The organism is Amycolatopsis coloradensis (assembly GCF_037997115.1).
GTDB classification, from domain to species: domain Bacteria; phylum Actinomycetota; class Actinomycetes; order Mycobacteriales; family Pseudonocardiaceae; genus Amycolatopsis; species Amycolatopsis coloradensis_A.
The window spans coordinates 5,838,755-5,896,425 of record NZ_CP150484.1; the positions used below are offsets into that span (position 1 = coordinate 5,838,755).

Here is a 57,671-nt window from a genome sequence, read left to right on the forward strand (position 1 = left end):
TTTCGAACAGGAACTTGAGGTTGAACCCGAGCGAACCCGTCTCGGCGAAGAGCAGCCTGAGCGCGGTCAGGTTGATCAGGTGCTGCCCCTTGTTGTCCGCCGAACCTCGGCCGTACCAGCGTTCACCCTCGGCGGTCAGCGTCCACGGGTCCCGGCCGTCGCTCCACCGGCCCTCGTGCCCGTCGACGACGTCCGCATGGCCGTAGCACAGGAGTGTCGGCAGCTGGGGCGACTCCATCCGGGTGCCGATCAGGAACGGGCCGCCGCCGGGATCCGGATTGGGATGGATCGCCACGGAACAGCCGAGTGCGATCAGTGCCGGGGTCAACACCTCGTCCAGGTATGCCTTGATGGCAACGCGACCGCTCGGGTGATCACTCACGGTCGGATACCGGACGAGCTCGGCGAGTTCGGCGAAGAACGCTCCCGAGTCGACGTGCTCGTGGGCCTTCGCGACCAGTTCTGCAGGGATCACCGTGTTATCTCCCGATTCGCTCGTCGAGTGTCGCAGAGGAGCGTAAGTCGGTTTGCGGATCCGGACCATTGCCGTTTACCGTGCTCCGCGTTCTCATTGCGGCAAACCTGCGGAGATCTGATGCGACTACTGCCGATCGCGTTGACGTACTTCCTCGAAGTCGCCCGCACCGGCTCGGTGTCCGAGGCGGCGACGGAACTGACGGTGGCGCCGTCGGCGATCAGCCGCCAGATCGCCAAACTCGAAGCGGGTCTCGGGGTGCCGTTGTTCGTCCGGCATCCGCGCGGCATGGTGCCGACCGAGGCCGGGACCCGGCTGCTCGACCACGTCCGGCGCAGCGAGGCCGAATCGGCCGTTCTCGTCGACGAACTCCGCACCGGCCGCGGCCTGCACGCCCGGTCCCTGACGGTCGCCTGCTCCGAGGGATTCGCCCGCCGTGTGGTCCCGCAGGCGATCGCCGCCTTCCGGCGCGAGCACGACGTCACGTTCCACATCGACGTCGTCACCAGGGAGGAAGCGACTCGACGGGTACTCGAAGGCGCGGCCGACGTCGCCGTCACGTTCGCGACCGGGCCTCAGCACGGGGTGCGGGTCGAGAGCGCGGTCGTCGTCCCGGTGTACGCGATCGTCCCGCTCGATCATCCGCTGACCAGCCGCGACTCCGTCGAACTCGCCGACCTGTGCCGTCATCCGCTCGCACTCCCGGCGCCCGGGCAGAGTCTGCGCGACCTGTTCGACATCGCCGCCCGGATCGAGAATCTCGCGGCCCATCCGGTGCTGGAGTGCAACGAACTGAGCCCGAAGTACGAGTTCGTCCGCTGCGGCGGCGGGATCGCGCTCGTCGGCGGCTTGGGTGACATCGAGCAGGACGCGGCCACCGAGGGCGTCGCCTATGTGCTGCTCGACAACGCCGTGTTCCGCAAACGCGAAGCGCAGGTGCAGACCATGGCGGGCCGGACGTTGTCCTTGGCGGCCATGCGGTTCACCTCGTTGCTGACCTCGTTCGTCCGCCCGCCGGTCAGCCGATCAGCACCCCGGGATTGAGGATCCCGGCCGGGTCGAGCGCGGACTTGGCGGCGGCGAACGCGGTGGCGAACGGGCCGGGACGCTGCCGGTCATACCAGGGCCGGTGATCGCGGCCGACGGCGTGGTGATGGGTGATCGTGCCGCCGTGGCCCGCGATCGCCTCGGAAACCGCGGCCTTGATCTCGTCCCACTGGGCGACCGTGCTCCCCCAGCGCCCGGCGGCGTAGATCCCGTAGTAGGGCGCGGGACCGTCGGGGTACACGTGGCTGAACCGGCACGTGACGACACCGGCGCCGCCGCACACGTCGTCGATCGCGGCGCGCGCCGCCGAGGTGATCGCGTCGTGGAACTCAGGGAAATCGTCCCAGGTGCACGCGGTCTCGAAGGTCTCCACGATCAGCGACCGGCGGGCGAGCGCGTCCCGTTGATAGGGCATCCGCAGGAAGGACGACCGCCACGTCGAAGCACTGTCCTGCCTTGCGGAGTCCTTGCTGCGCCTGGCTTTCACGACACCGCCATGGCCCGCAGCCAGTTCGAGCGCGCGGTCAAGCCAGGTGTCGACGGGGTGATCGGCGGATTCGAACGCGAGCAGCAGCAGACCGCCACCCACACTCGCGCCCGCGTTGATGAGTGCCTCCGCCGGATCGAGGAGGCGGCAGTTCGACGGATAGAGCCCGGACTGCGCGATCGCGCGGGTGGCGGCGACCGCGTCCTCCTGCCGTTCGAAAGCGACGGACGCGGTCACCTGCCACACCGGCCGGTCCTGCAGGCGCATCCAGGCTTCGGTGATCACGCCGAGCGTGCCCTCGGAGCCGAGGAACATGCGGTCCGGCGAGGGACCGGCGCCCGAGCCCGGCAGGCGTCGCGATTCACTGATCCCGGCGGGCGTGACGACGCGCAGAGCTTCGGTGAGATCGTCGATATGCGTCGCGAGAGTGGCGAAATGCCCGCCCGCGCGGGTGGCGAGCCAGCCGCCGAGCGTCGAATGGGCGAACGATTGCGGGAAATGCCGCAAGGTCAGCCCAAGCGGGCGAAGGCGGTCTTCCAGAGCCGGTCCGAAGATCCCGGCCTGGATCCGCGCCGCGCGACTGACCGTGTCCACTTCGAGCACGTCGCCGAGGCCGGCCAGGTCCATCGAGACCGCCGGGCCGTCGAACCGCGGTTCGACCCCACCGACCACGGAACTGCCGCCGCCGTAAGGAATCAGCGGGGTACCGGAAGCGGCACACCAGTCGAGGAGGTCGACGACGTCCTGTTCCGTCCGAGGTCGGGCGACCAGATCCGGGACGTGGTCGACCTGCCCGAGCAGATTGCGGACGACGTCGCGGAACGCCTTGCCGCGGGCGTGGGACAACCGGTCGGCCGGTGCGTCACTGCACAACGCGGCGAGCGCCGCGGGCGGGCGGATCCGCGATGCCGGGACGCCGAGCTCCGCCGGGTCGGGCGGGGCGTGGTCGGTGAAGTCGTGGCCGGGCAGCACACCCGCGGTGCGGGCCACCAGCGCGTCGGACTCCTCTCGGGACAGTTCGCCGTCGAGGGTGCCCCAACCCCACCAAGACCGTTCTTCGGGCATCGTCGCCTCCGTTCGATCTGACTGACCAGTAAGTTACTTATCGGTCAGTTACCGTGTCAACGAACACCGATAGCGTGTGCCGTCGTGGCACCAGGTCCTCTGATCTACCTCGACGTCGATGGCCCGCTCATTCCGTTCGGACTAGAGCCTTCGCTCTACCCGTTGTTCGGGCCCTCGCCACGGGATGACGAGAACCCGCTTCTCGGCAGGCTTGATCCCTCGCATGGGCCACGACTGAAGGCACTCCCCGGAGAACTCGTCTGGGCCACGACGTGGCTGCACGACGCCAACGACGCGCTCGCCCCAAGACTCGGCCTGCCCCGCTTGCCGGTGATGGACTGGCCCGAGCCATCCGACACCGACGAGGCCGACGCTCGCATCGGCCTGCACTGGAAGACGCGGCCTCTGCTGGAACATGCCCAGAACCGCCCGTTCGTCTGGGTCGACGACGAGATCTCCGAGATCGATCGCGACTGGACATCCGGCCACCACGCCGGGCCTGCCCTGCTGCACCGCGTCGATCCCCGGCACGGCCTGACCGGCGCCGACTACCGCGCGCTCGGCGAGTGGCTGCGGGAAACCCGCCGCTCCTGACACGCAGGACAGCTCTCCCACCCAGGACCGATTCGAGGCCTTCGACGCTTTACAACGTTGTATCAACGATGTAAAAACATCCTGACGACCAGCCGTGGCCCGGCTCACACCGGTTCCCCCGGCCACGGGGTCGTGGTTTCACGCCTGCACAGGTCCAGTGGGAGGCACACCTCCGCCGAGGCGGCCGCCCCCGGAGAAGGGTGTCGAGCAGATGTTGCCAACGTTGTCACCACACCGTCCCCGAAAGACGAGACGCTTCCGGAAAGCACTGGCGGCCGCGGTCGCGGTGGTCTCCGCGCTGGCGTTGACGTCAGGGGCCGCGACGGCCGCGGAAAGCGGCTGGAAGATGGGCAAGCCACGCCTGACCACCCCGTGGACGAACCAGGTGTCTCCCACCAACGCGTTGCCCGAGTATCCCCGGCCGCAACTGGTGCGCGAGAACTGGCAGAACCTCAACGGCGTCTGGGAGTTCGCCGGCGCCGCACCCGGCGAGGTGCCGCCCTTCGGGGAGAAGCTCGCCGAGAAGATCCTGGTCCCCTACCCCACCGAATCGGCGCTTTCCGGGATCCAGCGGCACGAGGACTACATGTGGTACCGGCGGACGTTCACCGTGCCGAGGCACTGGAACGTCGGCAGGGACAACACGCTGCGGATCAACTTCGGCGCCGTCGACTACAAGGCGAAGGTCTACGTCAACGGCAAGGAGGTGGCCGCGCACCAAGGCGGCTACGGCGCGTTCTCCGCGGACGTGACCTCGGCGCTGAAACCCCGGGGAGAGCAGGAGATCATCGTCGGTGTCGAAGACCGCGCCGACGCGACATGGCAGCCCGTCGGCAAGCAGCGGCTGGTCCCCGATCGCGGCATCTTCTACGAGGGCGCCTCGGGCATCTGGCAGACGGTCTGGATGGAACCGGTCGCGGCGAAGCACATCGGCACGCTCGGCATGGTCCCCGACCTCAAGTCCTCCACGCTCAAGCTCACCGTGGACACCGGCGGGAACTCCGGGCTCACCGTCGAGGCCGTGGTCCGCGACGGCAGGAAGGTGATCAGCCGCAGCAAGGCGTCCGCCGCCGAGACGATCTCGCTGCCGGTGCCCCAGGCGAAGCTCTGGTCGCCGGATTCGCCGTTCCTCTACGACCTCGACGTCGAACTGAAGGACGGCCGCCGCACCGTGGACAAGGTGTCCTCCTACTTCGGCATGCGCGAATTCGGCACCGCCAAGGGCGCCGACGGCAAACTCCGGTTCACCCTCAACGGCAGAATCCTCTTCCTTCAGTCCACTTTGGACCAGGGCTACTGGCCGGACGGCATCTACACCGCGCCGACCGACCAGGCGCTGCGCTTCGACCTCGAACAGCACAAGGTCCTCGGCTTCAACACGGTCCGCAAGCACATCAAGACCGAACCCGACCGCTGGTACCACCACGCCGACAAACTCGGTCTGCTCGTCTGGCAGGACATGCCGTCGATGCGCACCGGTGGACGTCCGCCCGCCGACGCCCAGCGGCAGTTCCAGGTGGAGCTGAAGGAACTGGTGGAGCAGAAGAAGAACTGGACCTCGATCGTCGGCTACGTGCCGTTCAACGAGGGCTGGGGCGAGTGGTCGCGCGAGACCACCGGCAAGATCGCCGACGACGTCAAGGCCCAGGACCCGACCCGGCTGGTCAACGCGCACAGCGGTGTCAACTGCTGTGACTCCCTCGGCGACTCCGGCAAGGGAGACGTCATCGACTGGCACGCCTACCCTGGCCCCGCGAAGCCGATGCCCGACGGCAAGCGGATCTCGATCGACGGCGAACACGGCGGCTACGGCCTCGAGGTCGAGAACCACATGTGGTTCGGCGAAGGCCACGCCTACGAGATGGTCAAAGACCAGGCGACCCTGAACAGCCGCTACGTCCAGAACCAGCGCGACGTGCTCGCGTCGGCGCAGAGCTGCGGCATCAGCGGCTCGATCTATACGCAGATCACCGACGTCGAGCACGAGGTCAACGGCTTCTTCACCTACGACAGGCAAGTGAAGAAGATGGACTTCGCCCAGGTGCGGGCGGTCAACCAGGCGATCATCCGCAACGCCGACGGCAGCGGCTCCGGCGTTCCCGACCCGGGCCCCGGCACTCCGGGGATCGACGGGGTGCACGCCTACAAGTTCGACGAGGGCACCGGATCCAGCGCCAAGGACTCGGTCGGCACCGCGCACGCCACGCTGACCAACGCGCAGTGGGCGGGCGGTGTCCAGGGTGGTGCGCTGGCCTTCGCGGGCAACGGGCAGGCCGACACCGGGGCGAACCTCGTGAACACGGCAGGCAGCTACTCGGTTTCGGCGTGGGCCAAGCTGGACGAGGCGAGCGGCGCGTTCCAGACCGTCGTCAGCCAGGACACCGGCCGCGACAGCGCGTTCTTCCTGCAGTACTCCGGACAGGACCAGCGGTGGGCGATGAGCTTCGTCGGCCTCCGTGCCCTCTCGCCGGAGAAGCCGGAAATCGGCCGCTGGTATCACCTGACCGGCGTCCGCGACGCCAAGGCGGGCACGTTGTCGCTCTACGTCGACGGCCAGAAGGTCGCCGCGCAGAACGCCTGCTCCGCCGCACCGAGCACCGGGCACACGGTGATCGGCCGCGGCCAGTACGGCGGTCAGCAGGTCGACTTCCTGCGTGGCGCGGTGGACGACGTCCGGCTCTACGACCGGCCGCTGACCGACGCCGAAGTCGCGACGCTCGCGAAGCGCGACTGAGCCAGGACACGCGGCGCCGGTGTCACTCCCGGCGCCGCGTGCCGGCCACCCACTCCCGCACGATGTCGCCGAGCACGGGCAGCGGCACCTGCCCGTTCCTCAGCACGACGTCGTGGAAATCCCGGATGTCGAAGGCCTCGCCCAGCTGCTCCTCGGCGAGGGTGCGTAATCGCTGGATTTCCAGCCTGCCCGTCATGTACGACAGCGCCTGACCGGGCCATTCGATGTACCGATCGGTCTCGGACTGCACTTCGACGTCGCTGAGCACGCAATGCTCGGTGAGGTACTCCATACATTGCTGCCGCGTCCAGCCCAAGGCGTGCAGCCCGGTGTCGACGACGAGCCGCGCCGCGCGCAACGAGTCCTCGGCGACCATGCCCAGCCGCATGACGTCGTCGGAGTACAGGCCCATCTCGTCGGCGAGCCGCTCGGTGTAGAGCGCCCAGCCTTCGTCGAACGCCGAGAGCGGGACGAGCTTGCGCAGCCGGGGGACGTCCTCCAGCTCGTAGGACACGCAAGCCTGGAAATGGTGTCCTGGAACGGCTTCGTGGAACGCCACCGACTCGGCGATGAACCGGAAGCGTTCGGTCACCCGGTAGGTGTTGGTGGAGTAGACGCCGGGTCGGGTGCCGTCGGCCGATGGCGGCATGTAGTACGCCTGCGCCGCCGAGGGGCCATCGGCTTCCGGCACGGCACGCACCACGCATTCGGCCGACGGCACCCGGCGGAACCAGCGGGGCGCGGCGGCCGTGGCCCGCGCGACCGCTTCCGTCGCGGTCGCGATCATCTCGTCCGCGTCCCGCCAGCACAGCGACGGATCGGTGCGCATCCGCCGCCGGACCGCGACGGGGTCGTCCTCGCCGAACACGGCCGCACCGAACCGCCGGTACTCCTCGTCCAGCGCCCGCCCGAGCGCGAGGCCGGTGTCGTGCAGTTCCTGCGGTGAGATCCCAGTGGTGGTGTGCGTCTTGACCAGACCCGCGTAGCTCTCCTTGCCGCCGTCCAGCCAGCAGAGGCCCGGCCGATCGTCGGAACGGCCACGTCCGGCGATCTCACGGGCGAGCACTTCGCGATAGGCGACGAGCGCCGGGCGGACCTTTTCGGTGAACAGCCGTCGCCGTCGCTCCGCGCGGTCACCGGTCAGCGGCGGGACGAGCAGCGGATTGGGTTCGGTGGCCAGGAACCGGTCGACGTGGTCGATCGCCCCGCGCACCGCCCGTTCCACCGGGGTCCGGCCCGCCGCGATCCCGGCGCGATGGCGGTCGGCCAGGGCCGCGAAGAACTCCGGGAACGCCGCCAGCCTGGCCAGATAGTCCTCTTCCGCCTGCTCCCCCGACGGCTCGAGCTGCGGGAGCCAGGACAGCACGCCGGTCCCCTCGGCCGCCATCTGATCGGCGAGGACGAACTCGGTCAGCCGCGAGTCGAGCCTGGTCAGCAGCGATTCCGCGTGGTGGGCGACGACACCGAGGGTGATCCGGTCCGGATCCGCGGACCGGGCGGCGTGCCCGGCGATGCGGACGGCGCGTTCCCTCAGCCGATCGTCACCCGCCTCCGAGACGTCCCGCAGCTCGTGATCGTGTCCTGGGACGTTGTCGAAGGTCGCCATCAAGGGCAGCTCGGTCGCGAGGACGTCGAGGAGGTCGTCGGCAAGCTCCGCCGCCGTCGGCTGTTCGCTCATATCCGATGACTACCAGAACCCTCGCGGCGTTCGCTCGCGGTTATGAGGCTTAGGCCACAAGCTCCACATGGTCGGACATCCTACTTTTAGGGTGGCTTCGTGAATGACGTCCAGTTCCTCGTCGAGAGCGGAATCGGCCGGATCACGCTGAACCGGCCGCGTGCGCTGAACTCGCTGAACCACGGCATGGTCCTCGCCATGCTCGACCACCTCGAAGCATGGCGCACCGACCCGGGCGTCCGCGCCGTGCTGATCGACGGCGCCGGCGATCGCGGGCTCTGCGCGGGCGGCGACATCCGCGCCATCTACGAGGACGCCCGCGCCTGCGGCACCGCGTCCCTGCGGTTCTGGGCCGACGAGTATCACCTCAACACCGTGATCTCGCGCTATCCGAAGCCCTATCTCGCGCTGATGGACGGGCTCGTCATGGGTGGCGGCGTCGGCGTCTCCGCGCACGGCAGCCACCGGATCGTCACCGAACGCTCCCGGGTCGGCATGCCCGAGACCGGTATCGGCTTCGTCCCGGACGTCGGTGGCACGTACCTGTTGTCCCGCACGCCCGGCGAACTCGGGACACATATGGCGCTCACCGCCGGGGCGATCTCGGGACCCGACGCGATCCACTGTGGACTCGCCGACCATTTCGTGCCCAGCGAACGGATCCCGGACCTGCTCGACGCGCTGGCGGCCCGTACACCGGACAACGCGCTGGAGCTGATCGCCGAACCCGCGCCGCCGAGTGCGCTGGCCGGCGACGCCACCTGGATCGACCGGTGCTACGCGGCGGACACCGTCGAGGAGATCCTGGCCAGGCTCCACGCCGAGGGGGACGCCGCGGCCACCGCGGCCAAGGAGATCGAGGCGAAGTCGCCGACCGCGCTGAAGGTGACCCTGCGGGCACTCCGGTCGGCCGCCGCGATGCCCGATCTGGAAACCGCGCTGGCGCAGGAGCTCCGGATCTCGACCCACGCGCTCTCGTCCGCCGAGTTCGCCGAGGGGATCCGAGCACAGATCATCGACAAGGACCGCTCCCCGAAGTGGTCCCCCGCCACACTGTCCGAAGTGGACGACGAGCTCGTCGACGCCTACTTCGCCTGACCGGTGATCGCCCGGTAGAGCGGCCGCAGCAGGGCGGTGACCGAGGTTCCGTCCACTGTGGCCGTGAGCGGCGGGACCTCGTCGAGCAGTCCCAACGGGTCCCCGGCCCGCGGCCGTCGCGTGTTCGTGACGTCGCCGGCCGGGCCCCAGCCGAAGAAGTCGTCCATCACCTCGTCGAGACCCAGGGGCTCGGCCTCCGCTGACGGGGCGGTCACCCGGGCACCCGCCTGCCGTCCGATCTCTTCGAGCAAGGCCGTGCGGTCGCGGCCGCGGAGTGTGAAGATGGCGAACGGGTCCGCCTCCTCTTCGAGCGCGATCAGCCCGGCGACGAGGTGATCGCAGGGAACGCGGGTGCCGGGGCACGTGCAGTCCAGCGACAGTTCCCATGCCGCCTCCGGGAACAGCGGCACCTGCTCGGCGGCGAAGAAGCGATCGATGTCGTCCGGGATCCGGCCGTCGAGCAAGGCCGTCCTCGCGGTCTCGTCCGCGGCGACGGCGGCGATGACCGCCGTCCACACCTGCTTGCCGAACGTCGGCAGCCCGATGCGGACCTCGTAGAACCGCTGCCGCGTCACCCGGACCCTGGCGACCGCGGCACCGGCCCCGATCGTGAGCGTGTCGACCTGACAGGGCGGAACGAGTCCTTTGTGGACGCCCAGCTCGTCGAGTGCCCGGCGGAATCCGTCAGTCATCGGCCGCCTCCCGCCCGAGCGCGAAGACGTCGCGCAGTGAATCGGTGGACAGCTCCGTGAGCCAGTCCTCCCCGTCGGTGACGACGAGATCGGCCAGCGCTTCCTTCTTGGTGATGACGGCGTCGATCCGCTCCTCGATGGTGCCGGGGCAGACGAACTTCCGCACCTGGACGCTGCGCCGCTGGCCGATGCGGAAGGCGCGGTCGGTGGCCTGCTCCTCGACCGCCGGATTCCACCACCGGTCGAGATGCAGGACGTGGGTGGCCGCGGTGAGCGTCAGCCCCGCTCCCCCGGTCTTCAGTGACGCGAGCAGGATCGACGGGCCCTCACCGGACTGGAAGTGCTCGACGATCGAGTCCCGGCGCCGCTGCGACAGGCCACCGTGCAGGAAGGCGATCTTCACGTTCAGTCGGTGCGAAAGATGCGGTACGAGCAGGTGCCCGAATTCCGCGAACTGGGTGAAGCACAACGCGCGATCACCGGCGTCCAGGATCTCCGCCAGGAGTTCTTCGAGCCGGTTGACCTTGCCGGACCGGTGCCCGATCGGCGAGCCGTCGTGCAGCAGATGCGCGGGGTGGTTGCAGACCTGCTTGAGCTTGGTGATCGCGGCGAGGATGTTGCCGCGCCGTTTGACCCCGGCGCTGTCGGCGATCTTGGTCATCATCTCGTCCACGGTGGCGCGGTACAGGGTCACCTGTTCGCGGGTGAGGCGGTACTCCTGGAGGATCTCGATCTTCTCGGGAAGGTCGGCGAGCACGGTGGGATTGGTTTTGAGGCGCCGCAACAGGAACGGCCGGGTCAGCCGGCGCAGCTCGGTGGCGGCGGGAAGATCGCCCCGGCGTTCGATGGGCACCTCGAACCGCTCACGGAACTCCTGCCTGCCGCCGAGCACGCCGGGGTTGAGCAGATCCGAAAGCGACCACAGGTCGGCGAGCCGGTTCTCCACCGGCGTCCCGGTCAGCGCGATCCGGTGCCCGGCGGGGAACCGGCGCAGGGCCTGCGCGGGGCCGGTGTTCTGGTTCTTGACCGCCTGCGCCTCGTCGAGCACGAGCCGGTGCCACCGGATGGCCGCGAGCTCGTCGGCGTCGCGGGCGGCGGTCGAGTAGGTGGTCACGACGAGATCCGCCCCCTCGGTCCGGACGCGGCCGCGATCAGCGCCGTGATGGAGGTGGACGCGCAGCCCGGGCGCGAACCTCGCCGCCTCCCGCTGCCACGTCCCGAGGAGCGACATCGGACAGACGAGCAGCGTCGGCGGCCTGTCCCCCTGTGCCCGCTCGATCGCTTCGAGCGCGAGCAGCTGGACGGTCTTGCCCAGCCCCATGTCGTCGGCGAGGCAGGCCCCGAGCCCGATCGACGCCATGAACGAAAGCCACGCGACACCGCGGCTCTGGTAAGGCCGCAGGGTCGCCAGGAACGTCGACGGGGGCTCGACCGGCTCGATCGTGCGCTGGACACGACCGGCGAGGAAGTCGTCGATCCAACCGTCGGTCGTGACCTCGGTGACCGGGAGCGGCGTCTCGTCGAACCCGTGGAGCAGGGCCAGCAGGTCCGCGGGGGTGGGCAGCGGCGGTTTCTCGCGGTCCGGGTCGCGGCGGAGGTATTCGAGACCGGCGCGCAGCAGCTCTGGGTCCACGCTCACCCAGCGGCCGCGCAGCCGGACCAGTGACGACTTCGCGGCCGCGAGCCCGGCGAGTTCTTCGTCGGTTAGGGCGTCCTCCCCGACGGCGAGCGCCCAGCGGTAGGAGGCGAGCTGGTGACGGCCGAGCCGGTGCACGGCGGCCTGGTCGACCGGCGCGCCGCGCACGGACAGCTTGAGCGCCAGCTTGCGCCTGCCGCCCCAGCTCGCCGGGAGCTGGACGTCGAATCCGGCCGCCGCCAGCCGTTCCGCGCCGCCGTCGAGGAACTCCACGGTTTCGGCGACAGTGAGGTCGTAGATACCCGGCTTCTCGGCGTCGACCGCGGGGCCGAGCAGCGGCAGCACACCGGCGGCACGCTCCAGCTCGGCGGTGAACAGGCCCTCGGGGTCGGTGAACTTGGCGCCGGCCTCACCGGACCAGACGTCTTCCGCCGGAAGCAGGAGGCTCGGATCGGCCGTGGAGCGCAGGAGGAACCGCAACTGCCACTTGGTCCCGTCGCCGGTCTGGTCGTCGGGGTCGTCGGCCGGGCCGTGCAGCGTGGGGACCTCGTCGAGCCGGAAACAGACGGTGCCCTCGGTCAGGTCGGTGTCGCCGACCGCGTCCCAGGCGGAGATGCCCTCGGCGACGATCCCCATGCGGCCCGGCGCCTGGCCGATCCGGTCGTCGGCGCTCTTCAGCGCGTGGAGCCACGACCCGAACGGGCCCTCGCGGCCATCGCTTTCCGTGGCGTGCCCGGCGGCGGCGAGGCGATCGCGGACCGCGGCGTCGACCAGGGTGTGAAGCGCGTCGGTGACGAGCGCCGCCGGATCCGGCCCGGGATGTTCGGCCCGGCCGACCGGCGGGGTGGCCGCGATCAGCGCCCGGACCGCGACCGCGTCACCTCCCCGCGCAACGGGCCGCCAGCGTGCCCGCGCCACGATCTCGTTCCGCACGAGCGTGGGCAGCACGCGGCCGCGGCGCACCAGATCGTCCGCCAGCCGGACGACGGCGCGGAGATGGCGGACCGAGGTGCCGTAGCCGACCGTTTCGGCCAGGTCCTCCAGCTCCGATGGGTCGATCAGGAGCGCGGGCACCGACCAGGGTTCCAGGGTCAGCTCCTGCTGCGGGCGGCCGCGGGAGCCCAGTTCGGGCGAGGCGACCGGACCACCGCGACGCGACGGAAGCAGAAGAACGGCCGACGCCGGTTTGCCGGGGTGCAGGGCGGTCAGATCCGCGACCGACGCGGCGAACGGGTGCGGCCGGGCCGCGCTCGACGGCCGCATCGACGTCGTCGCCGGGCGGTCGCCGTGCTCGGCCCAGAGCACGATCCCGCGGCCCCGGGACCACAGGCCGTGCACGACGAGTGGCGACATGGTCCTCCTTCCGCGGTCTGGTCCCTCCAGCATGCCCGGGACCGATCAGCGTCCGGTCAGCGAGGGTCACACCATCGTGTGGCTAGGCGGCGGCCGACCGCTCTTCTAACCTGATCAGTTCATCCCCACACGGAAGCGATCCTTCGATGACCGACGGAGAAGCACGCGCCGGCGTGCTTTCGAAACGCGCGCTCGTGATCGCGTCGCACGCCGTGGAGCGAGCCGCGCTCGCCGAAGGCACCGACGAAGACATGGTCGTCCTCGCGCTCTTCCAGCGACTGCCCTACTTCGAACGGGAACGGGAGGTCTACGCCAGGATCGCGCGCCGCGCGGCCGTCACTGTGGTCGGGATGGTCGATTCGGGCCGCCCGGACCTGCCGCACGGCGTGACCCCTGTCCTGTTGCGTGCCGACGAGAGCCTCGCCCGCGAGTGGTCGGTCGCGGTGCTCACCCCGACCTTCGGCGGCTCGGTCGTCGCCCAGGACCTCGACGATGTCGACCCGTCGGCGTCCACGGTGGAAGCCGCACGGCGGTTCCAGGGCCGCTGGGGTTTCCGCCGCGACGAGGCCTACGCCGAGGTCGTCCGCCTGCGCGACGCGCTCGGTGATCGCCTGCCGCCCACCGCGCGGATCAAGATCGACGAAGTGCTGAACAGCGTGACGACTCCCGCGGCGACTCCCGTGGAGAACCGGGCGGAAGCGGCGCTGCGTCACCTCGCCGGGCGACTGGAACGGCGCGCGCCGTCGAAACCGGAGGAACCGGCGCTCGCGATCGATCCCGACACCGGGCTGGCGACCATGGCCGGGATCTCCGGCTGGCTGGGCGCGTCGACCGACACCGTCCCCCTCGGGCTGATCATGATCACCGTCGACGATCTCGCCGAGGTCGGCAGACGCCACGGCGACCGGGTCAGGATGCACACCGAACAGAACATCGCGGACCTGATCCGCGAGGATCTGCGCCCTCTTGACAGAGCCGTGCGGCTCGGAACCGACGAATTCCTCCTCGTCCAGCCCGCTTTGGACGCCGCCGACCTCACCGAACACAGCCTCCGTCTCGAACGGCGGCTCGGCGCGCTCCACGCGACCTACCCGTTCGTGGATCTACATCCGCGGACGACCACCATGCTCACCCGGAAGCGGCCACTTCCCGTGCATTCCCTGCGCGGACAGCTGAAACAGGTGCGGTCGACGGCGTTGTGGCCGCCCAGCCAGGGCATGCTCCCGACACCGAACGGCACTGGTTCGACCTGGTTCCACTGATACGGTCACTCCGGTGGATACCGTCCTGGACACGATCGATCCGCGCGAGGCGCTGACGATCCTCGGTCCCTCGAAAGCCAAGATCCGCGGCGGTGACGCGTCCGGGGAGACCGGCGAGGCGTGGCCCGAGCCGCTGCTACACGCGCGGGCCGACGTCCTGGAGCGGTCCAAGGTGGACAACGGTGGGTTGCGGCAGGCCTGGCTGCGCTACACCGGGAACTTCTACCGGAACGCCGGCGGCGCGCTGGCCGAGGCCGCCGGAAGTGGTCGGCTGCTGCTCCTCAGCGGCGGCTACGGCATCTTGCGCGCCGACGAGCCGATCGCCTACTACGACCGGAAACTCAAACTCGGCGACTGGCCGTCCGGAGTACTGGAAAGCGCCGTACTCGGGGAGGCGCGCCGGATCGGGGCGACGAAGGTGGTCACGTTCGTGTCCGCCAGCGCCGACTACGCGAAACTGATCCGGCGAATCCCTTGGGACACCTCGGAAATCGGCGGCGTGCTGGTCACGATCGACTTTCATGGCGGCGGCGCGCAGGTCGAGGTGCCACGGCGGCTGGCTCACGCCTTCGGCGCATGGTGGCGCCGGTCGCCGTCGGACTACCCGCCGGGCATGGTCACCGAAGAACTCGGGTGAACCCCGGTCACGGCCACTCGGCTTCGGACAGCAGGCGCGCGGCGCGGAGGAACGCCGCCCGGTCACCGGCGGAAAGCCGTCCGAGCAACCGTTCTTCCTGCTCCTGGATCTTCGACTGGGCCGACCTTCGCGCGGCGCGGCCGGCTTCGGTGATCCCCAGCAGCCGGACCCGGCGATCCTTCGGGTCCGGCTCGCGGGTGATCAGCCCGTCCTCTTGAAGGTTGTCGAGGGTGCCGATGATCCGGGTCTTGTCCGCGCCGATCGCCTTCGCGAGGGCGGCCTGCGTGCGGACGGGCCCGTCGTCGAGCGCGCTCAGCACCACGTAGCCCCACATGGTCAACCCGTGCTCGGCCAGCACCGGCGTCTCGGCGTTCATCAGCCGTCGCATCAGCCCGCCGAGCATCGCCGCGAGATCCGGCCTCCCCTTCTCCGCCATGCGCAGACCATACCGACCCGGATCGCGAGACCTGTTGACGAACTCGTAAGCATATGTAGATTATATGCGTATGCCTATCGATGAACTCCGCGTCCTCGACGCCCTGGTGACCCGAACCAGCCTCGACCTCGTCAGCAGGATCACCCCCGCGGATCTGATCAAGCCGACCCCGTGCAGCGCCTGGACCTTGCACGGCCTGCTGGCACATATGGCCACCCAGCACCACGGGTTCGCCGCCGCGGCCGAAGGCGAGAGCCACCTCGACCATTGGCGGCTGCTCCCGCTGGGCGACGACCCCATCGCCACCTATCGCGCCTCGGTGAACCGGGTCCTGAACGCTTTCGCCCCCCACGACCTCGCCGACCGGAAGTTCGCTCTTCCCGAGTTCTCCACCGAAATCACCTTCACCGCGGAGCAGGCACTGGGCTTCCATTTCGTCGACTACCTGGTGCACTCCTGGGACGTGGCCAAAACCCTCGGCCTGCCGCTCGAATTCCAGCGCGAGGTGCTCGACGCCGGACTGGGCTTCGCAAAGGCGATCCCGGACGGGAAGAACCGGAAGGCTCCGGGCGCCGCCTTCGGTCCGGCCGTCGACGAGAAGGGGCGGTCCGACCTGGATACGATCGTCGCCCTGCTCGGCCGATCGCCGTCGTGGCCGGATCAGGTGGTCGCGGCGTGATGCGCGGCCTCGATGATCCGGGCGGTGACCAGCTCCGGTTTCTCCAGGGACAGCCCATGAGTCGTCTTGGGAACGACTTCGACCTCGATGTGCGGATTCAGCGAGGCGAGCCGGGCCGCCACCTCGCGGGCACGCTGGATGACACTGCGTTCGGCGACGATGATCCGGGTGGGCACGTCGATCGCCGACAACTCGTCATCGCTGAACAGATGCATCTCCGGTAGTCGCTGTTTGTACTTGAGCGCGGCGAACAACAGGGGCCGCACGGTGTGCCGCACGTCCGGATCGCCGGAAGCCACCAGCCGGAGAAGCCACTTGGGCAGGAACCAGAGGAAGATCTCCCGGAAGCTCCACCAGATGAAGCTCCGGTCGATCACACCGAACCCCGCGGCTTCGATGGCGACGACACCGGCGATCCGGCCGGTCGTCCGGGTGGCGAGGTTCAAGGCGAGCCAGCCACCTCGCGAAACGCCGGCGAGGTGGACCTTTTCGTGGCCGGTTCCCGCGAGCACCCCGTCGACGACCTCGGCGAGCCAGTCCGCGCAGTCCTCCACGGACTCCATGGGAGCGGTCTGGATCGAGCGCCCCGGCTCGCCGATGCTGTCGACCGCGTGGATCCGGTGCCGGGCGGCGAGTTCGGCGATATGCGGATACCAGGACAGCGAGGTGCCCATTCCCCCGGAAAGCAGCACGATCGGCGGACCGTCTTCCGGCCCGCAACTCCGGACGCGGGTCGGGCCGAATCTCGTCGCGATGTCCAGTTCCTCGGCGGGAACCGGCCACTTCCGCAGGATCGCGTCATAAGTGGCGAAGAAGCGCTCCTCGGCCTTCTCGTCGGTGAACTCCCCCAGCATCGGACCTCCTCGAAGTTTTTATAGTGCACTTGCACCATAACAGTGGGTGGCCGTTCCTGCCAGTCCTCGCCGGCATGGCAGAGTGATCGCGTGCCGAAACGTGTCGACCACCAAGAGCGCAGGCGCGAAATCGCGGAGGCCCTTTTCCGGATCGCCGCCGCCCAAGGCCTGCAGGCGGTCACCCTGCGCGCGGTGGCCGCGGAGGCGGGCATCTCGATGAACCTGGTCCAGTACTACTTCCCGACCAAGGAAGAGATGCTGCGGTTCGCCTGGCAGCGGGTCGTCGAACTGACCGGCGAGATCGCGGGGAAGAGCATCGGCGAGGCGATGAAGACGGGGGACGAACGCACCATCGTGCGCGCCTACCTGACCGCCGTCCTGCCGGACGGCGAACGCCGCCGCATGCTGGCCGCGGTCCAGATCGCGTACTTCGCCGTCGACGTCACGCGCGGGAGCCAGGATCCCGATCAGGAACCCCTTCTGCCCCACTTGGTCCACGCGATCGCCGGCCTGCTCCGGGCGGCACAGGAGAAAGGTGCCGTCCCCGCCCGCCTCGACCCCCTGCTCGAGGCGAACGCGCTCGCGACGATGTCCGCCGGTCTGGTCACGGGGATCATGGTCGACGCCTACACGGCCGAACGCGCGTCGGAGATCGTCGACTACCGGCTCGACGAAGTGTTCACCGGCGTTCGATGAGCGCCTCGATACCGTCCAGGATGCGACCGAGGCCGAACTCGACGTCGGCCTCCTCCATGCCCTCCTCGCCGTACGCCTCACCGGAAATCACGGCGGCGACACGCGTATAGCCCCGCCCTTCGAGGCGCGGGCCGAGGAACCCGCTCAGCGCCCGGACCTGATCAGGCGGGCTCGCGTTCACGTCCCGGAGCAAGGAAGCGGTACTGCGGACCCATCCGTCGACCAGGACGGCACAGCCGGTCACGTCCTGGACGCTCAGGCCCGAGTCCGCCATCCCCTCGAGGAAGTTCTCCAGCCACCCCAGCAGATTCGGCGTACTCGGTGCTCTGCGCACCGGCAGATCGATCAGCCACGGATGGCGGCGGCAGCGCTCCAGGAGCGCGCGTGCCCAGACGGTGACCGCGGCGCGCCAATCGCCGGACGCCGGCTCCGGCGGCGGCCCCCACGCCGCCTCGGCCACCAGGACGAGTAGCTCCTCTTTGGAGCTCAGATATCGGTAGAGGGCGTTCGCGGTGATGCCGAGACGTTTGGCGATCGACGGCATGGACAGCGCCGCGTAACCCTCCGCGTCCGCCTGCGCGATGGCCGCGTCGACGATCTGCTCGAGGCTGTATCCCGGTTTCGGCCCGCGCCGCGGCGCCGGGGCGTGACCCCACGCCAGCGCGGTGCCCGGCGGCAGCAACTCGATCTCCACGTCGTCCATGGCCGCATTGTTGCACCCAAAACAGGTAAAGCCATACACCGTTCATGGCATACACAGTTACTTACTGAGTTGGGGGATCGACCATGACCGAACCGACCAGGCGGAACGTGCTTCGCGGGGCGGCGGCGCTGGCCATCGGCGGAGCCGCCGCGACCTTCGGGAGCAGCGAATCCGCCTTCGCCGAGCAGAATCCGCGCTACCCGTTCGTCGAAGGTGCGTTCGCGCCGGTGAAAGAGGAGGTGACGGCGTTCGGTCTGCCGGTCACCGGCCGCATTCCCCAAGACCTCTGCGGTCGATATCTGCGCACCGGGCCGAACGTGCTCGGGCTCGAAGACCCGCGCGCCCACCACTGGATGCTGGGTGAGGGCATGGTGCATGGCGTCCGGCTGCGCGACGGGAAGGCCGAGTGGTACCGCAACCGATGGGTGCGTTCGTCCGGTGTCGCGGCGAAACTCGGCGAGCGGTACCCGTGGCCGGTGCCCGCCGAGGATTTCGCGCCGAACACGCACGTGATCGGCCACCACGGCCGCATCCTCGCCCTTCAGGAGTCCGGCGCTCCGCCGTACGAACTCGACGGTGAGCTGAACACGTTGGGGCCGTTCGACTTCGGCGGTTCACTGGAAGGCTCCTACACCGCGCACACCAAGTTCGACGCCCGCGCCGACGAGCTGCACGCGGTGACCTATCACCCGACGTGGGATCACGTACGACACTTGATGGTCGACCGGACCGGCCGGGTCGTGCGCACCACCAGGATCCCGGTCACCGGAAGCCCGATGATGCACGACTTCGGGCTCACCGAGAACTACGTGGTCGTCTTCGACGTGCCGGTCACCTTCGATCCGCAGCCGGGCAAGGTCGTGCCCTACAAGTGGAACACGGGCCATCCGGCCAGGGTGGGGGTGATGAACCGCGACGGCGGCCCGGTCCGCTGGTTCGGGGTGGATCCGGTGTTCTATTCGCATACGCTCAACGCCTACGAACAGGGCTCCACGGTGGTGGTCGACCTGACCACGATGCCGGCTCCGTTCGAGGTGGCCGGCAAGCAGGGCTTCGGCGGCCCGTCGGCGTCGGGACCGCCGGTGCTGGAGCGCTGGACGATCGATCTCGCGCAAGGACGGGTCCGGCGCCGAGTTCTCGACGACCGGCCGCAGGAGTTCCCGCGGGTCAACGAAAGCCTCGTATCGCGGCGGCACAGGTACGGGTACTCGGCCTCTCCCGGCGAACTGTTCGACGTCTACTTGGACAAGCCCTCCGGCTCCTTCGGCAACGCGCTGATCAAGCACGACCTGCGGAACGGGCGTTCGGAGGTACACCGCTTCGGCCGGGGCGCCGACGCGAGCGAAGCGGTGTTCGTGCCGTCGTCCCGCAGCAAGTCCGAAGACGACGGCTACGCCCTCGCCTACGTGAACAATCCCGACCGCAACGCCTCGGATCTGGTGATCCTCGCGGCGCAGGACTTCACCGCGAAGCCACTGGCCCGCATCCATCTGCCGAGGCCGGTGCCGCTGGGCTTCCACGGCAGCTGGGTCCACGCCGCGGGCCTCGATCACGGCCCGCCCCAGTCGGTACNCTCGGGGAAGGGTTCAGCGCCTACTCCGACGACGAGCCGACGGTGATCCGCGAGAACCCCGGGTTCACCCGCCGGTGAGCACCTCCTCCAACGCGGCTGCGGAGTCCGGATACCGCTCGAGCAGCGCCAAGCCGGTGCGCGCGGTGCTCGCCCACGGCTCCTCACAGCCCAGCAGGCCTGCCACGGCGTCGCAGCTCGCCGGATGCGCCGCCAGCAACGCGAGGCCGCCTCCCCCGGTCTTCCTCGTCACCGCAAGGGGTTCCGGCTGGTCCTTCCAGGGCGGAACCCAGGCGTCGAGAGCTGTGAGCCTGCCGGGGAAGATCCGCCCTGCCTCACGCACGAGCAGCGGCACCAGCTCCGCGCCCCGGGACCGCAACGTGGTGATCAACGTCGGCAACCACGGCAGCAGCAGCCTGTCCGGCAGCTCGGCGAAAGCGTTCGACACCGCCTCCACGACGAAGTCGGCCAATCCCGGCGCCGGCTCCAACGCGTGGACGAAACCGCTGAGGTAGCGCGGATAAGCCGGCAGCACCATCGGGTTCGCCAGCAGTGCGGCGCAGCGCTCACGCAGTTCCGCACGCGTGAGACGGCCGAGCTGGACCTGCGCCGCCCACAACAGCGCCACCTTCGAAGGCTCCTCCGGATGCGATCCGGCGATCGCCAGCTCCAGCTGCGTACGGTCGCACCCCAGGGACAACGCGAGCGCCTCCATGCTGAACAGGAAGCCCAGCATCGCGGCGACCTGCTCGACGCCGGCCTCCTCGTCGGCGAAGGCCGCCGGGAGCAGCGTGCAGTAGTGCGCGTACCCCGTCCGGACGAAGTCCTCGATCCACCGGGGCAGCACCGGCTCGCTGGTCCGGTAGTGCGCCAGCAGCCTCCGCACCCGCCGCAGCACTTCCGGGGCACCGTCGACGGTGCGTTCGGTGGCCAGTACCTCCAGGGCACGTGTGCCCAGCTCTCCCGCCAGCCGCGAGCTGCGAAGGTAGAGCGTCGCGTCTTCGACCGCCCCGAGCACCTTCGCCGCGGTGGCCTGCGGATGGTAAGCGGCACGCCGAAGCCGTTGCTCCAGCACCTGTTCGACACTGACGCCCTCATAGCCCAGCTCGATGAGGGCTCGCTGGTGGGTGCCCAGCGCCAGATCCCACGACTCCTGGATCGGCCGTTCACCGAGCCGCCGCTCCCCCATGATCGGCCGCGCCGCACCGTGGGGCATCAGGTAGCGCAGCATCCAGAGCAGATCGGAACAGGGCTCCAGCTCCGGCCTCGACGCGATGTCGAGCAGCGCCCGTTGCACCCCTCGTTGCTGCAGCTTGAGGTTCAGGGGTTCGAGCCGGTCGTGCACGTCACGCGCCAGCGGCGGCAACGCGTCGTAGCCGACCTGGCCGATCCGGTCCCCGCCCATCATGATCTCGACGAGGCGGCGCACGTCACGCCTGCCGGGCACGACGTCCTTTTCGATACAGGTGACCGCCGCGTCCTGGAAGTCGTACGGCGTCGGCTTGGCCCGGTCGCGCAGACCCGCCAGCAGGATCGAGGTCTCGAACACCGCGATGGCGTCTGCGGTCGAGGCCAGGTACCCATTGCGCCGCGCCGCGCGGACGATCTCGACCGACCAGCCCAGCAGTTCCGCCTCGTCCAGCCGGTCGAGCACCGGAGGTCGTTGCAGGAAACCCGAAAGCTGGTCCGACGCCACCGGATCCGACGTCGGCGCGGGCAGCTCCGCGGCCTTCTTCCGCTTCGGCCCTCCTACCTGTCCTTCCAGCTGGAACTGCTTCACCTTGGTGCGCTTCAGGTTCTTCGCCCACTCGGTCGCGGCGATCGACACCGATCCCCCGGCGAGCCCGAACTGCGCCTCGATCGAGGCATGGCTCGACGGGATCAGGCCGTACTGCCAGGTGCTCTCGCTGCGCGGGCTGATCACGAACCCGTCCGTACCCTCGACGCCGAACTCCGCGACCCGGCTGGCCGCGTGGAAGGCACCGCAGATGTAGAGACAGTCCGCGGGAGCCGCACCCGAGGCGGCGAGGTGCTCGCGCATCCGGGTCCACATGTAGCGCTCGCGGTCTTCGTCCACCCGGACACGCCGGGTGTCGCCCGGCGCGAGACGACGGAACAGGCTGCCGATCAGGAACATCACCTGGCGGTAGGTGTCGTGGTCGCTGTCGCCGAGCGGCAGCTCGACGTACTGGTGCCACCACTCCGACCAGTGCCGCACCCGCCCGTGCCGCAGCAGGTGTTCCTCGAGTTCGGCGAACCGGGGCCGGAGATCACCGATCTCGACGCCGACCGCGTCACCGTGCAACGCCGCCTCTTCCTCGGCAGGCGACGCGTCCGGCTCCGGGGACGGTTCGCGTTCGTTCCACTGGAAGGCGTGGTCCGCCGACCGGTCGACGAGGACGAGCTCGACTCCCGGGGTGTCAAGGGCGTACGCGATCGCCTGGTACTCGGCGGAAGCCTCGGTGATCGGCGCGACCACGGACAGCGGCGCCCACTCCGCGGGGAATCCCTTCACCTCGGTCGCGAAGGCCTGAACCGCCACGGGGAGACGGCAGTTGCGCAGCTCGGTCAGCAACGGCGCCATGTCTTCGCACAGTTCGAGGTAGACCACCTTCGGCTGCTTCTCCCGCAGCCGCCGGGCCATCGCCACGGCCGAAGCCGGGGAATGGTGGCACACCGGGAAGATCTCCAAAGGCTCGCGCACCGCGCGGTCGACGTCGTCGACGAGCCCGAGCAGGATGCCCTCCAGTGCGCCGGGCCCGTCGGCGAAGGCGGCCGCGGCCTCCTGCAACTGGCCGCGCAACGCCTCGAAGGCGCCGCTCACGAGAGGCTGGCGATCGCGTCGCGGCCGCCGTCGAGGAACTCGGGCCAGTCCCCGCCCTCGTCCTTGCTGCGCGGCTCGACGACGCCGTGCAGGTACTTGTTGAGGATCGCCAGATCCTCCGGCTCGCGACGGGCGAGCGACCCGACCAGCGAGGACGCCAGCGTGCGGGCGGTCAGCTCGCGTTCGCCGAAGAAGTTGCTGTGCAGCACCGCGTCTTCGAGCACGCCGATCTGTTCGGCGGTGGACAACGCGGACTCCAGCTTCTCGTCGTCGCTGCCCGCCGACGCCGCCGCGGCACGCAGGTCGCCGAAGCTGCGCAGCAGCACGTCGAGCAGCGTGGGCGGCACGTCCAGCTCGATCTGGTGACGGCGCAGGAGTTCCTCGGTGCGGAAGCGGACGATCTCGGCCTCGCTCTTCTTGTTGGTCACCACCGGGATGCGGACGAAGTTGAAGCGACGCTTGAGCGCGGACGACAGGTCGTTGACCCCGCGGTCGCGGCTGTTCGCGGTGGCGATCACGGAGAAACCGGGCTTGGCGAAGACGATGCCGTCGCTGTCCAGTTCCGGTACCGAGATGTACTTCTCCGACAGGATCGAGATCAGGGCGTCCTGCACGTCACTGGTGGAGCGGGTCAGCTCCTCGAAGCGGCCGATCGAGCCCGCCTCCATCGCGGTCATGATCGGCGACGGGATCATCGACTCGCGGGACTGGCCCTTAGCGATGACCATGGAGACGTTCCACGAGTACTTGATGTGGTCCTCGGTGGTGCCGGCGGTGCCCTGCACGACGAGCGTGGAGTTGCGGGAGATGGCCGCGGCCAGCAGTTCGGCGAGCCAGCTCTTGCCGGTGCCGGGGTCGCCGATCAGCAGAAGGCCGCGGTCGGAGGCGAGGGTGACGATGGCCCGCTCGACGATGTTCCGGTCGCCGAACCATTTCTGCGAGATCTCGCGGTCGAGGCCGTCGGCGCGTTCGGAACCGAGGATGAACAGGCGCAGCATCTTCGGGGACAGACGCCAGGCGAACGGCTTGGGGTTGTCGTCGACCGACTCCAGCCAGTCCAGCTCTTCGGCGTACTTGATCTCGGCGGGGGCGCGCAACAGGTCGGACATGTCTTGCCTTTCGGGAGGTTCAGGAGGTGAGGAAAGTCTTGAGTTCGTGGACGAGCTTGGTGATGTGGCCGGAGATCACCGGCGTGCCGAGATCCTTGAAGCGCTCGCGGAACCAGGGGTTCACGCTGCCCCGGCCGGCGCTGGTGACCGAGCCGACCGGGATGAACTTCGCCCCGGACCGGTGGATCGCGGCCATGCTTTCGAAGAGCTGCTCGACGCGGGTCTCGTAGAAGTCCGAGATCCACACCACCACGGTGTTCGAGGGTTCGGCGATCTTCGGCTGGGTCAGCGCCATCGCGACCATGCCGTCGTTGCCACCGCCCAGGTTGGTGCGCAACAGCGTTTCGAAGGGATCGTGCACCCACGGCGTGAGGTCGAGCGCCTGCGTGTCGTAGGCGATCAGATGAACGTCCACTTTGGGCAGTCCGGCGAAGATCGAGGCCAGCACCGCGCAGTTGACCATCGAGTCCACCATGGAGCCCGACTGGTCGACGACCGCGATGAGCCGCTGCGGCGTGGTCTTCTTCGCGGTCTGCTTGTAGTAGAGGCGATCGACGTAGAGCCGCTCCTCGTCGGGGCTCCAGTTGGTGAGGTTCTTCCAGATGGTGCGATCGAGGTCGAGGTTGCGGAACACGCGCTTCGGCGGGACCGAACGGTCCACCTTGCCCGTCGAGGCCTTCTCGACCTGGGTCCGCAGGACCTCCGCGATCTCGTCGACGTAGCGGCGGATGAGCGATTTGGCGTTGGCCAACGCCACTCCGGACAAGTTGTCCTTGTCCCGCAACAACTGTTCGATGAGCGACATGCTCGGACTCAGCTTCGCCGCGAGCGCCGGGTCGGCGAGGACCTCACGCAGATGCATCCGTTTGACGAGGTCCGCCTCGATGCCGCCGAGCTCCGGGCCGATCGCCGGGAGCAGAGTGCTCAAGTCGGGCGCGCCGCCACCGCCGGTGCCGCCGAGGCCGGTCGGGGCGCCACCGCGACGACTTCCGCGCAACTCGCCCGGACGGCAGCCCAGCGCGCGCTCCAGCCAGCCCGCGTCGGCCTGCCAGCGGGACAGCTGCCCTGCCGTCACCGTGTGCGGCGCCGGAGCGAAGACGTTGAGCAGCACCTTCGACACGAGCGCCGCGCGACGCACTTCCGCGGCCTTGTCCCGGCTGTCCTCGGCTTCGGGGACCATCAGCCCGTCGAACTCGGCCGCCAGCTCCGGATGACGCTGGACGATCGAGTCGACCGCGACGTTCGGATCCAGCACGGCGGACGGCAGGCCGACGTCCTCGACCACGGCCACACTCGCCGATTCGAGCGCGGCCTGCTCCTCGGTGTCGAAGAGCCGGGCGAGCAGCCGCCAGTACAGGACCTGGCGGCGGTTGTCCTCGGGTTCGGTCATTTCCGCAACAGCCTTCCGGCGCGTTCGCGCAATACGGCCGCAGCGTCGGTGGCCGCCTTCTCGGCCTTCACCCCGGCCTTGTCCGTGGTGCCGCCTGCCCAGGCTCCGGCGTGCACGGCGGTGGTCTTCTTGCGCACGGTGGTTTCGACGGCGAGCGGCTGGAGGCGGAATCCGCCGTCCCACCGGATCAGGCCGACGCACGCGCTGGAACCCGCGACCGCCTTGGGTGTCAGCGGGCCGGCGGCCGGGATGCGATCGGTCTCGATGGAGAGCCGATTCCCGGCGAAGGTGAACGTGAGCGCGTCTTCGTCTCCCTCGATCCCGTATCCCTCCAGGAAGACGGGAACGGCGAGTCGCACCGGGTGCCGATCCAGCGGCTCGACCGTCGGCGTGACGGCCTTCGGCAGAGCGACGCGCGCGGTCGAGAACGCGTCCGCGGGCTCTCCGAGACGGGCATGGTCGTCTCGCCAGAGCAGATCGCCCTCCGCGGTGACCGGCATGTCGGCGAGATCCATCGAGCGGCCCTCGCTGATCGCCGTGAGCAGGGAAAGATGCGGGCGCAGCAACTGCCAGATCCCGGCGCCGATGATCGTGTCCGGCTTCGGCGCGGTCACGCTCGCGCGCACGAGCCGCGGCGGAGTGCCGTCTTCGGGTTCGAACACCGCGTGGACCTGGGCCTGCGCGGCCGTCGCATGTTCCAGCAGGTCGACCCCGAGAGGCAACAGGCGGCCGGTGACCGTGCCGATCACCGGCGTCGCCGCCGCCCCGGGCAGGGTCAGCAGCATTCCGCGCGACCACAGGTCGCCCCAGCGCCGGGCGGGGATCCGCTCCAACGCCGCACCAGGACAGGACGCCGCGAGTTCCGCGGCGAAACCGTCGAGCAGGACGGCCAGCCGACGCAGGCTCGGCTCCGCGAGCAGCGCGGAGATCACCTGCGCCGAAGCCGAGATCAGGTCGTGGTCGATACCTTGCCAGCCCGCGCGGGCCAGATCGGACAGCCAAGACCGTGCGGCGACCAGAAGGTTGGGCGGTTCCGTCTCGGCGGTCTGACCGGCGGAGTCCTCACCCTGCGGCCTGCCGGTCGCTTCGACAAGCCGTGCGAGGACCGCGTCGTGCACGGATCCGAACACCGCGATCCGTGCCGCCGCAAGGGAAACGAAATGTTCCTCCCCTGCGGCACCGGCTGCGGTCTTCTCGGCCGCCTCGGCCACTCTGGACGCCATTGGCGACCCCGCGACGGCGTCAGCCAGCTCCGTCAAGCCCGCGATCTTCTGGGGACGCAGCAAGCCGGTGACGAGCACGTCGTCGAAGGCATCGACAACCGCCAGCGCCTCGTCGAGACCGGCGATGGGATCGGTGAGCAGATCGACACGCATCAGACCACCGCCCTCGTCGGCGGGAACCACTGCAGCTCCGGTACCGGCGCCGTCGACGGCTCGAATTCGAGGTAGGCCAAGTGCCGCAAGAACTGGCTGAACACGGAAGCGGCGGCGGTGTTGTCACCCTGCGACGGCCGCGTCGCGCCCATGGTCTGCGAAATGGCCTGCACGGTCGGCTCCGGAACCTCGACGCGCAAGTACCGCGCGACCCGCTCCGCACCGTACTGAAGGGTGGATTCGTTGATCAGGGCGAGAATGTGGTTGCAGAACATGCCCCGGGCTCCGCCGCAGGGCCGGTTGTTGTTGGTACTGCAGGCAAACTCGTACGTGCTCGCCGCGACCGACGAGACGTACACCCGGCCGATGTCCGATCCGCTGGACACCACGCCCTGCACCCGTCCGTCGGCCAGTTCGACGAACGGGACCTTCGCGAGCTTGCGCGGGCGGGCGGGTGGCAACACCCTGGCCGTGCTTGCTCTTTCCCAGTCTGACAACGCATCTTCTCCTTGCGGGGTGCCTCGGTGGGGACTGGGATGAACCTAGCGGGAGGCACCGACAGTTTTGATCACATCCGGCTTTTCGCGAGCTGACCGGCCAGATCGGCGAGGCCGTCGGCGTGGAAGTCGAACCGATCCGTGGCCTTCGGCGGGTCCCCGAGGGGCCTGGCGACGTAGGCGGTCCGGAGACCGACGCTCTGTGCTCCCCTCAGGTCCCACGCATGGGCGGCGACCATCAGCAGCCGCTCCGGCCTCGTCTTGGTCAGCTCGACGGCCAGCTCGTAGACGGCCGGGTCCGGTTTGCAGGTCCGCGCCTCCTCGGCGGAGAGCGTTTGATGCCACCGGAGACCCGCATGGGCGTTGATCCGGAGCAGGCTCGTCCGGCCGGCGTTGGAGAGACCGATCAGCGGGTATCGCTCCGCGAGGCGAGCCAGCCCTTCGACGGTGTCGGGCCAGGGCGGAAGCCTCGGCACCACGTCGGTCTTAGTGACCAATTGGGCCGCTTCGCGGTCGAGAACGTCGCTCGGGGCGAACGGCCGTTCCCCCGCGACGATGCGCCGCTGCTCGGTCTCGACGTGGCCCAGCCACTGGCCGACCAGGTCATCCGCATCGGTGCCCGGCACCGCTTGCCGGACCGCCTCGCGGATCCCGGCCGGTTCGTCGACGAGCGTGCCGAGTATGTCGAACACCAGGGCGTCGATCTCCACGGACAACCTCCCGGTAAGGGTTAAACTAGCAGTTAACCGCGAAGGTACGAGAGGCCGGTAAGGGATGCAAGTAGCGTTAGACGATTACGTCCGGGCGGCGGGCGTCGCTACCGACCTGGTCAACACCGCCCCGGAGGTCTGGCACGGCGAAGACAAGCTTCCCGACCTGGAGTCTCTCGCCGCCTTCGCCGAGCTTCACGCACTGCCTGAGCCCACCCGGCCTGGTGATCTGCGTGCCGTTCATCGGTTACGCGTCACGGTGCGGGATCTGATCGACCACCCGGATCAGGCACGCCTCATCACCGGAGCCACCGCGCTCACCTCTTCGATCGGTGACGTCACCCTTCTGACCGACAGCGCACGATGGGCCGTTTCGGCCCGGCCTGGCGCGACGGTCGCGGACTCCCTGGCCCTGGCCTGCGGCGTCGGGATACTCGGCGTCGTCCAGTCTCTCGGCGTGGAACGGTTCCGCGCCTGCGGCGCACCTACTTGCCGAGGCGCGTTCATCGACACCACGCGTCCCGGACGACGCCGCTATTGCATGCCAGGATTATGCGGAAACCGCGTCAACGTCGCGAACCACCGGGCACGCAAGCTTTCTCAAGATGGACATCAGAAAGTCGTAGGCGAAATGTCGTAGCAGCGGTTCACGAATTCGGCCCATCAAAGAATACTGCTCGCTTCGAAGTATGATGCACGCGAGTGAACTTTCTCGACAGCGACCGAATCATGGCGGACAATCGAATGCGCGCGACACCTTTCGGCAATCCACTTGTCGCGCTCAGTTCCCTTACTCCCATCATTTGGCGAAAAGGAACCCCATGCATGACGATGATGAGCCAGTAGGCCGAGTTCTCGGCAGGCGGCAGGCGTTGATCCTTCTCGGCGCCGCCGGCGCGACACTCACTGTCGCCGGATCCGCCACCGCGAACGCCACCACCTTCAACGCGGGCACACCCGAGGTCTGCACGCTGGATTGCGTGGTCAAACCAGAGCAGATGGAGGGCCCGTACTTCGTCGACGAACGGCTCAACCGTTCCGATATCCGCAGTGAGCCATCCACCGGGCAACTGGTTCCCGGCACCGCGCTGGCGATCAACTTCACCGTTCAGCAAATCCGTCAGCAGCAGTGCACGCCACTACCGGGCGCCATGGTCGACCTCTGGCAGTGCGACGCGTTCGGGCTGTACTCCGACATTCCGTCCCAGGGAAGTCGCGGCCGCCGTTTCCTGCGCGGCTACCAGAACACCGACCAATCGGGAGCGGCCCGGTTCACCACCATTCTGCCAGGCTGGTACACGGGACGCACGCTGCATATCCACATCAAAATACGCACCGTCGGAACCAACGGCAGGCCGTACGAGTTCACCTCGCAGCTTTATTTCACACCCGAGTTCGGCGCGGCCTATCTGCGGACCGAACCGTACCGGCGGAAAGGTCCGGCCGACACGACCAACAGCCGGGACTCGATCTACCGCAACGGCGGTGCCCAGATGCTGCTGCGTCCACAACAGACCGGAAGCGGCTACACGGCGGACTTCGCGATCGGCCTCGACCTGTCGAACACCCAAGTCGGCCGTCCCGACTAGCACAAACCCCAAAGGGCCCTCCCCGACAAACGGCCAGGGAGGGCCCTTTGCCGGAGGGCAGGGCAAACGTGGCACCCTTCACGATTCTGTCCACAAGAGACACTTTTCTCAAGTACACCTGGTTCGGGTGATTTGTCCGATCCTGCAAGGGGGTCGTGAGTGGTAATGAGCGTTCTAACCCTCATTGCNGGTCGTGAGTGGTAATGAGCGTTCTAACCCTCATTACCACTCACGACCCCACTCGGTCAGCTTACGTCAGCCAGTTCGGCCCCGTGCTGGATCACGCCACGTCCGCGATACCCCTCAGACGCCGGCGATCTGCTGGATCCAGGGCCGGTACCGCGTGATGTTCGTGTAGGCGGTGGTCGTCTGCCGGTCGCTCGTCGAGGCGACGCCGACCTGACGGCCGGAGGCGAACATCGGGCCACCCGAGTCCCCACCGGCGGTGATGCCGTCGCCGCGGCGCGCGCACACCGCGATGCCGCCGTTGTAGTCACGGCAGGAGACCGACGTGACCGAGACGTTGGCGACCTTCAGGTAGCGGGACTGGCAGTTGATCTCCGAGCCGCACTGGCTGGTCGCGCCCCAGCCGTAGACCTGGACGGTCTGCCCCACGGAGACGTCGGCGGTGGTGCCCAGCGGCGAGTACGTCGCGTTCACCGGCGCGGTGAGCCGCACGATCGCGAGGTCGGCGCTCGGGTGCCGGGTGACGGTGGAGCCGGTGGCCATGGTGCCGCCGCTCTGCTGGTCGAGGCTGCCGATCCGGAAGGTGAACGTACCGCTACTGGCCACGCAGTGCTTCGCGGTCAGGATGTACTGAGGCGCGATGATCGTCGAGGTACAGGTTTGCCTGCCGTTGGCGAAGAGCCTGGCCGCCCACGGGCCGCTCGACGCGTTCTGGCCGCCGATGATCATCGGCTGGACGTCGGAGGAGGGTTCCTCGGCGGACGCCACGGGGGCGGTGACGCCGAGCAGCGCCGCGAAGGCGGTGCCGGCGATCAGGGCGAAGGAGCGCAGTCGCATGGTTCCGACTCATTTCTGCGGCCCGGCTTCGGCCGCGCGATGGGGACGGGTGTGCTGATTCTGGTGCGCGGCAAGAGAAACCTGACACCGACGAAAGTCGTGCAGTGGATACCTATCTCTACGCCGCGACACCGCTAAGTGGCGCTCTAGGTAGCGGAACCGCCCGCCGGTTACGACGACCGGCGTCCGTCCACTTGAGACAGAAGGCGGCATAACTCCAGGGACATAACCCGGCTCCGGGGCTTCCCGAAAACCGGGTCCGCCGCCAGAATCGCCATCATGACCACAGCACAGTGGACCCCGACCTACGGCGACCCCTTCGAGCCGGTGCCCTACCGTCCGGCGCGCGTGCCCGCGGAAGAATCGCTGGCCACCGCCGCCGATCTGCGCCGTCGCATGGACACCCGCCGCACCGTGCGGATGTTCTCGACGGACCCCGTGCCCGAACAGGTGGTGGTGGACGCCATCGCGGTGGCGGCCACGGCGCCCAGCGGCGCGCATCAGCAGCCATGGACGTTCGTGCTCATCAAGGACGCCGAGACCAAACAGCGGATCCGGGATGCCGCCGAAGAGGAAGAACGCGTTTCGTACGAGGGCAGGCTCGGCGAGGAGTGGCTGTCCGCCTTGCGGCCGCTGGGCACCGACGCCGTCAAGACCCATCTCACCGACGCCCCGTACCTCATCGTGGTCTTCCAGCAGCGCTATTTCCTCGACGAGGACGGCACCAAGCACAAGCACTACTACGTCGACGAGTCGGTGGGCATCGCGGTCGGCATGCTGCTCACGGCGTTGCATCTGTCCGGGCTGGCCGCGTTGACGCATACGCCGTCGCCGATGCGGTTCCTCGGCGAACTGCTCGAGCGGCCGCAGAACGAGAAGGCGTTCGCCGTCATCCCGGTCGGCTACTCGGCGGACGACTGCGTGGTGCCGAATCTGGTGCGCAAGTCGATCGACCAGGTGCTGATCCGCCGGTGACCGTCCGCGCGGCCCGGGTGTGTACGCGCACCCGGGTTGCGCGAAACCCCGGACAACAAGCATTCAAATTGCGCAATAGTGCAGTTTATTGCACACTTTGGCGCATCTCTTGACATATCCGGCGGCGATTGGACAGGGTCTGGGCACCGAAGGCGACACGAAGGAGTGTTCTTCATGGCCGACCTGCCCTCTGTCTCCCGGCGGACACTGTTCGGCGGCGCGCTCGCCGCCGGGGCGCTCGCCGCGATCCCGACGAGCGCGACCGCGGCGGAAGAGGCGGAAAGCGCGCCCCGCCGTCCTGGTCAGCGCAGCATGATCGGGGTCCCGTTCGAGCGGCACCAGACCGTCCGGATCGCGCTCATCGGTCTCGGCAACCGCGGCATGTCCATGATCGGCGGGTGGAGCGCCGTCCCGGGCGCCGTGGTCACCGCGGTCTGCGACATCCGCGCCGAGCGCGCGAAGGCCGCCGCGGACAAACTCGCCGCCGGTGGGCGTCCTCGCCCGGCTGAGTACGGCGGATCCGCCGACGCCTACCAGAAGATGCTCTCCCGCGACGACATCGACCTCGTTTACATCGCCACCCCGTGGGAGTTCCACTACCCCCAGGGCAAGGCGGCGCTGCTGTCCGGCAAGCACGTCGGCGTCGAACTCCCCATCGCCACCGAGCTCGACCAGTTGTGGGACCTCGTCAACACCAGCGAGCAGACCCGCAAACACCTGTTCCTGGCCGAGAACTGCAGTTATGGCCGCAACGAGCTGGCCATCCTCAAGATGGCGCACGAAGGCGTCTTCGGCGAGGTCACCAACGGACACGGCGGCTATTTGCACGACCTGCGCGAACTGCTGTTCTCCGACACTTATTACACCGACGCGTGGCGCCGGAAGTGGCACACCCGCAGCACCGCGAGTTTCTACCCGATGCACGGCCTCGCGCCGATCGCCGCCTGCATGGACGTCAACCGCGGCGACCGGTTCGCCACGTTGCGCGCCACGGCGACCGAGCCGAAGGGGCTCGCCGACTACCGGAAACGCCACATGCCGCCGGGCCACCCGTCGTGGAAAGAGACCTACATCAACGGCGACCTGGTGACCTGCCTGATCGAGACCGAGCAGGGCCGGATCATCCGCGCCGAGCACGACGTCAGCTCGCCGCGTCCGTACAGTCGCATCAACAGCCTCGCCGGCAGCCGCGGCATCGTGGAGGACTACCCCGCCCGGATCTACGTCGAGCCCGACCACAGCGGCCACGCGTGGAAGGACTTCGGGCCGTACCGCGACCGTCACGACCACTGGCTGTGGAAGAAGCTCAAGGACGACCCGAACCTCGGCGGGCACGGCGGCATGGACTACGTGCTGCAGTGGCGGATCGTGCAGCAGATGCGCGCCGGGCTGGTGCCGGACATCGACGTCTACGACTCGGCGGTCTGGTGCTCCCCCGTGCCCTTGAGCGTGGTCTCCCTCGCTCGCGGCGGGAAACCGGTCGCGGTGCCGGACTTCACGCGCGGTGGCTGGACGAAACCCCGGGCGGGGCTGGACTCGCAGCCTTCGGAGATGCCCGGCTAGGCCGTGCGGCTCGTGAGCGGTGAGGACGGTCAGGGAGGGGCAAGGCAAAGGTGGCGTGATCGAGTCAGTGGTGGAGTAGGCCACCAAGGAGCCTGGCGCGCCTTTGACCGTCCACAAGGGACACAGGTCAGGGAAAGTGTCCGTTCTGAGTACTTTGCACTGAGGTCGTGAGTGGCAATGAGCGTTCTAACCCTCATTACCACTCACGACTGCCCTCGCGAACCGCACATTCATCCACTAATCAGACATATCGCCACTCGAAGGTGTCCCTTGTGGACACTCAAGGCGCGACCGGCTCCCATGGCCGGTCCGGCCTCTGACTTACCCTCGATAACCATCCTTGCCACTCACGACGAGTAGCGAGGTACGACACGGTAGACACGGAGGTCCTTCGGGGTCCCCTTGGCGCGGAAACTCCGGCGCGGTCGCACGATCACCGCGCCGGGGTCCAGCTCGTCGACGACACTTCCGCTGGCCAGCACCTCGTCGCCGTCGGCGGCGGCCATGACGCGGGCGGCGATGTTCACGTCGACGCCGAGGTAGTCGTTACCGACCCGCCGCGGATTCCCTCGATGAAGCCCCGCGCGCAGGTGCGGGAGATAGCCCTCGGCCTTGATCACGCTCACGGCGGAGCACGTCTCGTAAGCGGCGTTCACCGCCTCGCCCGGATCGGCGAACACGGCCATCACGCCGTCGCCGAGGCCCTTCACGATGCTGCCGCGATGCCCGGTGACGACCGATTCGGTCACTTCGCCGACCGAACGCAGCAGCTCCAGCACGCGTTCGTCCCCCGCCTGCAACGCCCATGTCGAGAAGCCGACCAGATCGGTGAACAGCACCGTGATCCCGTCCGCGGACATCGGCGGCGCGCCGGTCCGGCGGATGGCCTGCCAGGCCTGCACGGCGGCCAGCCCCAGCTCACGGGTGGCGCTGGGCCGGTCCGCGCCCGCCTCGGCGAGCAGCCGGGCGAGCCGGTCGGACGAGCGGCCTGTCGACGGCGCCAGCGGGTCACCCGGGACCAGTCTGCGGAGGAACCGCGCCCCGCGCACCAGTTCGCCGCGCTGATCCGTCGCGCGCAGGAACCTGCGGGTCCGGAGGTGCCACGGCTCGGGTCGTTCGGTCACGATCAAGACCCTAGCCCGCTCACCTCGCGTCCGTCGCACCTGTCACCGAGGTGACAAGAATGCGGACACCATTTCCCCTTTCCTCCCCCGCATGACAATTCACGAACTCGCCATTCCACATACGCGTGACAAGATCGAAGCGCAAAGAAAACGCGAGAGATCTTTTCCTTTCCTCGTTGGTGACTTTCCACCTACATTCAGTTTCGAGCCCATTCAACGATGAAAGGACCTGACATGACGGAAACCCTCGTACGGAAGGGTGTTCGGCGGTTCTGCGTGGCCGGGATCGCGGCCGCGGTCGCCGGGACGGTCATGCTCGCCGCGGCGGGAACCGCTGCCGCCGTCGAAAAGAATCTCACGTACAAGGGCGGCTTCCCCATCATCGGCGACCAGAAGGTCGCCGTGGTCGTGAAGGCGGAAATCCCGGCGGCGGCGAAGGCCGGGGAGCCGGTTTCGGTGCCGTTCACCCTCGACGTCGACGCCGGTCAGGCCGCGGGCGACGGGCTCCGGCTCGTCGGTGCCAAGAAGCTCTCCGGCTCGATCGGCTCGAAGGTGAACATCGCGCTCGGCGAGCAGAAGATCTCGATCCCCATCGAGCTGCCGATCCCGGACACCGAGGTACCCGCCGAAGGGCCGCTGAAGTTCACCGCGCAGGGCAAGGTCGACTTCACCATCCCCGCGGGCACCCCCGCCGGCGAGGCGACCAGCAGCGTGGACGCCGCGGCGACCTCGCATATCGTCACCGACAGCTCGCTCGGCGAGTTCGACGTCCAGCTCGCGCTCGACCCGCCCGACCAGGACGCCGTCCTCGGCAAGACGACCATCAGCTGAACCCCCGTCTTCCCCCGGCTCGGCGAGCCGGGGGAAGACGCGTCTTGACCTCCAGCGCACTGGAGGTCACAAGCTGTCGATCATGTGGATCTGCGACAGGTGCGGTATCGAACATCCCGCCACTCCCGAGCCTCCCCGGTGCGTTCTCGACCGAGGCGAGGTCGGCATCGAGGAAGCCGGTGACCTCGGCGCGCACACCGGACGCTGGTGGACGCACGAGGAACTGATCTCCGTGCCGCACAAGACCTTGCACCGCGATCACGGACGCGGCCTGCACAGCATCAAACGGGAGCCGAACCTCGCGATCGGGCACTGGTCGTTCATCGCGGTGACCCCGGCGGGCACCCTGCTCTGGGACCCACCGTCCTGGTTGGACACCGAGGTGCTCGACGTCGTGCGCGGGCTCGGCGACGTCGCCGTGATCGCCACCAGCCATCCGCACATGTTCGGCGCCCAGCTCGGCTGGAGCCGTGCGCTGGGCGGGGTTCCGGTGCTGGTCAACGAACGCAACCGCGAATGGCTGCCCGCCCCCGATCCGGCGTTCGAGTTCTGGGACGAGCGCGTGGAACCCCTGCCGGGCCTCGAACTCGTCCGGCTCGGCGGGCATATGCGCGGCAGCGCCGTGGCCAGGACGCCGGACGGCAGCATCCTGGCCGGGGACACGATCTCGGGCGGGCTCGCGCCGGACTGGGTTTCGTTCCAGCGCAACTTCCCCAAGCACATCCCGCTGTCGGGAGCCGTGGTCCGCCGCATCGTCGACCGGCTCGACGAGTTCTCCTACGACCGCCTCTACACCCTCGGTGGTGACACCATCGACCGGGATGCCCGCGCGGTGGTGCGCCGAAGCGCCGAAACCCATATCCGGTGGGTGAACGGCGACCTCGACCACCTCACTTGATCGCGCGTTTGTCCTTGCCTCGGAAGGTCAACGCGATGGCCCCCGCCATCGCCATGAAGAAGGCGACGGCCCACATCCCGGCGCGGAAGCTCCCGGTCAAACCCTGCAACCAGCCGGTGAGATAGGGGCCGACGAAGCCCGACAGGTTACCGAAGGAGTTGATCAGGCCGATCCCGGCGGCGGCGCCGACTCCGGTCAGGAAGGCGTTCGGCAGCTGCCAGAACACCGGGATCGCGGTGAACACGCCGACCGCGCAGAGGGTCACCGCGATCATCACCCACAGCGGCGAGCCGAGATACAGCGCGGCGGCGATCGCGACCGCGCCGACGAACGCGGCGATGGCGACATGCCCGGCCCGTTCACCGGTGCGGTCGGAATGGCGTGCCCACAACACCATGGCGACGGCGGCCACGGCGTACGGGATCGCCGTGATGAGCCCGATCTCCACGATGCTGTAGTTGGTCTGGAACTGCTCCTGGAAGCCCTTGATCACCTGCGGGAGGAAGAAGGCGAGCACGTAGAGGCCGAAGATGATCCCGAAGTAGACGGCGCTCAGCGCGAGCACACGCGGATCGGTCAGCGCCGATCGGGTGCTCACCTCCTTGCCGACCTCACGGATGTCTTCCGCGTCGATCGCCGACTGCAACGCCGTGCGCTCACCAGGGGTCAGCCACTTCGCGTCCTTCGGCTTGCTCGGCAGCAGGAAAAACACCGCCACCCCGAGCAGGATCGACGGCACCCCTTCGGCGAAGAACATGAACCGCCAGCCGGCGTCGAAACCCAGGACGCCGTCGCCGTGCTTGATGAGCAGGGAGGAGACCGGGCTGCCGATGACCGACGAAAGCGGCACCGCGAGGAAGAACAGCGCGACGATCTTGGCCCGCTGCTTTCGCGGGAACCAGTAGGTCAGGTACAGGATGATGCCGGGGAAGAACCCGGCCTCGGCGATCCCGAGCAGCACCCGGACGATGTAGAAGCTGACCTCGCCCTGGATGAACGCGGTGGCCGAGGCGACGATGCCCCAGGTGACCATGATCCGCGCGATCCAGATCCGGGCGCCGACCTTGTGCAGGATGACGTTGCTGGGCACCTCGAAGAAGAAGTACCCGACGAAGAACAGGCCCGCGCCGAGCCCGTAGGCGGCCGAGCTGATGCCGAGGTCGGCGTTCATGGTGAGCGCCGCGAACCCGACGTTGACCCGGTCGAGATAGTTGAGCAGATAGAGCAGCCCGAGTAACGGGACCAGCCGGATCATCGCCTTGCGCACCGCTGGCGCGGTGGACACCTCTGCCGTCTGTTCGTCCATCCGCGCGAGTGTAGAGGGCGATCAGAACAGCGGAGGCAGGAACGCACCGAAGTTTCCGCCGGCGGCCCGATCGGCGGGATCCGGGTCCACCTGGACCGAGTCGGGGTTCCGCGGGTCGTAGGTGACCTTCACTGTCGAGCCGCGGGCAGGGGCCTGCAGCGGCGGGGTGATCATCGTCGTGACGACGGTCCGCTCGCCGTCGTCCGTGGGGAACCGGACCTGCACGGTGAACCTCGGATTCCCCATCACCCAGACGTTCGTGAACTCGACACCGAGCACCTGGCCGATCACCTGCCTGCCGGTCTGGGCCAGCGCCTGCGCGCGGTCGTCCGCCTCGGCCCTGGTGACGAACGCGCGTCCCAGCACCATGATCATGACCAGCGCGGTCACCCCGGCCACCGCCGGGAAGAGATACGGCTCGTAGTAGATGATCCAGTCCACTTCGGTCCACGGTTCGGACGGCAGCCGCTTCCCCACCGACTCGGGCGGCGTCCAGGAAGGGATCGCGACGCCGCTGCCCAGCGCGATGCCGAGGGACGCGGCGAGGCTGCTCGCCCGGAAACCGACGCCCATCCCGCGCAACGACATCCCGCCGCCCCACAGCATCGCGAACCCGAGCGACGAGGCCACCGTGATCGAGACGCTGAAGAACAGGACGAGCGAAACCGCCGGGCCCGCGTCGGCCCCCCACGCGTCGACGCGGTTCAGCGACATCAACCGGAAGCCGTCCAGCAGCCCGAGGGCGCCCGACCAGCCCGTCGCCGCCCAGGCGAGCGTCGTCGGCACGCCGAGCAGCCACAGGCGCAGTCCTGGACGTCGGGGACGCCGGGGGTCTTCCGGCAGGCCGAACTCGAAGGTCCCGAACATCGCCGCCGCCTCTCTGTTTGTGGTGAACCCGCGACCGCGATCGACATCGGCAGGGCGCGGCATGGCAGAACACGTCATGTCGAGCGAACAAAGCGCCCCGCCACCGCGATAGCGGGGCCTTCGGCCGGGCGGGTTCACGCGTAGGGTCGCCTCTCCGAACCGGTCGCAGCTCCGCCTACCAGCACTACGAGATCGGGCCGAACACGGCGACCTTCGCCGGGTCGGCGGGGTCGACGCGGGCTTCGTGGCGGGTACCGGGCGCGTACTGCTGGATCGTCGCCAACGGCGCGATCAGCTGCGTCACGGTCCGGTACGTGGTGCCGTCGGCGCGGGTGACCTCGAGTGTCGCGGTGTACTGCGCCTGCCCGGCGATCTTCCGGCCGGTCGGCTCCAGCTCGCGGACCACCAGGGTGGCGGGCTCGCAGGTGTCGTACAGCCGCCGCAGTTCCGTGCCGTAGGCCTGCAGTTCCTGCTGCTGACGCAGTTGCTCGTCCATCGGCAGTGCCAGGAACGCCGCCATGTCCGGGTCGGCGTTGAGGCTCCGGAAGGCCTGCGCGGCCAGCTGCGGCGTCGGCAGCTGCGGGGTGATGTCGTGGCCCTGTGCGGCGGCGGCCTGCCGGAACTGCTCCGCGTGACGCTGGAAGTCCTGCGCACCCCGCGTCATGCCCTGCTGCGTCGCTTCGTTGATCTTGTCGCGGATCTTCTTGAACATCGGGTGCCGCCTTTCGCCGTGTCGTTCGTGCTGGACACAGCTTCGGCGGGCCGTTCCGCTACCGAACCCAGGTTTTCCCGTCGTCGGTCGCGTCGAGGCAGGTCAGCGGCGCCCAGAAGACGGGCGATGCCGCCGGCTCGGGCTTCTCGCGCCAGCGGGCGAGCCGGGACCGCTGCCAGGCGCACAGTTCGGTGACCGGATCGTCCCCGGCGAGCGCGGTGTCGACGGCGATGACGAGTTCGGACATCGGGTCCGAACCGGGCACGGCGGCCGAGGTCGGGAGCGCCCAGACCGTGGCGGCGACCAGTCCCGCTCCGGCCGCGACGGCGGCGAGCAGCACGCCGAACGGTTCGGCCAGACCGAAATCGCTCGCGCTGGCGCAGCCGATCAGCGCCACCCGCGCGGGCATGGTGTCCATTTCGGACAGTGCGAGGTCGGCGGCGGTGAACGGCCGGTGCGTTCCGATCGGCGCGGCCGTGCCGGGAAGATCGGCGGAGCAGGACAGATGCAGCGCGGTCTGCGCGCCGTACTCGTCGCGGACCCGGCTGACATGTCCGACGAACACCAACCGGGAACAGGGGCCCGCGAGCAGTCCGGCGAGCAGACGGCGGTCGGTGTCGGTGCGGCGGACCAGATCGAGCCCGCGGGACGCGGCGGGAAGGACCGGGCCCTCGGCGAGCCGCTCGTCGAGATGCCGGATCAGCGGTGACGCCGGATCCTGCTTGCCGAGCACGGAACCCAGCTCGCCGAACGCACTCTGGCCGGGGATACGCGGGTCGAGCAGATAGACCGGCGGGCCGTCGGCGGCTGGTCGACGGCGCGGGATCGCGGCAGGGGCGAGCAGCGAGACGTCGGCGACGTCGAGAACCCGTTCGTCACTGTCGAAGCAGATGCCGATCTCGTCGATCTCGAGCACGTGATCGGCCCGCCTGTCAGGCAGGGCGAGCAGCCCCCACGGAACACCGGCGAGGCTCGGGGACGGCTGGATCCGCAGGAGCGGGCGGGTTCCGCCGTCGGCGGCACGCCGGAGACGTTCGACCAGGTCCGCGGGCAGGAGGTTGAGGGCGAGGACGCGGGACAGGCGTTGTTCACCGGCGAAGCTGCCGAAGGCGTCTTCACTCAGTGAGCGATGGACGGCGTCGGCGACGCTCTCGCCTTCGCGCGGTGTGGGAGACGCGGCGTCCAAGCACTGGCGAGCGGTCCCGACCAGAGCGAACTCGATCGGATGGGTGTGGACGGTGTCGAGGTCCTCGGTGGTCCGCCAGGTGAGGAAGGTGTGGCCGGCGTCGGCGTAGCGCAAGAGGAAGGTCTCACGTCCGGGCTTCGCGGTCGGCCAGGTCTCGACGGTTTCGGTGACCGTGCGGGGCAGCTGGTACCGCTCGGCGGCCAGGTGGAGCCACGGGTCCAGCTCCATCGGCGACGAGGGTGACCAGCGCAGCCCGGGCGGTGGGGCGAGCCGCAGCGGAAGCGACGACGTCACGGAACCCAGTGCCGCCAACGGAAGCCCTTCGGCGACGGGGCCCACTTCGAGGGTGGGCAGGGCGCCGGTGAGGTCCAGCGAACGCCCCTCGACACCCGTGTACGCGCCGACGGCGCAGGTGCGCTCGATCAGTTCCGCCGCCAGCCTCGGCTCCTGGAGCTGAGCCAGCAGTGCCATCAGCATTTCCGTCGCCGGACCGGCGACGTCGCGCGCCCAGGCGGTGCGTGCCTGCGGCGAGGTGAACTCGAACCGGTACTCCGCCGCCGCGAGCGCCAGCGGAAGCAGCAGGTCCAGCACGGCCGGGAGGTTTTCGCCGTGCGCGAAGCCGATCGTCGCCGCCACGAAATCCGTGTGCAGGCGATCCGACCAGTCACCCGACGTCAGCGCCGACTCCCGGGCGCGGGTCACGTGGTCCCTCGCCGTCGCCCAGTCGCCTTCGGCCATCGCACAGCGGGCCAGCGCCACGTCGAGGCGCCGCAGGCCAGGAACGTCGGCGTTGGCCGTCCAGATCTTCCCCGCGTGCTCGAACTGGTCCCTGGCCTGCGCGACGTCGCCGGCATACAGCAGCAGGGTGCCCAGCGCGTGGCTCGCCTCCGCGACATCGCCGTTCAGGCCCGCGTCCGCGAGTTCGTCGCGGGCGGCGACGATCGCGGCGACCGCTCCGGGGAAGTCGCCACCGAAGGCCCTGTCCGCCGCCAGCTCGATGCTCGCCCTGGCGGCCAAGGGACGGCCTTCGTGCTGGGCACTCAGCCGCAGCAGATCCGCGCGCGCGTCGGCGTCTTCGCCACCCGCCTGGCGGACGCGGGCCCGCTCGGCTCGCGCCATCGCCTGCAGTGCCGCCACTTGCCCGCGGACATCGTCGATCTCCGCGATGGCTTCCAGAGCCGTCAAGATGTCCTCGATCGCGGTCCGCGCGCCCGCCAGGTCCCCGGCGGCGATCTGGACGCGCACGTCGAAGATCCGCAGTTCCAGCTCGTCCGCGCCGTACACGTCGAGCAGCTCTGGCGGGTACTGTCCGGGCCCCGCGTCCTTGCGCTGCGCCGCCCGGCGGCGTTGCCCGGCGATCAGCTCACGCGCCTTGACGACGTCGCCTTCCTCCGTGCTCAAGGAGATGAGCACGCGCTCGGCGACCTCCCGGGAGCCTTCGATCATCCGGAGCTCGGCGTACTGTCCGTAGTGGACGATGGCGGCGGTACTGACCTTGAACGCCTGGAGCACGGCTTCGGCGCACTGACGAGCGTTGCGAAGGTCGCCGGCGGAGTAGCAGACGGTGGCCAGATCGCTGACCGCGGCGAGGTCCAGATCCGTCCGGTCGAGCCGCTGCGCGATCTCCCGCATCTTGCCGTACGTCCGGTGCGCACCGGCGACGTCACGGGCGACGGCGAGCCGTTTGGCCTTGTCCTGGAGTTCGACCGCGTCGACGAGCAGCTTCCGGTACTGGCGTTCGGACAGCGAACACGCGGGCAGCTCGCCGTACGGCGCCGGATCGAGACCGAAATGCCTTGCGACACAACGACAGTTGTAACCATGCGAGGTCGCCGGACCCAGTTCGGGCGGGAGCGGCCGGTCCGGTGAATTCCGGGGCGGCGGTATGCCGACGAGCACGTCAGAACTCCTCATCGGCGGAAGCGGCCGCCGCCCGTTCGGCGAGCGTCCTTGCCGCCGGAGGACGTGCCCGGACGAGCGCGACCACCTCGGCCCGGTCTTCCGCCGTGGTCCCGGCGACACCTTCTCCCGCAACGCCGACAACGACGGCGATCTGTCCACTATGGACACGAGCGGCGAGCCTGGTCGCGGTCTCGTTCAGCTCCGCCGTGCCGGAGAACCGCCCGGCGCCCAGCTCCAGCGGCACCTCGGCGAACGGCTCGCCCGCGTGACTCGCGAACGCGGTGATGGCCGCGTCGGCGAACGCGCCCGCGACGACGATTTCGAGCCTTGTGGCGGTCGCGGCGACGACGATCCGCCAGGTCACCGTGTCCTCACCGGCGTCAAGGATCCCCGGTGGTACCCGCGCCCAGTCGACGCTCGCACGTCCGCTCGCCAATACCCCTTCGCCGGGGGCGAGCGGGGCGAGGCCCGCGGCCAGCGTGTACGCGCGTTGGCCGGGTGTCGCCGTTCCCAGTCGTGCCGACATTTCCGCCGCCGTCTCGGCGCGTACGACGTCGTCCTCGTCGTCGAACCAGGCGGCGAGCCGGGTGCACAGTCCGCGGACTTCTTCGGCGACCGGCGGGCCCGCCGCCAGGAGGGCGTCGTCCGCGATGGCCGCGTCGAACAGCTCGGCCGGGGAAGCTTCGAACCCGTCTAGAAGACCTTCGGCCAAGCCCTCGACGTCGGCCGTCGCGACCGCAGTCTCGAGATCCAGCAAGGCCGGATCCAGCGAGGGAATCCCGAGTGACGGACCGGCGGGCCACCAGCGACGCAGCCACAGCAGCAAAGCGAGCCTGCCGAGTTCCGGCTGGGCAGGAAGCTCGATGTGGCCCTGGCCGAGCGCGACGAGAGTCGCCTCCGCGCCCGCGAGCCGGGTCAGCCAGGGTTCCGCGGCCGCGGCGTCGGTGAGTTCGATGTGCATCGTGGCGGCCCGGCCCGCGAGAAGATCGGCGAGGGCGAAGCGAATGAGGCCGCCATCGGCCGCGAGTACGGGCGCGTGCACCGGATGCGTCACGATACGGCCTCCAGCTCCGGCAACCGGGCCATGAGCGAGCGGCGGACCTTCGTCCGCAAATCCAGTGAAGTCGACCGGACCACGCCGGTGACCAGGTCGCGTACGTCGGTGGCGTCGGCGGGCAGGTCGCCGCGGACGTCGAAACCGTGCAGCCGGACCCACAGCCTGCCGAGGAAGTGCTTGGCGAACTCGCGAAGATCGCGCAGGAGTTCGGCGTCGGGCCGCGGAGTGAGCGGCGTGGCACCGGCCAGGGCTCGACGAGCGTGCAGGACGTACCCCTCCCGGGCGACCTGCGCGTTGAGCCGGCGAGCGAATTCGGGTACACCGGCGGGCGCCGCGCCGTCGAGTGGCCTCAGCGCGGGCGCGAGGACGACCCCGAGCGCGAAACACGCGGCCAGCGCGGGCAAGCAGAGCCCGAATCCGGCGGCGACCCTGGTGAGCTCGTCGTCGACGAGGGCTTCGACGGAGACCCGCTCGTCCGGCGGAAGACGGCGCAAGGTCGCGCGTACCCGCCGTTCGACACTGCGCTCCAGGAGCTCGGTGCCGGTTTCGTCGCTCCGGTTCAGCGGCGGGACGGTGGTGCGATCCCCGCGCTGCAGACCGAGATCCGGTGCGCGCAGCCCTGAAATCTCTCGGACGACTTCGCTCAGGCGGCGGGCTCCGCCCGGCTGCCGCAGCATGAGTCCGAGAGCGTGCCCGGCGGCCGAATCGGCGAGAACCCGCCAAGCGGAGTCGGAAAGTTCGTCGACGAACGCGCCGAGTGCGGTGATGTCCTGCGGTACGGCGGATTCGGCTTGCCAGCGGCGCCGCAGTTCCGCGGTCAGCTCGGCCGAGTGCCGCGGATCCGCGAGGTACGAGGTGAGCTGATCCACGCCCACCGCACTGCCCTCGCCGTGCAGATCCCGCAACGCCGCCGCGGCCGTCTCCGCCGCGTCCGGCCCCGGCGAGCCGAAACCGGTCGCCAATTCGTACGCCAGCGGGAAACACACGTCCTGGACGTTGCCCGCGGTGATGCGCAGCGCGCGGCGCTGCCGTTTGAGGTGGGTGAACCACGCGGCCGTCGCGCGCAGCCTGTCCGCGTCGGCCAGCAGCAGTTCCGTCAGCTCGGCCGCCGTGGCCGGATCCAGCACGGGACGGCCGAGCCGGGGCCGCGCGGCGGTGCGGATCACCAGCGGGTCGATGAGCTTCTTGATCGTCCGGGTCAGCGGACCGCCATCGGCCGACGACAGGACCTCGACACCGTCGATGCGTTCCCATGCCTGAGTGAGAACGGCCGAACGCAGCCGGGGCCCACCCGATTCCGTCGTCAATCGCCCTCCCTCCCGCAGGCCACGACTCTATCCGAGAGACCGTTCGGACTAACTTTCGTCCGTTCTGTACATACTTTCGTTGACTTCATCCGAAAGTCCTCTTAGGTTCAGCGGCGTCACAGAGGTGCTCCGCCGCCGACCCGAGGAGCAACGATGCTTCCGTCTGTCCGCAAGCGCTTCAACCGGACCATCGTCGCCTCGTTGGCGCTGGTCACGGCAGTGTCCGGGCTGGTGACAGCCCCGGCAGAAGCGGCCATCCCACCGCAACAACCCGGTGTCACGCTCCGCACGTACGACCTCCAGCGTGAGCTCACCAAGCTCTGCGCGATCAAATCCGGCCAGACTCCCAACGTCGACAAGCTGATGCCGACGATCAACTGGACCACCACGGCCGACTTCGGGCTCAACGAGCAGTTCGTCTCGGAGGTCATCGGCAACATCAACATCGCCACCGCCGGACAGTACGAATTCCGGCTCACCAGCGACGACGGCTCCCGGCTCCGGATCGACGGCCAGACGGTCATCAACCACGACGGCCTGCACGGCGCGACTCCCGCGACCGGTTCGGTCCAGTTGAGCACCGGGTATCACGCGCTGCGGATCGACCATTTCGACAACCTCCACGACCAGCAGGTCACCCTCGAATGGCGGCCACCGGGCGCGGCGGACTTCGCGCTCGTACCGAATTCGGTGCTCAGCACCGACGCCGACGTCGTCCGGGTGACCTCGCCGGGTCGCAAGGAATGCGAGGGTGCCAAAGATTCGCCCGGTGACGGCCTTCCGCTGAACGGCGTCCATCCCGGTTTCACGCTGACGAATCTGCGCCCGGAGGGTTTCCAGCCGCAGGTCACCGGCATGGACTGGCTACCGGACGGACGGCTCGCCATCGCCACCTGGGGCGGCTCCGACAAGGTCCTCGGTGAGGTTCACCTGCTGAGCAACGTCAGCGGGAACACCGACCCGAGCAAGGTCCGCACCCAGCGCGTCGCCAGCGGACTGAAGGAACCCATGGGCGTCAAGTACGTCGACGGCAAGCTGTACGTGTCGGAGAAGACGCGGCTCGTCGAACTGAACGACACCAACGGCGACGGCGTGACCGACGACTACCGCACCGTGGCCACCTGGCCGTTCGGCGGCAACTTCCACGAGTTCGCGTTCGGCCTGCTGTACAAGGACGGCTTCTTCTACGCCAACCTTTCCGTGTCCATCAACTACGGCGGTGCCACGACCGATCCGCAGCCCGCGCCGAACCGCGGCACCACGATCAAGGTGAACAAGGCCACCGGCCAGGTGTCCTACATCGCCGGCGGGCTGCGCACCCCGCACGGTATCGGCTGGGGACCGGAAGGCGACGTCTTCGTCACGGACAACCAGGGCGGCTGGCTGCCGGCGAACAAGCTCGTCCGGGTCAAGCAGGACCGCTTCTTCAACCACTACACCAATCCCCCGGGCCCGTTCGACTCGAAACCGGTCACCGCTCCCGTGTTGTGGTTGCCGCACAACGAGATCGCGAACTCGCCGAGCAACATGGTCATGCTGTCGCAGGGTCCGTTCGCCGGGCAGATGGTGTACGGCGACGTGACCTACGGCGGGCTTCAGCGAGCGTTCCTGGAGAAGGTCAACGGCGAGTACCAGGGGGCCGTTTTCCGTCTCACGCAAGGACTCGAGTCTGGGGTCAGCCGGATCAGCCTCGGCCCCGACGGCGCGATCTACACCGGCGGGATCGACGGCGGCGGCAACTGGGGCCAGCCCGGCAAGCTCGCCTACGGCCTCCAGAAGGTGACGCCCAACGGTACGAACGCCTTCGACATCCGCGCCATGCGGGCCGTCGCGGGCGGATTCGAACTGGAGTACACCCAGCCGCTGTCGGCCGAGACCGCGCAGAACCTCGCGGCGAAGTACCAGGCTCAGCAATGGCGCTACCAGCCCACTCCCGCGTACGGCGGACCGAAGATCGACGAGCAGACCCTGTCCGTCACGTCCGCGAGCCTCTCGCCCGATCGCAAGAAGGTCACGCTGCAGGTGGCGGGGTTGAAGGCCGGGCACGTGGTCCACGTGCGGTCGCCGCGTCCGTTCGCGTCGGAGTCAGGTGCGGCGCTGTGGAGCACCGAGGCTTGGTACACGTTGAACTCGCTCGTCGGTGGGCCTGCGGCGAGCACGACCTACGAGGCCGAGCGGGCCGCGCTGAGCGGTGGCGCCGGGACGAACACGAACCACGCCGGCTACACGGGCACCGGATTCGTCGACGGCTACTGGAACCAGGGTGCCGCGACGACGTTCACCGTGAACGCGCCGAAGTCCGGTGCCTACAACGCGGCCTTGCGTTACTCGAACGGTCCGGATCCGGCGCCGGGGACCAAATCGGTGACCGTCTACGTCAACGGGACGAAGGTGAAACAGGTCAGGCTCGCCAGTACCGGCAACTGGGACACGTGGAACACGCAACCCGAGACGCTGAATCTGAAGGCCGGGTCGAACACGATCTCCTACCGCTACGACACGGGCGACGCCGGCAATGTCAATCTCGACAGTCTCACCCTGACCGAGTCCCGGCGGATCCAGTTGTTCAAGGGCACCGATCTGAACGCGTGGGAGAAACGCGCGGGCGGCGCCGCGACCTGGCCGGTCTCGGGCGGTGCGATGGAGTCGAACGGCGGGGACATCCGCACGAAACAGCAGTTCGGTGATTTCCGGCTGCACGTCGAATGGAACGAGCCGAACTACCCGCCGGAGGTCACTGGGCAGGCCAGGGGCAACAGCGGCGTCTACCTCCAGGAACGCTACGAACTGCAGGTGCTCGAATCCTTCGGGGACACCACACTCGCCGACAACGAAGCGGGCGCGATCTACTCGAAGAAGGCACCTGACCGGAACATGGCGACGGCTCCCGGAACCTGGCAGACCTACGACGTCACCTTCCGTGCCGCACGGTTCGACGGTGCCGGGAACAAGACCGACAACGCCCGGGTGACCGTGGTCTGGAACGGCGTCGTCGTCCACAATGACGTGGCGATCGACGGCGGCACGGGCGACAGCATCCCGGAGAGCGCGGCACCGGGCGCCATCCGGCTGCAGGACCACGGGGATCCCGGGGAGAACCCGCGGTTCCGCAACATCTGGATCGAGCCCATCGGCTAGGACGCCATGACGGGCGAGAACACTGCGAGACTCGTGAGTGGTAAGTGTCGTCAGAACGACACTTACCACTCACGACCAACGCGCCTCAGCGGCGGCAGGGGCCGAGGTCCACTCCGCCGGTTGTCTGCCCGGCGGTGACGGGAATCGGTGTGGCGGAAGCGAAATCGGCCGCGTCCCGGTACCAGCATTCGGCATCGATGTGATACTTGATCTTGACGTTCTGCGTGGCGAGGCCGTTGACCGTGTACTGCCCGTTCGAGTCCGGCGTGGCCCAGTCGAGGATGTCCCCGGTGCGCGAGTTGAAGCTGTAGGCGTACCCGAAGGTGGGCTTGCCGTCCGCGCCGAGGATCCGTCCGCTGACCGAACCGTTCGGCACGAGGGCCGCGTTCTCGGTCACCGTCGCGCCGGGCCGCACCCGCACCGGACGGGCGGCGAACCGGTCCGCGGCACCTCCCGACCACTGCCACGCGTAGTCGCCTCGGGACGAGGCGAACTCGAGCGGCCACTTGTACGGTCCGAGGCCCTTGATCGTGTAGGTGCCGTCGTTCCGGCTGCAGTTCACGTCGAAGCGGAAGCCGATCCGGGGATCGACCGCGTACGGGTAGACGCAGACGCCGCCCACCGCGGCCGCCGTGGCGCGATCGGTGACCTTGCCGGTGATCGTCCCGGCGGGGTCCATCCTGATGTCCGCCGTCGAGACGACCTTGCCGAGTTCGGCGGTGACCGTGCGGGCCTGCCCGATGTCGCCGGTGCCGCCGTCCGTCCCGGCCCACTGCATGCCGTATCGCTCGTCCAGCGACTTGACCAGCAGCTTGTACGCGCCGGGCTCGATCGGCCCGATCACCAGCTTCCCGTTCTCGTCGCTGCAGTAGTACAGATAGTCGGCGTCGAGGACACCGACGACTGGAAGGGCGTAGGTGTCGACGCAGACCCGCGCCAGCGGGGCCTTGGTCTTCGCGTCCCGCACGGTGGTCACGATCGAAGCGGCGGGTTTCATCGACGCCCGGAATTCGGTGGTTTGGCCCGGCGCCAGGTCGACACGCCCCCCGTTGACCGGCTGGTAGGAACCGTCCGGTCCCCAGACGCTCAGCGTGTAGTAGCCGAACGGCGGCATGTCCTCGTAGAGCATGACGCCGTCCGCGCCGGCGCATTTCCGCAGCTGCGGCGGATGCCCTTGTTCGACTTGCGAGCACGCACCGGCGACGGGCGCGCCGGTCTTCTCGTCCGTCGCGATCACCCGGAGCTTCCCGTACGGTGCGATGGCCTCGTCGACGACGGCGACCTGGTCATCGGCGACGGCGAAGGTCTCCGCCTCCGGGAAGCTCGCCTTCTGCCGGATCCATTGCGTGCGATCGCCGTAGGTGATCACCATCGTGTAGATGTCCGCCTTCACGCCGCTGAACGAGTACGTGCCGTCGGGCGCGGTGAGGACCGTCGACCACCAGCGCTGGTTCTGGTCGGTGAGGCTCACCGACGCCCCCGCCGCGGGCTTCCCCTGATCGGTGATCTGCCCGCGGACGGAGGCCGTGCCCTGCCGCAACCCGAAGTCCAGTCCGTGCGGCAGGTCCACTACCTCCGCGGCGAGCGCGCTTCCCTTGTTGTACGCCCAAAGCTCGGCGTATCCGGCGGCGGTCGCGCGTGCCTTGTACTTGCCGGGAACGACGCCGGTGATCTCGTACCGGCCGTCCGTGCCCGCGCACCCCGAGCCCGTCTCCTTCAGGTCGAGATCGAACAGCGTCACGCACGCTCCGGCGATCGGCTCTCCGGAGTCCGCGGCTTTGACCACCCCGGACACGATTCCCTCGTCGGCGACCGCCGGACCGGTCGTCAGCAGGGCCGCGATCGGTATGGCGGCGGCCAGGAACAGTGGTCTCTTCATCGGAAGCTCCCCTCAGTGTCCGCCAACGATGGCGCGGGGGGAGCCGCCGTGTCTGCGTCATCTGACACAGACCCGGCCGGGGAACCTCAGGCCGCCTCCGCCGCGAGGACCTCACGGGCGACGAGCACACCGCCGACGAACCCGACCGGCATCACGATCAGCGCGGCGAACGGGATCAGGCACAGCAGCGACACAGGAAGCCCCAGCCCGAGGGCGAGCGCGCGGTGCCGGCGCAGCAGCGGCCGGCGCTGCTTCAAACCCATCCCCCGCCGGTAGAACGGCACGGCGATCAGTTCCAGCGCCAGGAACCACGCCGTCACCAAGGCCAGCAGGACCGGCACGACCGTCTGCCCCACCACCGGGATGAAGCCCGCGATCAGCAGCGGGATCGTGAACAGCAGCGAGCGGAGCACGAGAGCGATGCCGTCTTTCAGGCCCAGCACCAGCAACCGCCACCCCGAGAGGTCCACCGCGCCGGGCACGCCACCGAGGTCGTCCTCGACCTTCTCCGCGATGTGTTCGTAGAACGGCCCGCCGACGGCGAGGGTGATCGCCGTGAACCCGATCATGGCGATGGCCAGCGCCACCCCGAACACCGCGACACCGGCCGCCACCCGGATCGTCGTCTGCCAGCCCGGCGACCAGTCGTCGGCGAACGGGGTGAGCAGCAGCGAGAGATCATCGATCCAGAAAGCCAGCGCGACGACACCGCCGATCAGCAACAGCGTGGTCAGCAACGCGGGCAGCGCGCCGATCAGCAGCAGTCTCGGCGACCGCAGAAGGATGCCGAGCCCTTGCCCGAACATCCGGAAACCCTTGAAGAAATCCCGCATCGGACATTTCTACCAGTGTCCGCGGACCTCAGGGCACCCGCAGGCACTGGCCGGGGTTGAGCAGGTTCCCCGGCGCGTACCGGGCCTTGGCGTCGGCGAGTTTCGGCCAGGCCCCGCCGAAGTGCGCGCGCCAGTCCTCTGTGGACATCGGCAGCGCGTTCGACGGATAGACCTTCCCGCCCAGCTCGCGTGCCTTCCGATAGAGGTCCACGTTGAGCTGCAGCAGGCGTGCGTTGTGCAGCGGATCGCGGGGCGAACCGACGCGCAGCGGCGAGAACAGCCAGGAGATCTCCCCCGGCGGCACGGTGAACAGCGGAGTCTTCAACCGGTCGTTCCGCACCGGGTACAGCAGGACCAGTCCCGTGGCACCCAGTTCGGGTTCGCCGGTGGCGGCGAGGGTTTCGGCGACGAACCGTTCGACGGTGTCGTCAGTGAGGAACACGTTCAGCCACGGATGCGGATGGAACCAGCTTCCTTCCGCCCGCAGGGCGGCCTCCCCGTCGGCCATCCGGTTCAGGAAGTCGAAATACACCGTGTCCTCGTCTTCGGACGCGCCGAAACCGAGCGAGTCCAGCAACGCGGCCTCGTCCGGTCCGGCGGGCGGCGAGTAGTAGGCCACCGCCTCCAGCATGTACCGCCAGCCGTCGCCGACGGGGATCAGCTGGCCCTCCACGTAGTCGAACCGACCGTCACGGACGACGGCGCGCTGGTCCGCCAAGAACGCCGAGAGCGAGTCGTAGTAGAGCTTCCACCGCCGGGCCCGCGCCGGGGCCGGGGCCAGCCGCAGGGTCGCGCGGGTGATCACCCCGCATTGCCCGAGGCCGCCGAGGACCGCGTCGAACAGGTCCTCGTCGCTCTCGCGTGAGCAGGTGAGCACCTCTCCGGCGCCGGTGACGACCTCCAGTTCCACCACGCCGTCGGTCTGTGTGCCGTGGTGGTGGGTGGCGCCGCCGATCCCGCCGACCACCAGGGTGCCGGCGACGGTCAGCTCGAGATAGTCGGTGAGTACCGGAGGTGCCAGCCCGTGCGGCAAGGTCGCCTCCAGCACTTCCCGCCAGCGGGCGCCCGCGTCCACCGACACCAGATCACCGGTGACCACCCTGTGCGGCGGCAGCGAAGTCATGTCCAGCAGGATCCCGCCCTCGACCTGTCCCTGCCCGTACGGCGAATGCCCCGCTCCGCGGGCGGCGACCGGCAGGCCGCGCGCGGCGGCGAACCTGAGCACGCCCGCCACGTCGGTCACCGAGGCAGGCCTCACGACCAGCCCGGGCCTGGTGTGGATCAGGTTGCCCCAGTCCTTCCCCGCCACGGACAGCGCGGCTTCTCCGGCGAGGATCTCTCCGGCGATGGCGGGCAGGATCTCGTCGGTCATGCTCGCACGCTACCGAGAACGGGCGGACATAGGCGATTTTCACCGACGCGAACCCCGCGTCGCGCTGCGAGATCGGGGGCGTGACGAACACATTGGCGCCGACGCGGCGAGCCCGCGGCACCGTGCAGGCCGCGGCACCGCTGACGTCGCCCAGGTCGTGGCCGGGCTGCTCGTCGGAGGGTTCGGCGTCGGTTTCGTCGTCCCGAACCTCAACCTGCGCCTGGCCGAGTTCGCCCATCCCGCGCACCGCGGCCGCGTGCTCAGCGGCCTGGTCGCCGCGATCTTCCTCGGGCATTTCCTGTCCCCCATCGTCGTCCAGCCACTCGTTCCAGGACATCGGCATCGGCGGCGCGTTCACCTGGACCGGTGTCGCCCTGGGCGCCGGAGCGGCACTCGCCGCTCTCCTCCCGAACCGGAACAACGGAAAGGAAACACGATGATCTACCACGGCAACCGTTTCACCCTGCGCCCCGACGCCTCCCCGGAGCAGGTCGAAGAAGCTCTGGAAAGCCTCCGCAGCCAAGGCCGGGTCATCCCGTCGGTGAAGTCCTTCGTCGTCGGCCGCGATCTCGGCGGTGACTACGAATGGGGCGCCGTCTTCGCGATCGAAGACCTCGACGGGGTACTGGGAGTACCTCGTGCACCCGGCGCACCGGAACACCGACCGGGTCGGTCTGCCGCTGGTCGACAGGTTCGCGTCCTTTGACATCACCGACGACCCGGATCCGGAGATGGGCGCGAAGATCGCCGGACTGCACCAGCGTCGCTACGACAACGACGCCGAACTGACCGCGCTGATCTCCGATCTCGGCGAATACTCCGGCAGCGCCGCGCCGGGAAGGCACGGACGGGCTTCAGCCACCGTCCGCGAGTGAACCGCTGCCGTCGGGGCCGGTCACGATCACCCGGGTACTCACAGCGGTGCCGAACGGGACGATCGTGACCTGCCACGTCTGCGGTTCCCCGACGTCGATGGTCGCCTTCGCCCGCCGCACCAGGGCTGGGACGCGGTCGGCCTCCAGCGCGCGGAGGTCGAACCGCGGCACCTGGGCGCCTGTCGGCGCGAAGACCACGGTCAGCCGCCGGTCCTCGACGACCACGGTGATCACCTGCGAAACGTCTGCGGTCTGCGCCAGTGAGTCGATCACCCGGCGCAACTCCCCTTCGCCCAGCAGGGATCTGTCGACATCGACGGTCGCGGAGCCCGAGGAGGACGTGGTCACGCTGGATGGGGTTTCTTCCGTCCGGGCAGGCGTTTCCGGCGCGAACAGCTCCGCGCCGAACAGGAACAGCACGAGCGCCGCGCCGAGCAGGAACCCGAGGACGGCGAGCGCGGCGAACCCGCAGCCCTCCGGCGGTTCCTGCACCAGGCTGGACTCCGGAGCGGATTCGATCGTGGCTTCGGCCGCGCGGCGTTCCCACGACGGCGGCGGCCGGTCCACGACCTCCGCCTTCCACGGCCGGTCCGGCGGGTACCGGACGACGAGGACGTCACCCGTCCGGTAGTTCGGGATGTCGACCAGGTTGATGCCGTGGGTGATCTTCACCCGGAACGTGGCCAGGCCGTCGGGGGCGACGGTGAGGGCGAGGTCGACCGGGATGTCCCCCGTCTCGGTGCCCCCGGCACGAAGGCTTTCGATCTTGGCGAGCGCGACCACCGGAACGATCTTCGCCTCACGGGCGCGTCGCGGTGCCCCGGCGAGGTAGAGCAGGATCCCGTAGACGATCGGAAGTCCGACGCCCGTGATGATCAGCGGGACGTACTCGATGACGACGCCGACGATGAACGCGCACAAGGTCGTCCCGCTGATGATCCCCGTCAGGAACCCGCGGACAAGGGTGAGCGGCATGGACACTCCAGAGTTCGGTTCGCTGGCAGCCGGTCGCCGAGGGAGGGATGGCGCCTCGGCCGGTCCACCCTCTGCCGAGCCCGGCGCTACCGAACCCAGGTTTCGTCTCCTAATACTATTAGGCAAATCCCAAATGTACTATGGTAGAGTGGCAGCCATGGCGCGAGCGGGATTGACGACGGAACGGGTGATCCGGGCGGGCGCGGAGCTGGCCGACGAGATCGGTTTCGAGCACGTGACCCCGACCGAGCTCGCGAAACGGTGCGGCGTCAAGACGGCGAGCCTGTATTCGCACGTGCGGAACGCCCACGAACTGAAGACCGAGATCGCCCTGCTGGCCTTGGCCGAACTCGCCGATCTCGCCGCCACCGCGGTGGCGGGACTGGCGGGCAAGGAGGCGCTGGTCGCGTTGGCGAACGTCCACCGCGACTACGCCCTCGAACACCCGGGCCGGTTCACCGCCGCGAGGTTCCGGCTCGCACCGGACAAGGCGGCCACCAGCGCCGGCGTCCGCCACGCCGAATTGACGCGGGCGATCCTGCGCGGCTACGACCTCGCCGAACCGCATCGGACGCACGCGGTCCGGTTGCTGGGCAGTGTGTTCAGCGGTTTCGTCGGCCTGGAGGCCGCCGGAGGTTTCAGCCACAGCACCCCCGGCTCGCAGGAGAGCTGGACCGAGATCCTCGACGCGCTCGACGTCCTGCTGCGCGCCTGGCCCCGAACGAAATGAACGGAAGAATGCTCACCACCCCGATCACTGCCGACCTCGTCCGCGGCGCGCTCGACCTCGAATCCACCGAGCGCGGTGTGCTCCCCCACCGGCTGCCCGCGCGGGCCCGGCTGCAGATCCCCGACGGCCAGCTGGCCATGGCGGAGTCGCAACCGTCCGGCGTGCGGCTGGTCTTCCGCACCACGGCGTCCCTCGTCGAACTCGACGTCCTGGCCACCAAACGGGTCTTCACCGGCACACCGCCCCGGCCCGACGGCGTCTACGAACTGTTCGTCGACGGCAGGCTCTCGAGGCAGGCGAGCGTGGCCGACGGCGACACGATCAGCGTCGACCTGGCCACCGGTGCCGCGCGGCACGAGCCCGGCCCCGTGCGAACCCTGCGGTTCGACGACCTGCCCGGTCACGAGAAGACCGTCGAAATCTGGCTGCCGCACAACGAAACGACCCGGCTGGTCGCCTTGCGCACCGACTCGTCCGTCCACAGTGTACAGTCGAGCGGTCGCCGGACCTGGCTGCACCACGGCAGTTCCATCAGTCACGGTTCCAACGCGACGACCCCGACCGGGACGTGGCCCGCCACGGCCGCGGCTCTCGCCGGGGTGGACCTGGTCAACCTGGGCTTCAGCGGCAGCGCGCTGCTCGACCCGTTCACCGCCCGCGCGATGCGGGACACGGCCGCCGACATCATCAGCGTCAAGATCGGTATCAACGTCGTCAACGCCGACCTGATGCGGCTGCGCGCGTTCGGCCCGGCGGTGCACGGTTTCCTCGACACCATCAGGGAAGGCCATCCCACCACGCCGTTGCTGGTCGTCTCGCCGATCCACTGCCCGATCCACGAACACACGCCGGGGCCAGGCGAGTTCGACCCGGACGCTCTGCGTGAGGGGAAAGTGCGGTTCAGGGCCACCGGCGATCCCGCGGAGACCGCATCGGGAAAGCTGACGCTCACCGTGATCCGCGAAGAACTCGCCCGTATCGTCAAGGAACGGAGCGCGGCCGATCCGAACCTGCGGTACCTCGACGGCCTCGAACTGTACGGCGAGGCGGACCACGCCGAGCTGCCGCTGCCCGACGCCCTCCACCCGGACGCGGCCACGCACCGGCTCATCGGGGAGCGCTTCGCCCGGCTGGCCTTCGACGCCGCACTCACGTGATCAGAGACGGATCTCACGTGCTCAGACGCCGCACACTCGAGTACGGCATCCAGTCACGTGAGATCCGTTCCTGATCACGCGAGTCACGTACACACCGTTTGCTGTGCGCGTATCCGTCGGTAGGCCGAACGGTGGGGTACCTATTTTTCTTCCTGTCCAACGAAAGTCGGTATCCGCCACCGGTGCGGCGGATCACCATGATCGGCACCGGATCACCGGCGCCGGGTCGCCTTGGCCGTGCCCGGCTACCCACTGTGTCCAGCGCGGCCACCCCTCGCGCTGGATGTCCCCTCGCGAAAGTGAGTCACCGGTATGCGCACAAACCCCTTAGCCCGTACCGCCACGACACTGGTGGCCGCGGCCGCGGTCGCCGGCTTCCTCGCCCCGTCCACGGCCACAGCCACCACCATCGCGGGCTACTCCCCCACGGTGCAGCACGAGGCGGTGACGTCCCTCGCCGCCGAAGCCGGGATCAGCCAGGCCGCCGCCGTCGAATTCCTCCGGACGCAGACGGCGAGCGTCGAGAAGCTGCAGAAGGTCACCGCTTCGCTCGGCTCCCGCGCCGCCGACGGATACCTCGACGACGCCGCCAAGCCGGTCGTGAACGTCCTCGACCAGGCCGCCGCGGACCAGGTGACGGCAACCGGGGCGCAGGCCCGGGTGGTCAAGCACTCCAGCGCCGCGCTGGCGGGGGCGCAGAACGCCCTGCAGGCGTTGCCGGCGGTCGCGCACACGTCGATCGGCCTCGACCCGAAGGCCAACCAGGTCGTCTTGACCATCTCCGACGCGGCCAAGGGCACCGAAGCCCTCGTGAAGGCCGCCAAAGCACTCGGCGACCGCGTCCGTGTGGAGCGGACCACCGGCGAAATGCACACCGCGATCTACAACGGTGAGGCCATCACCGGCGGCGGCACCCGCTGCTCGGTCGGGTTCAACACCAACCGCGGCGGCCAGAACTACATCCTCGACGCCGGTCACTGCACCCGCGCGGTGTCGCAGTGGAACGTCGGACCGTCGCAGGGCGCCAGCTTCCCGACCAACGACTACGGCCTGATCCGCAACACCACCGGCAGCGCACCCGGCGCCGTCACCCTGTGGAACGGCTCCACCCAGCGGATCGCCTCCGCCGGTACCGCCACCGTCGGGCAGCGGATCAGCAAGAGCGGCAGCACCACCCGCCTCACCTCGGGTTCGGTGCAGCGGCTGAACGTCACGGTGAACTACGCCGAAGGCTCGGTGCACCAGCTGATCCAGACCAACGCGCTGGCCAACCCCGGCGACTCGGGCGGCTGCCTCTTCGCCGGCAGCGTCGGCCTCGGCATCACCTCCGGCAAGGGCAGTGGCACTTCGTACTACCAGCCGATCGGCGAGGCACTGAGCGCCTACAGCGTCACGCTCAACCCGTAAGGGCACCCCACCGGGCCCCGGTCACCTCGACCGGGGCTCGGCCCGCGCGCGGAAGTGGCCGACCAGGTGATCGCGAAACCGTTGGGCGGCAACGGAAAGATACGTGTCCTCGCGCCACGCGACGCTGAGCACGCGGCGGCATTCGGGATCGTCGACGTCGAGCCAGACCACCGTCGAACTGGAGACCGCGCGCAACCCCAGCGAAGGAACCAACGCGATGCCGAGCCCCGCGTCGATCAGCTGAAAGAGCACCGCGGCCTCGTCTCCCTCGCAGACAACGTGCAGGTCGAGCCTGGCCTTCGCGAACAGACGGTCGACGAGCGCACGTTGCCAGTAACCGGGTCGCGTGGTGAGGAACGGCTCACCCTCGAGGTCCGCCAGGCCGACGCGGCCGCGATCGGCGAGCCGGTGACCGGCAGGCACGCAGAGCATCACCGCTTCGTCAAGGAGCACACGGCTGCGGATGTCGTTACCCGTCAAGGGTTGCGAGGTGACGCACAGGTCGACGTCGCCGGCTTTCAGCTTCTCCGCCATCCCCTCCACCGACGCCTGGGAAAGCCGCACGTCCACCAGTGGATGGCCAGGGACGAAGGTGCGAAGCGGTTCGGTGAGGACGAGCAGGCTTTCGGCCGCGACGGCGACCGTGCCGCGTTCCAGCCCGGCGGCGTCGTCGAGTTCCTGACGGGCGTCGTCGAGTTCGGCCAGCGCCCGGTCGACGCGACGGAGGAACGCGGTACCGAACCGGTTGAGCCGGATCCGGCGGCCGTGCCGGTCGAACAGCGGTACGCCGAGGTCGTTCTCCAGCCTGGCCAAGGTACGGCTGAGCGAGGGTTGCGCGACACGCAGCTTTTCGGCGGCGCGGCCGACGTGTTCGAGCCGGGCGACCGTCTGGAAGTACCGGAGTGCCAGAAGATCCACTGCTGATACCTCGCCTGTTATGAACAGATAACCGATCTTGTCTTGGACAGCATAAGGCGTCGGCTTCTACGTTCGATCACGTGAGTGAAACCCTGACCAGCCCGAGCCGGAAGGCGAACGGGACGCTGGTGGTGAACCGGGTACTGGTGAGCGCCCACGCCGTCGCGATCATCGGCCAGCCGGTGTTCGCCGGCGGCTATCTCGGCGGCGACTACGACATGCTCTGGCTGCACCGCTGGGGCGCCGACGCCGTGTCGTACCTGGCGTACGCGCAGATCCTGGCGGCGCTGGTCCTGTGGCTGGTCCGCGGACCGCGCTGGCTGTTCTGGATCAGCCTGCTGCTCGCGCTGGGCGAGACCGGACAGTATCTCGCCGGGATGAAGGGCGCGCTCGACCTGCACATCCCGCTCGGCGTCGCCCTCGTCACCGCGACGGTGCTGACGAC

The 57,671-nt window shown here is 68.9% G+C and carries 49 protein-coding genes (2 of these 49 running past the window's edge); 22 read left to right on the top strand and 27 right to left on the bottom strand.

Annotated features, from left to right (window positions below; genetic code table 11):
- Positions 1–475, bottom strand: the start of a protein-coding gene (locus LCL61_RS27340; RefSeq protein ID WP_340682374.1) for a M20 family metallopeptidase. It extends 908 nt beyond the left edge of the window; the window shows 475 of its 1,383 coding nt (coding positions 1–475); the start codon lies at positions 473–475; its stop codon lies off the left edge, out of view.
- Between the two features lie 120 nt (positions 476–595).
- Here LCL61_RS27340 and LCL61_RS27345 point away from each other — a divergent pair, with 120 nt between their 5' ends.
- Complete coding sequence (locus LCL61_RS27345) at positions 596–1,519, top strand: LysR family transcriptional regulator (protein WP_340682375.1); 924 nt, start codon at positions 596–598, stop codon at positions 1,517–1,519.
- Here LCL61_RS27345 and LCL61_RS27350 read toward each other — a convergent pair.
- Complete coding sequence (locus tag LCL61_RS27350) at positions 1,494–3,074, bottom strand: FAD-binding oxidoreductase (protein ID WP_340682376.1); 1,581 nt, start codon at positions 3,072–3,074, stop codon at positions 1,494–1,496. The two genes, LCL61_RS27345 and LCL61_RS27350, sit on opposite strands and share 26 nt — an antisense overlap.
- An 84-nt stretch (positions 3,075–3,158) precedes the next feature.
- Here LCL61_RS27350 and LCL61_RS27355 point away from each other — a divergent pair, with 84 nt between their 5' ends.
- Both LCL61_RS27355 and LCL61_RS27360 read left to right on the top strand, forming a co-directional pair.
- The gene (locus tag LCL61_RS27355; protein ID WP_340682377.1) at positions 3,159–3,668 is read left to right on the top strand and encodes an HAD domain-containing protein; all 510 of its coding nucleotides are present in this window, start codon (positions 3,159–3,161) and stop codon (positions 3,666–3,668) included.
- Between the two features lie 211 nt (positions 3,669–3,879).
- Positions 3,880–6,402, top strand: a complete 2,523-nt coding sequence (locus LCL61_RS27360; RefSeq protein ID WP_340682378.1) for a LamG-like jellyroll fold domain-containing protein — start codon at positions 3,880–3,882, stop codon at positions 6,400–6,402.
- Positions 6,403–6,424: 22 nt separating this feature from the next.
- Here LCL61_RS27360 and LCL61_RS27365 read toward each other — a convergent pair whose 3' ends face one another.
- Positions 6,425–8,080, bottom strand: a complete 1,656-nt coding sequence (locus LCL61_RS27365) for a DUF885 domain-containing protein (RefSeq protein ID WP_340682379.1) — start codon at positions 8,078–8,080, stop codon at positions 6,425–6,427.
- Between the two features lie 99 nt (positions 8,081–8,179).
- On the opposite strand from LCL61_RS27365, the gene LCL61_RS27370 reads away from it, so the two are divergent.
- Entirely contained in the window at positions 8,180–9,178 is a 999-nt protein-coding gene (locus LCL61_RS27370; protein WP_340682380.1) for an enoyl-CoA hydratase/isomerase family protein, read from the top strand.
- Here LCL61_RS27370 and LCL61_RS27375 read toward each other — a convergent pair.
- Both LCL61_RS27375 and LCL61_RS27380 read right to left on the bottom strand, forming a co-directional pair.
- Entirely contained in the window at positions 9,166–9,870 is a 705-nt protein-coding gene (locus tag LCL61_RS27375; protein ID WP_340682381.1) for a hypothetical protein, read from the bottom strand. The two genes, LCL61_RS27370 and LCL61_RS27375, sit on opposite strands and share 13 nt — an antisense overlap.
- Positions 9,863–12,859, bottom strand: a complete 2,997-nt coding sequence (locus LCL61_RS27380; RefSeq protein ID WP_340682382.1) for a DEAD/DEAH box helicase — start codon at positions 12,857–12,859, stop codon at positions 9,863–9,865. The genes LCL61_RS27375 and LCL61_RS27380 overlap by 8 nt, the downstream gene beginning before the upstream one ends.
- A gap of 146 nt (positions 12,860–13,005) precedes the next feature.
- Between LCL61_RS27380 and LCL61_RS27385 the strand changes: the two genes are divergently transcribed.
- Positions 13,006–14,121: a sensor domain-containing diguanylate cyclase gene (locus LCL61_RS27385; protein WP_340682383.1), complete on the top strand. Its 1,116-nt coding sequence runs from the start codon at positions 13,006–13,008 to the stop codon at positions 14,119–14,121.
- Positions 14,122–14,134: 13 nt separating this feature from the next.
- Positions 14,135–14,758, top strand: coding sequence for a hypothetical protein (locus LCL61_RS27390; RefSeq protein WP_340682384.1), 624 nt, complete (start codon positions 14,135–14,137; stop codon positions 14,756–14,758).
- Positions 14,759–14,765: 7 nt separating this feature from the next.
- Here the strand turns inward: LCL61_RS27390 and LCL61_RS27395 are convergent, their stop codons facing one another.
- Entirely contained in the window at positions 14,766–15,194 is a 429-nt protein-coding gene (locus tag LCL61_RS27395) for a MarR family winged helix-turn-helix transcriptional regulator (protein ID WP_340682385.1), read from the bottom strand.
- Positions 15,195–15,264: 70 nt separating this feature from the next.
- Here LCL61_RS27395 and LCL61_RS27400 point away from each other — a divergent pair, with 70 nt between their 5' ends.
- On the top strand, positions 15,265–15,873 hold the full coding sequence (locus LCL61_RS27400) for a TIGR03086 family metal-binding protein (RefSeq protein WP_340682386.1): 609 nt from the start codon (positions 15,265–15,267) through the stop codon (positions 15,871–15,873).
- On the opposite strand, the gene LCL61_RS27405 is transcribed toward LCL61_RS27400, so the two are convergent.
- The gene (locus tag LCL61_RS27405; protein WP_340682387.1) at positions 15,855–16,727 is read right to left on the bottom strand and encodes an alpha/beta fold hydrolase; all 873 of its coding nucleotides are present in this window, start codon (positions 16,725–16,727) and stop codon (positions 15,855–15,857) included. The two genes, LCL61_RS27400 and LCL61_RS27405, sit on opposite strands and share 19 nt — an antisense overlap.
- 90 nt (positions 16,728–16,817) lie before the next feature.
- Here LCL61_RS27405 and LCL61_RS27410 point away from each other — a divergent pair, with 90 nt between their 5' ends.
- On the top strand, positions 16,818–17,423 hold the full coding sequence (locus tag LCL61_RS27410; protein WP_340682388.1) for a TetR/AcrR family transcriptional regulator: 606 nt from the start codon (positions 16,818–16,820) through the stop codon (positions 17,421–17,423).
- Here LCL61_RS27410 and LCL61_RS27415 read toward each other — a convergent pair.
- Positions 17,407–18,126, bottom strand: coding sequence for a TetR/AcrR family transcriptional regulator (locus LCL61_RS27415; protein ID WP_340682389.1), 720 nt, complete (start codon positions 18,124–18,126; stop codon positions 17,407–17,409). The two genes, LCL61_RS27410 and LCL61_RS27415, sit on opposite strands and share 17 nt — an antisense overlap.
- Positions 18,127–18,209: 83 nt before the next feature.
- Here LCL61_RS27415 and LCL61_RS27420 point away from each other — a divergent pair, with 83 nt between their 5' ends.
- Positions 18,210–19,745, top strand: coding sequence for a carotenoid oxygenase family protein (locus LCL61_RS27420; RefSeq protein ID WP_340682390.1), 1,536 nt, complete (start codon positions 18,210–18,212; stop codon positions 19,743–19,745).
- An 18-nt stretch (positions 19,746–19,763) separates the two neighbouring features.
- Here LCL61_RS27420 and LCL61_RS27425 read toward each other — a convergent pair whose 3' ends face one another.
- The 6 genes from LCL61_RS27425 to LCL61_RS27450 all read right to left on the bottom strand — a co-directional run bounded on the left by LCL61_RS27425 (position 19,764) and on the right by LCL61_RS27450 (position 27,602).
- Complete coding sequence (locus LCL61_RS27425; protein WP_340682391.1) at positions 19,764–22,520, bottom strand: hypothetical protein; 2,757 nt, start codon at positions 22,518–22,520, stop codon at positions 19,764–19,766.
- Positions 22,517–23,629: an ATP-binding protein gene (locus tag LCL61_RS27430; RefSeq protein WP_192744695.1), complete on the bottom strand. Its 1,113-nt coding sequence runs from the start codon at positions 23,627–23,629 to the stop codon at positions 22,517–22,519. The genes LCL61_RS27425 and LCL61_RS27430 overlap by 4 nt, the downstream gene beginning before the upstream one ends.
- Positions 23,630–23,648: 19 nt before the next feature.
- Positions 23,649–25,019 (bottom strand): VWA domain-containing protein, encoded by a 1,371-nt coding sequence (locus LCL61_RS27435; protein WP_340682392.1) that lies wholly within the window; start codon positions 25,017–25,019, stop codon positions 23,649–23,651.
- Entirely contained in the window at positions 25,016–26,395 is a 1,380-nt protein-coding gene (locus LCL61_RS27440; protein WP_340682393.1) for a hypothetical protein, read from the bottom strand. The genes LCL61_RS27435 and LCL61_RS27440 overlap by 4 nt, the downstream gene beginning before the upstream one ends.
- Complete coding sequence (locus LCL61_RS27445; protein ID WP_340682394.1) at positions 26,395–26,892, bottom strand: hypothetical protein; 498 nt, start codon at positions 26,890–26,892, stop codon at positions 26,395–26,397. Before LCL61_RS27445 ends, LCL61_RS27440 begins: the two co-directional genes overlap by 1 nt.
- Positions 26,893–26,963: 71 nt before the next feature.
- Positions 26,964–27,602: a haloacid dehalogenase type II gene (locus tag LCL61_RS27450; RefSeq protein WP_340682395.1), complete on the bottom strand. Its 639-nt coding sequence runs from the start codon at positions 27,600–27,602 to the stop codon at positions 26,964–26,966.
- Positions 27,603–27,666: 64 nt separating this feature from the next.
- Between LCL61_RS27450 and LCL61_RS27455 the strand changes: the two genes are divergently transcribed.
- Positions 27,667–28,242, top strand: coding sequence for a CGNR zinc finger domain-containing protein (locus LCL61_RS27455; RefSeq protein ID WP_425341938.1), 576 nt, complete (start codon positions 27,667–27,669; stop codon positions 28,240–28,242).
- A gap of 163 nt (positions 28,243–28,405) precedes the next feature.
- Entirely contained in the window at positions 28,406–29,191 is a 786-nt protein-coding gene (locus LCL61_RS27460) for a twin-arginine translocation pathway signal protein (RefSeq protein ID WP_340682397.1), read from the top strand.
- A 303-nt stretch (positions 29,192–29,494) separates the two neighbouring features.
- Here LCL61_RS27460 and LCL61_RS27465 read toward each other — a convergent pair whose 3' ends face one another.
- Positions 29,495–30,214, bottom strand: a complete 720-nt coding sequence (locus LCL61_RS27465; RefSeq protein WP_340682398.1) for a S1 family peptidase — start codon at positions 30,212–30,214, stop codon at positions 29,495–29,497.
- Between the two features lie 279 nt (positions 30,215–30,493).
- Between LCL61_RS27465 and LCL61_RS27470 the strand changes: the two genes are divergently transcribed.
- A complete protein-coding gene (locus LCL61_RS27470; protein WP_340682399.1) occupies positions 30,494–31,189 on the top strand; it encodes a nitroreductase family protein in 696 nt (231 codons plus the stop codon).
- 174 nt (positions 31,190–31,363) lie between these two features.
- On the top strand, positions 31,364–32,752 hold the full coding sequence (locus LCL61_RS27475) for a Gfo/Idh/MocA family protein (RefSeq protein ID WP_340682400.1): 1,389 nt from the start codon (positions 31,364–31,366) through the stop codon (positions 32,750–32,752).
- A 347-nt stretch (positions 32,753–33,099) separates the two neighbouring features.
- On the opposite strand, the gene LCL61_RS27480 is transcribed toward LCL61_RS27475, so the two are convergent.
- Positions 33,100–33,882, bottom strand: a complete 783-nt coding sequence (locus LCL61_RS27480) for an adenylate/guanylate cyclase domain-containing protein (RefSeq protein WP_340682401.1) — start codon at positions 33,880–33,882, stop codon at positions 33,100–33,102.
- Positions 33,883–34,110: 228 nt separating this feature from the next.
- Here LCL61_RS27480 and LCL61_RS27485 point away from each other — a divergent pair, with 228 nt between their 5' ends.
- Together LCL61_RS27485 and LCL61_RS27490 are read left to right on the top strand one after the other, a co-directional pair.
- Entirely contained in the window at positions 34,111–34,707 is a 597-nt protein-coding gene (locus LCL61_RS27485; protein ID WP_340682402.1) for a DUF6801 domain-containing protein, read from the top strand.
- An 82-nt stretch (positions 34,708–34,789) separates the two neighbouring features.
- Positions 34,790–35,605 (top strand): hydrolase, encoded by an 816-nt coding sequence (locus tag LCL61_RS27490; protein WP_340682403.1) that lies wholly within the window; start codon positions 34,790–34,792, stop codon positions 35,603–35,605.
- Here the strand turns inward: LCL61_RS27490 and LCL61_RS27495 are convergent.
- From LCL61_RS27495 to LCL61_RS27520, 6 genes are all read right to left on the bottom strand, one after another.
- Complete coding sequence (locus tag LCL61_RS27495; RefSeq protein ID WP_340682404.1) at positions 35,598–36,911, bottom strand: MFS transporter; 1,314 nt, start codon at positions 36,909–36,911, stop codon at positions 35,598–35,600. The genes LCL61_RS27490 and LCL61_RS27495 overlap by 8 nt on opposite strands.
- Before the next feature lie 21 nt (positions 36,912–36,932).
- Complete coding sequence (locus LCL61_RS27500; RefSeq protein ID WP_340682405.1) at positions 36,933–37,778, bottom strand: DUF3592 domain-containing protein; 846 nt, start codon at positions 37,776–37,778, stop codon at positions 36,933–36,935.
- A gap of 184 nt (positions 37,779–37,962) precedes the next feature.
- Positions 37,963–38,490 (bottom strand): hypothetical protein, encoded by a 528-nt coding sequence (locus tag LCL61_RS27505; RefSeq protein WP_340682406.1) that lies wholly within the window; start codon positions 38,488–38,490, stop codon positions 37,963–37,965.
- A gap of 58 nt (positions 38,491–38,548) precedes the next feature.
- The gene (locus LCL61_RS27510; protein WP_340682407.1) at positions 38,549–41,575 is read right to left on the bottom strand and encodes a hypothetical protein; all 3,027 of its coding nucleotides are present in this window, start codon (positions 41,573–41,575) and stop codon (positions 38,549–38,551) included.
- Position 41,576: 1 nt separating this feature from the next.
- On the bottom strand, positions 41,577–42,632 hold the full coding sequence (locus tag LCL61_RS27515; RefSeq protein WP_340682408.1) for a hypothetical protein: 1,056 nt from the start codon (positions 42,630–42,632) through the stop codon (positions 41,577–41,579).
- Positions 42,629–43,942: a hypothetical protein gene (locus LCL61_RS27520; RefSeq protein WP_340682409.1), complete on the bottom strand. Its 1,314-nt coding sequence runs from the start codon at positions 43,940–43,942 to the stop codon at positions 42,629–42,631. The genes LCL61_RS27515 and LCL61_RS27520 overlap by 4 nt, the downstream gene beginning before the upstream one ends.
- Positions 43,943–44,095: 153 nt before the next feature.
- Here LCL61_RS27520 and LCL61_RS27525 point away from each other — a divergent pair, with 153 nt between their 5' ends.
- Positions 44,096–47,080: a family 16 glycoside hydrolase gene (locus LCL61_RS27525; RefSeq protein ID WP_340682410.1), complete on the top strand. Its 2,985-nt coding sequence runs from the start codon at positions 44,096–44,098 to the stop codon at positions 47,078–47,080.
- 85 nt (positions 47,081–47,165) lie between these two features.
- Here the strand turns inward: LCL61_RS27525 and LCL61_RS27530 are convergent, their stop codons facing one another.
- The 3 genes from LCL61_RS27530 to LCL61_RS27540 all read right to left on the bottom strand — a co-directional run bounded on the left by LCL61_RS27530 (position 47,166) and on the right by LCL61_RS27540 (position 51,164).
- Positions 47,166–48,959, bottom strand: coding sequence for a carboxypeptidase regulatory-like domain-containing protein (locus LCL61_RS27530; RefSeq protein WP_340682411.1), 1,794 nt, complete (start codon positions 48,957–48,959; stop codon positions 47,166–47,168).
- A gap of 86 nt (positions 48,960–49,045) precedes the next feature.
- A complete protein-coding gene (locus LCL61_RS27535) occupies positions 49,046–49,792 on the bottom strand; it encodes an EI24 domain-containing protein (RefSeq protein WP_340682412.1) in 747 nt (248 codons plus the stop codon).
- A 28-nt stretch (positions 49,793–49,820) separates the two neighbouring features.
- On the bottom strand, positions 49,821–51,164 hold the full coding sequence (locus LCL61_RS27540) for an FAD-binding protein (RefSeq protein WP_340682413.1): 1,344 nt from the start codon (positions 51,162–51,164) through the stop codon (positions 49,821–49,823).
- Here LCL61_RS27540 and LCL61_RS27545 point away from each other — a divergent pair.
- Together LCL61_RS27545 and LCL61_RS27550 are read left to right on the top strand one after the other, a co-directional pair.
- Entirely contained in the window at positions 51,139–51,870 is a 732-nt protein-coding gene (locus LCL61_RS27545) for a Dabb family protein (protein ID WP_340682414.1), read from the top strand. The two genes, LCL61_RS27540 and LCL61_RS27545, sit on opposite strands and share 26 nt — an antisense overlap.
- A 25-nt stretch (positions 51,871–51,895) precedes the next feature.
- The gene (locus tag LCL61_RS27550; protein ID WP_340682415.1) at positions 51,896–52,039 is read left to right on the top strand and encodes a hypothetical protein; all 144 of its coding nucleotides are present in this window, start codon (positions 51,896–51,898) and stop codon (positions 52,037–52,039) included.
- Here the strand turns inward: LCL61_RS27550 and LCL61_RS27555 are convergent.
- Positions 52,019–53,014, bottom strand: coding sequence for a hypothetical protein (locus LCL61_RS27555; protein ID WP_340682416.1), 996 nt, complete (start codon positions 53,012–53,014; stop codon positions 52,019–52,021). The two genes, LCL61_RS27550 and LCL61_RS27555, sit on opposite strands and share 21 nt — an antisense overlap.
- A 157-nt stretch (positions 53,015–53,171) precedes the next feature.
- Between LCL61_RS27555 and LCL61_RS27560 the strand changes: the two genes are divergently transcribed.
- From LCL61_RS27560 to LCL61_RS27570, 3 genes are all read left to right on the top strand, one after another.
- Positions 53,172–53,744 carry a TetR/AcrR family transcriptional regulator gene (locus LCL61_RS27560; RefSeq protein ID WP_340682417.1) on the top strand — a complete coding sequence of 191 codons (573 nt, stop codon included), beginning with the start codon at positions 53,172–53,174 and terminating at the stop codon, positions 53,742–53,744.
- Between the two features lie 8 nt (positions 53,745–53,752).
- Positions 53,753–54,901, top strand: coding sequence for a GDSL-type esterase/lipase family protein (locus LCL61_RS27565; protein ID WP_340682418.1), 1,149 nt, complete (start codon positions 53,753–53,755; stop codon positions 54,899–54,901).
- Between the two features lie 312 nt (positions 54,902–55,213).
- On the top strand, positions 55,214–56,308 hold the full coding sequence (locus LCL61_RS27570) for a S1 family peptidase (RefSeq protein WP_340682419.1): 1,095 nt from the start codon (positions 55,214–55,216) through the stop codon (positions 56,306–56,308).
- A 21-nt stretch (positions 56,309–56,329) separates the two neighbouring features.
- Here LCL61_RS27570 and LCL61_RS27575 read toward each other — a convergent pair whose 3' ends face one another.
- Positions 56,330–57,226, bottom strand: coding sequence for a LysR family transcriptional regulator (locus tag LCL61_RS27575; RefSeq protein WP_340682420.1), 897 nt, complete (start codon positions 57,224–57,226; stop codon positions 56,330–56,332).
- Positions 57,227–57,306: 80 nt separating this feature from the next.
- On the opposite strand from LCL61_RS27575, the gene LCL61_RS27580 reads away from it, so the two are divergent.
- Positions 57,307–57,671, top strand: partial view of a hypothetical protein gene (locus LCL61_RS27580; RefSeq protein ID WP_340682421.1) — the 5' portion only. Its footprint extends 43 nt past the window's final position; only the first 365 of its 408 coding nucleotides appear in the window; it begins with the start codon at positions 57,307–57,309; its stop codon lies off the right edge, out of view.

Bases quoted from the DNA above. Each gene is read 5' to 3' on its own strand.
- LCL61_RS27440 (WP_340682393.1), bottom strand. From the start codon at position 26,395: ATGCGTGTCGATCTGCTCACCGATCCCATCGCCGGTCTCGACGAGGCG.
- LCL61_RS27485 (WP_340682402.1), top strand. From the start codon at position 34,111: ATGACGGAAACCCTCGTACGGAAGGGTGTTCGGCGGTTCTGCGTGGCC.
- LCL61_RS27560 (WP_340682417.1), top strand. From the start codon at position 53,172: ATGGCGCGAGCGGGATTGACGACGGAACGGGTGATCCGGGCGGGCGCG.
- LCL61_RS27385 (WP_340682383.1), top strand. From the start codon at position 13,006: ATGACCGACGGAGAAGCACGCGCCGGCGTGCTTTCGAAACGCGCGCTC.
- LCL61_RS27570 (WP_340682419.1), top strand. From the start codon at position 55,214: ATGCGCACAAACCCCTTAGCCCGTACCGCCACGACACTGGTGGCCGCG.
- LCL61_RS27550 (WP_340682415.1), top strand. From the start codon at position 51,896: ATGGGCGCGAAGATCGCCGGACTGCACCAGCGTCGCTACGACAACGAC.
- LCL61_RS27380 (WP_340682382.1), bottom strand. From the start codon at position 12,859: ATGTCGCCACTCGTCGTGCACGGCCTGTGGTCCCGGGGCCGCGGGATC.
- LCL61_RS27500 (WP_340682405.1), bottom strand. From the start codon at position 37,778: ATGTTCGGGACCTTCGAGTTCGGCCTGCCGGAAGACCCCCGGCGTCCC.
- LCL61_RS27545 (WP_340682414.1), top strand. From the start codon at position 51,139: ATGGCGGGCAGGATCTCGTCGGTCATGCTCGCACGCTACCGAGAACGG.
- LCL61_RS27495 (WP_340682404.1), bottom strand. From the start codon at position 36,911: ATGGACGAACAGACGGCAGAGGTGTCCACCGCGCCAGCGGTGCGCAAG.
- LCL61_RS27350 (WP_340682376.1), bottom strand. From the start codon at position 3,074: ATGCCCGAAGAACGGTCTTGGTGGGGTTGGGGCACCCTCGACGGCGAA.
- LCL61_RS27435 (WP_340682392.1), bottom strand. From the start codon at position 25,019: ATGACCGAACCCGAGGACAACCGCCGCCAGGTCCTGTACTGGCGGCTG.
- LCL61_RS27415 (WP_340682389.1), bottom strand. From the start codon at position 18,126: ATGGACGACGTGGAGATCGAGTTGCTGCCGCCGGGCACCGCGCTGGCG.
- LCL61_RS27535 (WP_340682412.1), bottom strand. From the start codon at position 49,792: ATGCGGGATTTCTTCAAGGGTTTCCGGATGTTCGGGCAAGGGCTCGGC.
- LCL61_RS27505 (WP_340682406.1), bottom strand. From the start codon at position 38,490: ATGTTCAAGAAGATCCGCGACAAGATCAACGAAGCGACGCAGCAGGGC.
- LCL61_RS27400 (WP_340682386.1), top strand. From the start codon at position 15,265: ATGCCTATCGATGAACTCCGCGTCCTCGACGCCCTGGTGACCCGAACC.
- LCL61_RS27565 (WP_340682418.1), top strand. From the start codon at position 53,753: ATGCTCACCACCCCGATCACTGCCGACCTCGTCCGCGGCGCGCTCGAC.
- LCL61_RS27470 (WP_340682399.1), top strand. From the start codon at position 30,494: ATGACCACAGCACAGTGGACCCCGACCTACGGCGACCCCTTCGAGCCG.
- LCL61_RS27430 (WP_192744695.1), bottom strand. From the start codon at position 23,629: ATGTCCGACCTGTTGCGCGCCCCCGCCGAGATCAAGTACGCCGAAGAG.
- LCL61_RS27530 (WP_340682411.1), bottom strand. From the start codon at position 48,959: ATGAAGAGACCACTGTTCCTGGCCGCCGCCATACCGATCGCGGCCCTG.
- LCL61_RS27375 (WP_340682381.1), bottom strand. From the start codon at position 9,870: ATGACTGACGGATTCCGCCGGGCACTCGACGAGCTGGGCGTCCACAAA.
- LCL61_RS27475 (WP_340682400.1), top strand. From the start codon at position 31,364: ATGGCCGACCTGCCCTCTGTCTCCCGGCGGACACTGTTCGGCGGCGCG.
- LCL61_RS27555 (WP_340682416.1), bottom strand. From the start codon at position 53,014: ATGCCGCTCACCCTTGTCCGCGGGTTCCTGACGGGGATCATCAGCGGG.
- LCL61_RS27540 (WP_340682413.1), bottom strand. From the start codon at position 51,164: ATGACCGACGAGATCCTGCCCGCCATCGCCGGAGAGATCCTCGCCGGA.
- LCL61_RS27345 (WP_340682375.1), top strand. From the start codon at position 596: ATGCGACTACTGCCGATCGCGTTGACGTACTTCCTCGAAGTCGCCCGC.
- LCL61_RS27455 (WP_425341938.1), top strand. From the start codon at position 27,667: ATGCAAGTAGCGTTAGACGATTACGTCCGGGCGGCGGGCGTCGCTACC.
- LCL61_RS27360 (WP_340682378.1), top strand. From the start codon at position 3,880: ATGTTGCCAACGTTGTCACCACACCGTCCCCGAAAGACGAGACGCTTC.
- LCL61_RS27525 (WP_340682410.1), top strand. From the start codon at position 44,096: ATGCTTCCGTCTGTCCGCAAGCGCTTCAACCGGACCATCGTCGCCTCG.
- LCL61_RS27365 (WP_340682379.1), bottom strand. From the start codon at position 8,080: ATGAGCGAACAGCCGACGGCGGCGGAGCTTGCCGACGACCTCCTCGAC.
- LCL61_RS27395 (WP_340682385.1), bottom strand. From the start codon at position 15,194: ATGGCGGAGAAGGGGAGGCCGGATCTCGCGGCGATGCTCGGCGGGCTG.
- LCL61_RS27405 (WP_340682387.1), bottom strand. From the start codon at position 16,727: ATGCTGGGGGAGTTCACCGACGAGAAGGCCGAGGAGCGCTTCTTCGCC.
- LCL61_RS27465 (WP_340682398.1), bottom strand. From the start codon at position 30,214: ATGCGACTGCGCTCCTTCGCCCTGATCGCCGGCACCGCCTTCGCGGCG.
- LCL61_RS27490 (WP_340682403.1), top strand. From the start codon at position 34,790: ATGTGGATCTGCGACAGGTGCGGTATCGAACATCCCGCCACTCCCGAG.